Genomic DNA, 57,671 nt, shown 5'->3' with positions numbered 1-57,671 from the left:
CCACCAAGCCGCGTAATAGCGAAGACTATAATCTTGGGAGTGGAGATTTGCGATCGCCTGTTCCACAGTTAAAGACTCGCCCTCAGCTACACCCGCCGGCGGTGAGTCGGATTCGTAATAATCCATAGTGATTAGTTATTAGTTATTCGTTATTCGGCGATTGAAATCGCTGCTACACAGACAAAACCCGCCTGCGCGGGTTGGGGAAATTCTTAGTGCGCCCAGGCGGACTTCATTTGTGCAGTCGCGATTTCAATTGCGCCTTCTAGCTTGTGTAGGAGCGATTTTAATCGCGCCTGCAACCAAACTATTAGTTATCACCCGATGATTCATGGGATGATTCAGGGGATGATTCTGCGATCGCGCTTAAAGGATGAATGCTGACTATTTTCCCGCCCATGCGAGTAATCCGCTGCATTTCTTGATTCATGCGATTGTAAGGCACGGTGATAAATGTACTCGCGCTCGATCGAATCGAATAATCGATTTTTTCTGTATCATCGCTTTGGCGCAAGCCGACAACTTCATACCGAAAGCAACGACCAGCGGAAGCTGTATTGCCACTTGTTCCTGCTACAATTTGACCAAACATAAGCTCATTGGTAATGGGTAATGGGTAATTAGTCAGTAGTCAGTTGTTAGTTATTAGTTGTTATTTGTTATTTCTTGGTTCCAATAACCAATAACTAACAACTAAATTGGAGTAATGCTGGCAATTTTCGCGCCCATGCGTTGAAATTTCTGCATTTGCGAGGACAAATCCTCAACAGGTACGATGAAAGCCTTGCTGCTGCGGCGCACGCTGGGATAGCCGCCCGTGCGAATTCCCGACACTTCCACGCGGAACAGCCGCCCTTCTTTGCCGTAAGCTGCCGCGCCGCCGAAGCCGCTGCCTGGAGTCACGTTTCTGGCAGAAGGGCGGTATGCCCAACCTTCGTTACCGCCGGAGGGGCCAACTACAGCCGTAGCGCTGTTTGTCCCGAGTTCGACAGCCAAGCGAGAGTTATTGCCTTCTAGTTGAGATGTATCGCTGTTTGCATAACCGCGATACAGCCGGAACATCCGGGTAAAACCGACGGTTTTTTGCCCCCGCTGAGTATCAAAACCCCGGAAGTAAGGTACAATATTGTCGGCAAAGTTTTCTTGATACTCTACTGAATCGATGTAAGAATCAATATCAGCATCGTAGCCTTGTGTTTGGTACAAATCTAAGTGATAGACGACTTCTGATTCGTCGTATGGAGCGCGACCGAGCAAGTGTTTGTAGTTTAGTTCGATCGTCCGAGTTTGAAAGCTGCTGTAGAAAAACTTAGTTTTGTACAGTTCCGATTTTGCCACTGCGCGCACAAATTCTCGTACCGTTAAACTGCCATCTCGCAGCAGAGATTCAGCGCTTGTCAGGCGTTCGGATTTCATCAAATAATCGTTGCCCAACAACTGACGGTAAACGGCGCGAATTACTACTTCCACGTCATCTTTGCTGTAGTTAGGGCGCAATTCTACCTTTGGCGCATCGCTGAGTGCCGATGTTCCCAGTCTGGACGCTGCTGTCGTAATAGCCACCAGATTTTCTCCTAAATTAATTACAAAAATTCTAAGTTTTGTTGCAACTTGAGATTTTTAGGACTAAAGCCCATATGTGTCCAAGTAAGGTGCGCAGTGCACAGCTTCTCCACGTAGGCTGCGCACTGCGCACCTTACCTATACACATAAATTAGTCCTAATGTGTTAAAGACACTTCAAAAAAACGTCTCGATCGACTTTAAGCAACAGTAATGCTTACCACTTTGCCGCCCCGTTTGTTGATTTGCTGCAAGCGACTCGAAAGTTGCTCGTAAGGCAGGAGATATTCAGTCGTAGTCCGGCGTACTTGGGGGGAAAACTTAGCCGAACCTTGCATTGCGGTGACTCGGTACAGTTGCCCGCGAGAACCGCCGGCAGCACCGGCCAGAGATTGTCCGCCAGAGGCTGTGTATATAGGCGAAGCCGTATTTCTCGCTACTTCCCAAGTCAGCCGTGCTTGAGTTTGGTTTTGCGAGCGATCGCTAGAAGCAAAACCCCGGTACAATTGAAACATCCGGTTAAAACCGACTGTTTTTTGACCTCTTTGAGTAGCGAAACCGCGATAGTAAGGCACTACACTTTCGCCAAAGTTTTCTTGATACTCAATTGAGTCAATGTAAGAATTGATTTCAGCTTCGTAGCCTTCTGCATTGTACAAATCTACGTGGAAAGCAATTTCCGACTCGTCGTAAGGAGCCCGGCCCAACAAATGCTTGTAATTAAGCTCGATTAGCCGCGTTTGCGAGTTCGGGTAAAAAAACTTTTTCCGATAAGTTTCGGACTGAGCAATTGACCGCACAAAATCTCTAACTGAAATCTGTCCTTGCATCAGCAGAGATTCAGCACTGGTAACTCGTTCGCTCGACATTAAATACTCGTTGCCGAAAACTTGCCTGTAAGCGGCGCGAATTACTGCTTTTGCATCGTCTTGCGTCCAGTGAGGGCGCAGTTCTACCTGTCCTGATTCTTCAAATGCTTTTATTCCCAACCGTTCTGCTGCACCTAATCCTGCCATCTTTGCTTCTCCCTTTTTGCTTTAAAAACTGAAAACTTGTAAAAAAAGTATTTGCAAAACTAGGCTTCGATCGCAGATGCCCGGAATTGTATACAACCGCTAACACTCAAGCTAACAGCAGCTTACATTTCCGGGCATCACGCAAATCTAGCTCAGGGCGTTGATTGCGTAGTCGAGGTAGGAATTAGCTTCCACTGCGGGGTCGCCGCTCAGGCCGTGGTTGCCTTTGATGTACTTGAGGGCTTCAACGTACCAGCTAGGAGACAGTTCAAATGTCCGGTTGATTTCGTCGATGCCTGCAATCAGGTACTCATCCATCGGGCCGGTGCCGCCTGCAACTAAGCAGTAGGTGACCATGCGCAGGTAGTAGCCAATGTCGCGGGCGCACTTTGCTTTACCGGTTGGGGTAGAAGCGTAGTTGGGGCCTTGCATTTGTTGAGTGTACGGGAATTTGTTGTACACTGCTTGGGCTGCACCGTCGATCAAGCGCTGAGAGTTGGCTGTCAAAGCTTTAGCAGCTTCTAAGCTGGCGGATGCTTGGCGGAAACGACCGAAAGCTGTTTGAATTTCGGTGCTGCTCAAGAAGCGACCTTGAGAATCTGCTGCTGTGACTGCTTCGGTCAACGGGGTTTTCATTTTTCTGCTTTCTCCCTAATGTTTGTGATTTTTGGTACGAGTGGAACTTGTTAAAGCCCGATCGCTCGTGCTTTACAGATTTGGTTGCACAGGCTGGAGTTTAGCCTACTGCAGAAGCGGCGCGATCGAAGTAGCTGCCGACTTCAGACATCAGGGAGGTACAATCTCCACGAGTTACGCCGTTGGGGTCGTTAGCGATCGCCAAAGCGGCTTCTTTCATTTTTTGAACGCCGGTTGCTACAGAAGCGCCGGGAGTTCCCAATGCCAAGTAGGTTTCGCGCAGGCCGTTCAAGCAACGGTCGTCGAGTACGCTGGCGTCGCCTGCGAAAATCGCATAGGTGACGTAGCGCAAGATGATTTCCATGTCGCGCAAGCAAGCTGCCATGCGGCGGCTGGTGTAAGCGTTGCCGCCTGGGGCGATCAGTTGGGGCTGCTCAGCAAACAAAGAGCGAGCTGCATTGGCAACAATGCTGGAAGCGTTGCTGGTGATGCGGTTGACTGTATCCATGCGCTTGTTGCTTTCTGCAACCATTTGGCTGAGGGCATCCAATTGACCTGTGGCCAAAAATTCGCCGCGGGCGTCTGCTTGGGAAACCACTTTTGTAAATGCGTCAAACATGAAAGAACTCTCCTACTTGAGTTAATTGAGTTTGGTTGCGGTATAAAACCGTTAAGTTAAATTTGTTCAGGTTTTTAAACCTGCAAGGGTTGAAGGTTGACGCCAGCTACTGCACTGGCCGGCTCGTTCTCTCCCTTTCCGCTACCTGTAATATTCTTACATTGCAACGGACGTTTAACAAACCTTAGAAAATTTTACACCTTTTATGAGATGCGACAAACCTTGTTAATCAGTCTTTTTGTTAACTTTAGCCTGTCGTTTCAACCCTCTGATAACCTTTATACAACGCTCGCCCGCGTTTGTTTATTACAAATTATTACAGAACCTTATCTCTCGGAGAAGGTAAATCTGGGTGGGAGGAAGGCGGAAAATTCTACTTCCTCCGGTAGATGCGCTGTTGCCGCGAGCAACAAATAGTCTGGTAATGTAGCCCTTGCTGCGGAGGTGGGGCCGCCCCGAACCCTCGCGTCGCCCGATCGCCTCTGTTGGCTTTCCCACGGAAAACTAAATTGTTAAAAAGAGTTAAGCAAATTAAAGTTTTGCTAAAACAAGGCATTGGGAATAGGGAAAAAAGCAAAAATTATGCTCGATCCAAGATGCAGGAAGAATTCGGTGAGTAAAATCCCATAAAATGTGACTCAGATCGCTGCAGCCACAGCTTTTGCCGGAAATATAGCCATTGAAAGACGAAACTCAGCCGTTGGGCCTTGGGTAAAAGCCGAAGAAATTGCTAATTTTTAGTTAAGGTGGATAAGTGCTATCAGCGGTAGGTCTACAAACGGTGCGATCGAACCGCCAGAGGCAGTGAAGTTGAAAGCTTCCTGCTTCCCCGGCATCGAACCGCCCCATACGAGTCCTAAGTGAAACAGTTTTTTATTCAGAACTCAAAACTAAAAACTCTCTCACTGCCATCAGCCACATGGATCGGCTGTAGCTGTCCGGCCGCAACCACCTTTATGCCCCATGCTCGATCGTAATTTATGTCTTCAACTTCTCCCTCTTCTTGGCACACCGTAGCAATTGACAAAACTCTCAAGCAGCTAAGCAGCAACAAAGACGCTGGATTGAGCAGCCAACAGGTGTCAGAACGCTTGCAGCAATACGGCCCCAACGAACTAGAAGAAACCGGAGGCCGCAGTCCGTGGTCGATTTTTGTCGATCAGTTCACCAACATCATGTTGTTGATGCTGATGGGTGTGGCCGTGATTTCGGCTTTTTTGGACATCCAGTCGAATACTTTTCCCAAAGATGCGATCGCCATTTTTGCGATCGTCATACTCAACGGCATTCTCGGCTATTTCCAAGAGCAAAGTGCTGAAAAAGCCCTCGCAGCTCTCAAAAACCTCGCTTCCCCCCTAGTCAGAGTCCTGCGGGACGGCAAAACTTCGGAAATAGCAGCCAAGGAACTCGTACCTGGAGACGTGATGCTATTGGAGGCTGGGGTAAAAATAGCAGCAGACGGACGCTTGATCGAAGCTTCCAACTTGCAAGTCAGAGAATCTGCTTTGACAGGAGAAGCTTTAGCAGTTACCAAGCAAGCCGATCTAGAACTTCCAGAAGATGCTTCCTTGGGCGATCGACTCAACCTGATTTTTCAGGGCACAGAAGTTGTTCAGGGACGGGCAAAGGCGATCGTCACCAACACCGGAATGCAAACGGAATTGGGCAAAATTGCCGCCATGCTTCAGTCAGTAGAAAGCGAACCGACTCCCCTGCAACAGCGGATGGGCCAGTTGGGAAATGTTCTAGTCTCCGGTGCCCTAGCCTTAGTCGCAGTTGTCGTCATCGGCGGGATGATTACCTTCAAAAACGGCGGCATCGGGTTCGATACCAGCAGGTTTCCAGAACTCTTAAAAGTTTCTCTCAGTATGGCTGTGGCTGTGGTTCCCGAAGGACTCGCGGCAGTCGTGACAGTTACTCTGGCACTCGGAACTAGGCGGATGGTGAAGCGAAACGCCCTGATTCGCAAACTGCCTGCCGTAGAAACTTTGGGTTCAGTTACTACCATTTGTTCTGACAAAACAGGTACTCTGACTCAAAATAAAATGGTAGTTCAGCTAGTGTGTACGGGCGACTGCACTGTCGGCATCTCGGGCGACGGCTATGCCCCGATCGGAGATTTTACAGATCGCCATACATCAGCCCAAATTAATAATTTAGAGGAATATCCAGAACTCGAATCTTTATTAATTGCCTGTGCAGTTTGCAACGACGCCGTATTGCAGCAAGAACAGCAAGAATGGAAGATTTTGGGCGACCCCACGGAGGGAGCTCTGCTGTCTTTGGCGGGAAAAGCAGGCATTTATAAAGAAAAACAGTCTCAATTGCTGCAGCGGACGGCGGAATTTCCTTTTTCTTCCGAACGCAAGCGGATGAGCGTGATTTGCGAAGTGCCCGGCAGCTCGGGACATTCGGGATTTCCCGCAGCAGAAGGACAGCAGCCGAATTATTTGATGCTGACCAAAGGTTCTCCAGAGTTGACTTTAGAGCGCTGCAAAGGCATTGTTGTCGGCGATCGAGTACAACCTTTAAATCAGGAAATGCGCGATCGCATTCTCACCGAAAACAACAACATGGCAAGCGGCGGTTTGCGAGTCCTGGGGTTTGCGTACAAACTCTGGGAAAACTTGCCGCCCGAAGGTTCTGACGAAACCAGCGAACAAGACATGATTTGGCTGGGACTCGTCAGTATGCTGGACGCCCCGCGCCCGGAAGTGCGGGAAGCAGTGGTGAAGTGCCGCGATGCAGGGATTCGGGTGGTGATGATTACAGGAGACCACCAGTTGACAGCAAAAGCCATAGCCTACGATTTAGGTATTGCTAGAGAGGGCGATCGAGTTCTCAGCGGTCAAGAATTAGAAAAGCTCAGCCAAGAAGAACTCAAACAGCACGTCGAACAGGTTAGCGTTTACGCCCGCGTCTCCCCCGAACACAAATTGCGCATTGTCCAAGCTTTGCAAAGTTCGGGCAAATTTGTAGCCATGACCGGCGACGGCGTTAACGACGCCCCCGCCTTGAAACAAGCCGATATCGGCATCGCAATGGGGATTACCGGCACCGATGTCAGCAAAGAAGCTAGCGATATGGTGCTCCTCGACGACAATTTCGCAACTATTGTCGCCGCCGCTGAAGAAGGGCGAGTGGTTTATACCAACATTCGCCGCTTTATTAAATACATTTTGGGTAGCAACATCGGCGAAGTTTTGACAATTGCCGCCGCACCTTTAATGGGTTTGGGAGGAGTCCCGCTGACGCCGCTGCAAATTTTGTGGATGAACTTAGTAACAGATGGCGTTCCCGCTTTGGCATTGGCCGTGGAACCGGCGGAACCGAACGTGATGAAAAAGCCTCCTTTCAGTCCGCGAGAAAGTATTTTTGCGCGGGGTTTGGGTTCTTATATGGTTCGGATCGGGATTATTTTTGCAATTTTGACGATCGCAATGATGTCCTGGGCTTACGGACATACTCACGCTCCCGGACACGGCAATCCAGATGCTTGGAAAACAATGGTGTTTACAACTCTTTGTTTGGCGCAAATGGGGCACGCGATCGCAATTCGGTCTAACACTCAGCTAACTATCGAGTTAAATCCCTTCACTAATATTTTTGTTTGGGGAGCTGTAATTGTTACTACTGCTTTGCAATTAATGCTGATTTACGTTCCGCCGCTGAGAACATTTTTTGGCACTCATTATTTAACGCCTTTTGAGTTGCTGGTTTGCTTTGGTTTTAGTGCGCTCATGTTTGTCTGGATAGAATTGGAAAAACTGTTCGTGCGCTTTTACAAAACTCGAAAATAGTGTTAGCGGATGACGGATAATGAGCGATGTTTCATTATTCGTTATACCGCTGGCATTGGCGCAATTTTCAACATTCGCCAGGGGTTCAAAACCCCTGGAGCGCAGCGAAAGTCATTGGGATGAAGACTAAATAGATTGTGTGTTAAAATAAAATATTTATTGCTTAGTTATAATGTGATTGCGAGCGCAACGCTCCCCGAAAATCGCAAACGCTCGCGATTGCAAACCTTTAAGGTGTGCCGGCCCCTGCACCCTACGGTGACTGTATTACCAATTACCAATTACCAATTACTAATTACCGATTACAGATTACTAATATTATGTATTTGAAAACGCTGCACCTACGGCAGTTTCGGAACTATTTCGATCAAAAGGTAGCGTTTGACGCTCCCAAAACCATTTTAGTAGGAAACAACGCTCAAGGAAAATCTAACTTGTTAGAAGCGGTAGAGTTACTTTCTACATTAAAAAGCCACAGAGTAGGGCGCGATCGCGATTTAATACTCGACTCAAAACCGAGCGGGCAAATTGATGCTACACTCGAACGCCAAACCGGAGCCATCGACTTAGCTTTAACTCTTCGCTCTGCGGCGCGTCGGACACTGAAGCTCAACGGTGAACCGCTGCGCCGCCATTTAGATTTTTTGAGCATTTTAAATGTAGTGCAATTTTCTTGTTTGGATTTGGACTTAGTGCGCGGCGGGCCCGAAGGAAGGCGCAATTGGATCGATCGCCTAGTCATTCAGTTAGAACCGATTTACGCTCACATTTTGCAGCAGTACAACCAAATTTTGCGCCAGCGAAACGCTCTGTTGAAACGTTCTAAAGAAATCAGGAAAGCGGAATTTTCCGAAAGTTTTGACAAAATCCGATTTATTGCACCCGAAAGTCCCGAACTGGAAAATAAAGAAGATTTACCACTTCCCAATTCCCAATTCCCAATTCCCAGTTCAGAATTAGCTTTGTGGGACGCGCAGTTGGCGACAGCGGGGGCTCGCGTCATCCGCAGGCGCGATCGAATTTTGGAGCGATTGATGCCTTTAGCTCGAAATTGGCACCGTTCAATTAGCGGTTCCGCAGAAGTTTTAGATGTGAAATACGATGCTAATATCGAAGTAGGTGCAGAATTAATCGCTAAAGACAATCTCGAAGGAGTGCGGCAAGCATTTTTAGAGAAAATTCAAAAAAGGGCGATCGCAGAACAGTTTCAAGGAACCACTTTAGTCGGCCCCCACCGCGACGACATTACATTTACCATTAACAATACGCCAGCTCGTCAATACGCATCCCAAGGTCAGCAGCGAACTCTGGTATTAGCATTAAAATTAGCCGAATTGCAGCTTATTGAAGAAGTTGTCGGCGAAGCGCCTTTACTCTTGCTCGACGACGTACTTGCAGAACTCGATCTGAGCCGCCAAAATCAACTTTTAGAAACTATTCAAGAACGATTTCAAACTCTGATTACTACAACTCACCTAGGCGCTTTTGATGCTCAGTGGCTGCGACAAACCCAAATTCTCTCCGTCGTTGCTGGACAAATCAATCGATTTTAGATTTTAGATTTTAGATTTTAGATTGACAAATTTTCTGTTTCATGGTATTGACACAAAAAAATTGTAGAAAGTGGCATTATTAGCTCAATTCGAGATAGGATAAAGGTTAATTTTGATTGCCGCTTTCGCTGCCATTTTTCTAAACCTTATGAAGCATTACATTTCCCGTCTGTTAGCCCTGGTATTAGTTGTTGTCATCGGCGTAGCGGGCTGTACCAATGTTCCGGCCACTCTGAGTGGAGATTATGGTCAAGACACATTAGCATTAGTGAAGAGCTTGAGAACAGCGCTCACTTTGCCAGAGGGCACGCCGGAAAAAGCAGCCGCTCAAGCCAAGGCTCGCACAAGTATCAACGATTTTTTTGCTGCCTACCGCCGCGATCCCGCTCTTACCAAGCTGGCCTCTTTCACGACAATGCGGACGGCATTAAACTCTTTGGCAGGACATTACAGTTCCTATCCCAACCGTCCCGTTCCTGAAAAATTGAAAAAGCGTCTTGAGTCAGAATTTCAGCAGATTGAAGCTGCTCTTAACAGAGGAGCTTAATCTCAAAATTTAGGATCAAGGATAAATTTTAACAATTCATCTTCATCCTTGATATTTGAGTGTTAACAATTTTTAGTAGAAATATCAACTGCTTTTAGCGCCCACTGTATCCAGGCGCTTTTTTATGCAGCATTTAGGGAAAAAATACTGAAAAATCGAACTGGATATGATATCAAATCCGGGCTTTTTACCCCCTTTATTTTTGAGTCCGCGAAGGCGCGTGCATCCGCACCAACACTTAGGCAGAGGAAAGTTTGTATACCATAGCAGCAGTTTAATCGCCGAGTCTTATCTTACCCGATCGCCCTTATTGAATTTAAATAGCCGCCAGATAGAATTTGCATTGTGCGATCGACTTGTGCCATAACTAAGTCAACCGAAAAAAGTAGAAAATTTGTAGCTGCTTGTTGAGCGCGATCGCATTTTTGCGATCGCCACCCAATTTAAACTAGAAAACCCCATTCAACTCTCCCATGAAAATTGCACCAACTCGCATCGCGAATTTTCAACACCAGCGACGCTTTTTCAGTGCGGTAACTGCTGTTTTAACCAGTAGCTTCATCAGCCAGCTTGTTTGGCCGTTTATCGGAAATCAACCAGCTTTTGCCCAAACATCAGCCTATTGCCAATTATCCCAAGAACAAGTCAATCAAAAAGAAGACTTGCGCCGCGCCGCGCTCTCAGGAAAACGGGAATCTCAGCAAGCATATTTTGCTGTTTTGAACAAACACGCGCGGGAAATAGCAGAATGTCGCCAAAAAACTTGGCCGGAAACCCAAGCAGTTTGGCTGCGTTTGTATCCCTGCGATGTCAGACCCGGAGAACTCGATCGAGTATTAGACAAAGTTGTTAATAAAGGCTACAACCAAGTCTATGTCGAAGTGTTTTACGATGGTCAAGTGCTACTACCAGTCGCAGACAATCCTACGGCTTGGCCTTCTGTTGTGAGAAATCGCGGTTACGAGAAATACGATTTGTTAGAAAAGGCGATCGCCAAAGGCAAACAGCGAGGTTTAAAAGTCTACGCCTGGTTATTTACCATGAACTTTGGCTATAGCTATGCTCAGCGTCCAGACAGACAGCAAACCCTCGCTATCAACGGTAAAAATCAGACAAGTTTAACAGTAAGCGAATACGCAGCAATTAACGAGGACTTCGGAGAAGTTCCGGGCAATCAAGCCTTTATCGACCCCTACAACCCACAAGCACGGCAAGACTATACTTTGTTAGTAAATCAAATAGTCAAGCGCAAGCCGCAAGGAATGTTATTCGACTACATTCGCTATCTAAGGGGCATCGGACCCGCTTCAGTTGCTACCAAAGTTCAAGACTTGTGGATTTACGGCCCAGCATCGCAGCAAGTTCTTTTGCAGCGGGCTAGCAATCAGCAAGGGCGAGATTTAATTCAGCGATATTTGACTAAGGGATTTATCAATACTAATGATGTTCAAGCAGTAGTCAAACAGTATCCAACTGAGCGAGAACCTCTTTGGCAGGGCCGAATTCCGCAGGCGATGTCAGTAGCAACTCCACCTTCTAGAAGAGAGAATGCCGCATCAAGATCAGCCTCAACAACTCCCGCCACTAACAAGCCAAACCCTACAACTCCCACACCAAAACCGACACCGCGGCTTCCCGATACCGGTATTCTGCAAAAAGACCTGTGGAAACTAAGCGTTGCTCACGCAGTCCAAGGGATTTTAGATTTTTTGGGGATAGCAATTCAACCAGCTCAAAGGATGGGAATTCCTGTAGGAGCAGTGTTTTTTCCCACTGCAAATCAAGCGATAAATCAAGGGGGATATGATTCGAGATTGCAGCCTTGGGACACCTTTCCGGCGGCAGTGGAATTCCACGCCATGTCTTATGGAAATTGCGGGGATGTAAGCTGCATTGTGCCGCAAGTGCAGCGAACAGTGAGTTTAGCGCCTGCGGGAGCAAAAATTATTCCTGCCATTGCTGGAGATTGGGGAAAACCTCTGAAAAATCGGCCGTCTTTGGAAATTCAAATGCGGGCCATTCGCTCGGCGACCCCGCAAATTAATGCGGTGAGTCATTTTGCTTTTGGGTGGCAAGAACCGGAGGATGAAAGGGCGCGGCAAACTTGCCGGTTGTAGAGGGATTATTTGTAGAGATGCGGTTCGTGGCGTCTCTACAAGAGAGAATGTGTGCGATAATATTTGAGAATGTTCTTATCTGCTAGGAGCGTCATCCAAGTTTTAATAGGACAATACCGAATCATAATAAATATTAATACAAAGGAGTATTCCCTATGGTAGCTCAGCCTGAACCCTACAACCAATTATCTAACCAAGATACGACACTTGATGAACTAAATTTAATGCAACAGGAAGAAGATAACGATGCTGAAGCCTATGAAACAGACAAACTGATATATGACCCTGACAAAATTAATATTTTCACCAAAGAACCAACCATCGAGCAACTGCTAAGAAGAATCAATGAGGAAGCTCTCGATTTAGCACCGGACTTTCAGCGCCATGCAAACATCTGGAAAGAGGGCGCTAAAAGCAGACTGATTGAGTCGATCCTGATTCGGATTCCATTACCCGCTTTTTATATAGATGCAACTAATGAAGATAAATGGTTAGTTGTGGATGGATTGCAGCGGCTATCTGCTCTCAAGCAATTTATGAGCGATAAAACACTTAGGCTATGCGGACTAGAATACTTGATCAATTTAGAAGGCAAAAATTATGATGAAATTGGGCGCAGATACCAGCGTCGAATAGAGGAGACTCAGGTGACAGTTTATTTAATTGGAAAAGGTACGCCTCCTGAAGTTAAATATAATATTTTCAAACGGATAAATACTGGTGGATTGCCGATGTCTCCTCAAGAACTCCGCCATGCTCTCAACCCCGGTAAGGCAACAAAGTTTTTAGCTAAGTTGGCTCTTTTACCCGAATTTCAGCAAGTTACTAATATTAGCAAATTGCGTAAAATGCGGATGGATGACAGAGAGTTTATACTGGGGTTTCTAGCTTTTACACTTACATCTTATCAAGATTATAAAAATGACACAAATGACAACAGAAATGTGTTTTTAAGTCGCGCTTTATTTAAGGTAAATAATTTGCAGGAAGAACAATTAAAGATGATTGAAAAACACTTCAAAAAATCGATGATGGCAGCGTTTGAAATCTTCGGTACAAGTGCTTTCCGTAAAATATCTCACAATCAAAAGAGGCTCTATCCAATTAACAAAGCATTGTTTGAATGTTGGTCAGTTACTCTCAGTCAACTTAAGGAAGAACAAATTACTGTATTGAAACAGCACAAGCAGAATTTAATTGAAAAATTCATCTATTATGTAGATAACGATCCAGATTTTCTGGCATCTATATCTCAGGCTGCTGACAAAATAGAGTACAGATTTAGAATAATTGAACAAATAATTAACGAGGTGCTGGCATGATTACTTCACTAAATTTGCTTAACTTCAAACCTTTTGCAAATCAATTATTAGAATTCCGAAAATTGACTTTATTTTCTGGCCTAAATAGCACTGGTAAATCTTCGGTATTGCAATCGTTCCTGCTACTGCGACAATCTTATCAACAGGGTTTATTGCCACAAAAAGGGTTGGCGCTTAATGGGGATCTAGTGAAAATTGGTACTGCTCAAGACGCACTGTTTGAAGGAGCTAAAGAGGAATTAATTGGTTTTGACATTGTTTGGGAAAACAACAGCAAGGGGGTATGGACTTTTAAATATGACAAAGAGGTAGATGTGTTGAACATTGATTCGGAACAAGTTAGTTCAGAAGTGTATCAATCGAATCTTTTTGGTAAGAACTTTCACTACCTTCAGGCAGAACGGATCGGGCCGCGTCCATTTAATGAAATGTCAGACTACCAAGTACGACAGCTTGACCAACTCGGTATTAAAGGTGAATATACTGCACATTTTCTTTCTGTGAAAGGGGGTCAAGTTATTCCTAATAGTAGTCTCAGCCATCCTGATGTAAAATCAAAGATTGAACCAGGTGATGTTCAAGTAAAATCAATGGAGTTGATAGACCAAGTGGAGGCGTGGATGGGAGAAATTAGTCCGGGTACGCGCCTCAAAATTGAGGTCAAATCAGATGTCGATTTAATGAGTTTTCAATATTCCTATGGAGATAGCAATCCTTACCGTGCAACTAATGTGGGATTTGGAATTAGCTACACTTTACCGATTATTGTAGCGGCACTTGCATCAACACCTGGTACAATCATTTTAATTGAAAATCCTGAAGCGCATCTCCATCCGAAAGGACAAGTTAAAATGGGTGAATTGTTAGCTTTGGCAGCTAGCGGTGGGGTTCAAGTTGTGATAGAAACTCACAGCGATCATGTTTTAAATGGGATTCGCCTTGCGGTTCACGGGGGCAAACTTGACCCGAAAGATGTTCGGTTGCATTACTTCCAGCGTCAAAATAAAGAAGGACAAGCTGTGACTGAGGTAATATCGCCAAAAATCGATCGCAACGGACGAATTGATCGATGGCCGGAGGGTTTTTTTGATGAGTGGGCCAACAGCTTGGAGATTTTGTTGGCACCTGCGGTGGAAGGAGAATAAGAGATGGATTTGGAGATGGTGTTTAATGAACTGTCTGCGCGAACTCTTGCTCCTGATATTTCTACGGCACGACAATGGATGTCAGAATTGATTAGTACGATGCGTGAAGCTAAAGGCTGTGGACTGAAGGGAATTCGCACTCAAACAGATTTTTATGCTATGGTACTTGCAGAAAACTATCCTCTTCGTCGTTGGCTTAACGATCCTGAAGTTAATAAAGACGAGCAGTTTTTTCTGCTAACGCTGGCAACTAACCGTTTATTCGGTAATATTGACGATGTAGAGATTAAAATAAAAGTTGAAGATTCAGATTGTGAGTTGAGCTTACAGGGTAGCCCAGCAGAAGGGTTTAAAGTTGCTTACTACCTTGAAACATTGACAATTAGTCTGAATTCAGAGTCATTGTGGAATAGCAGTTGTATCAAGTTAGAACTAATACAAATTGACGAGAATGGGGAGCTGAGAGAAGAAAGCGTAGAGGTTATTCATGCTAGTCAGAAAAATCACGTTCTAGAACACGCTGATTGGATTAAAAACCGTCTCCAATCAGACAGGCTTAACGGGATGGAACTCTGGAATCGTAGAGAGGAGTTGTTCCCTAGTCTGCAATTTTGTAAAGCTGGCAATAAGCAGTTGCGAAGACTTCGTACAGGAGAAAAAAAGCTCGAACTTGTTTTAGAAGTATTGTCTGTTCTTGATAAGTGCGCTAAGAATTGGCAGGCGGGATCTTTTAGTCTAGAGGGTTATCCTTTTGAGGAGTCGGGAGAAAGTGAACCTACCCTTAACCAATATTGGAGAGAGCGAACCTTTCTTTGTCCTGACGGTGAGGAACGTCTGTTTGAACGACACGTCAAACTGAAAGAATGCAATTGGCGAATTCACTTCTTCCCAGAAGTAAAGACAACAAAGGTGATTATCGGTTATGTTGGCATCCACCTTCCTACTGATAAGTATCCTACGTGATATCAAAAGGTCTGTATAATTTTAGATGAAAGTCTCGATCGCCACTGTATCGACATTTTGCCAAAAAAATTAATTTACCTAATTTGCAACCTAGCTGAACAATCAGGCATAATGAGATTGTTCAAAATAAATCCTCTACCTGATGAGTCGCAAATTTAATAAAAAATCGCTAACTAAAACAGTTATACTTATCGGATTGAGCCTCACAATTTCCCTGTTGTGGTCAAACAGAAAAACAGCCAAGTCAAATCCGCTAATACCGATCGCACCCGTTGAAAATCCGCCTCCAAACCTCCTGAAACCCCCAAAAGTCAAAATACCCCCTTCTCCCCCCGCAACTCCCTCTCCCCAACCTCCCGAACAACCTTTAGTCTTCGCACCGCCCGCGCAATTTCGCAGTCAAATCGTTTATAAAGCCAGTATTCACAACTCAAAAGTTATCGCCCTGACATTTGACGATGGTCCAACGCCTGAAACTTTGAAAATATTAGAAGTTTTGCACAAACATCAAGTTGTGGGCACATTTTTCTGCTTGGGTGCAAATTTGCGGCAGTATCCAGAAATTGCGAAAAGAGTTGTGCAAGCGGGAAATGCGATCGGCAACCATACTTGGCATCACTATTCTCACAATGTTACCGCAAAAACAGCATCGAATGAAATAGATAATACTGCGGTTCATATTTATCGATCGACTCGGGCAAAAAGTTTCTTGTTTCGCCCTCCCGGCGGCCGCTTAAATAACGGTTTGGCTAACTACGCTAAAAAGAAAAATTATGTAGTGGTGATGTGGTCGATCGACCCTAAAGACTTTCTGCAACCTTCGGCGGCTGCGATCGCCCGTAGCGTGCTATCCCAAGCTTCAACGGGGGCGATCGTATTGTTGCACGACGGCGGCGGAAATCGCCAGCAAACAGTCGAGGCGCTATCTGCAATTATTCCCAAACTCAAACAGCAGGGATATCGTTTTGTAACCGTGCCGCAATTGCTGCAAATGCAAGCTGCACAAAAACAGCCAATTGTCGATCGCAAATCCCAATAAACAGACATCTAAGCCAAATTAACTTACTCAGAATTTCATCTGCGTTCATTTGCGTTCATCTGCGGTTAAAAATCCAATTATGCTAAACTTATTAATAACCATAAAACCCTTTATAAATCATAATGCAAAAACTACAAACAAGAGATATAAACCTCCGCTATCTAATCGATAACTTCGGTTGACAGCGAGTTCGCAACAGCGAATTTTTCCGAGAATGGCAAGAAAACTTACCCGAAGTAACAGACTCAGAAAAACAATTGCTCGATCGCGTCCAAGATATATACTTCAACTTTGTAGACAACCCGCCTGTATTGGAAAATGCAGTCAAGCTAACAATAATCAGCCCCATTTTTTTTATTGCCGGCCTGTATGAGTCCCCTTTTCCAGTCAAAGCCGAAAACTCGATATCCATTCAACAGGAAGACGAAGGCAGAATCATCGAAGGCACAATAGATATCCTAAATATGAAAGCAAACTTGTGGGTGACAGTAATTGAATCCAAACAACTTTCGTTTTCAACTGACGAAGCACTTGCCCAACTCCTGACATATATGCTGGCCGATCCCAAAGCAGAAACTCCTACTTTTGGCATGATTGCCACAGGTGCTAACTTCAATTTTGTCAAGTTAGTTAGAGGTGAAACTCCCCAGTATGCCCGATCGGCGGAATTTGTTATTTCCAATCCCGGCAATGAATTGTACCGGGTTTTGCAGATTTTAAAACGCCTGAGTCAACTTCCCGACTAGCAATAAAAGCCATTTTGAGTTATCTTTCAAAGCAGACAATATCTAATATCTCAAATTTCAAACTGGTGCGAGCATGGTAAATTACTGGATAGTCGGCGCTGTGGCAATAGCTTCTGTCTGCTGGGCAGAAATAATACGAGACTTTTATCACGTCGTGTCCCATTATTGGGCACCCCTGCAAAAGCTGCACACTTGGCATCACCGCGTTTTCCGCCCGAATTTGACCCCCGTCAGCGAGACAATTTACAAGCAAGCACACTGGCGTCACGACGTGCCCGAAGCTGCGGCGATGATGGTTTTGGGCTTGTTGCTGTGGGTTGTAGCTTATTTTTGGTTGCCGGAATACCACTGGGGTGCAGCAGCGGGTTGTATTTATACTTTAGGCTTTTTGTTGAGCGCGATCGCCCGCGCGATCGGCATCAAAGGCGCAGACGAATTAACCGACATCACCCACCAACCGGGAGACTTCCTTACTCCCCCTGGCAAGTGGTTAGTTAATAAACCTTATCACTGGCGGCACCACTTCGACAATCAAAATGCTTACTATTGCGGTACTTTCACCTTAATAGATAAACTTATGGGTACAGCACTTTCTCTCAAAGGCAAAACTGTAGCCGTCACCGGTGCATCGGGAACTTTAGGTCGTTCGCTTCTCCAACACCTGCACAAAGCTGGTGCAAAAGTTATCGCCCTCACCTCGGGAAATGAGGGAATTACTTTGAATATAGACGGCGAAAATTTACCTGTAAAAACCGTAACTTGGCAAGCTGGCCAAGAGGCAGACTTAGCCCTATTGTTAGAAAAAATCGATATTCTCGTCATCAATCACGGGATTAACGTACAGCGAGAAAGAACAGGAGAGGCGATCGCCAACTCATACGAAATTAACACTTTTTCCGCGTGGCGGCTGATGGAACTCTTTTTCTTAACAGTCCGCACTAACGAAAACATCGCTTGCAAAGAAGTCTGGATCAACACTTCCGAAGCAGAAGTAATTCCCGCTGTCAGTCCCCTGTACGAACTCAGCAAACGCGCCCTGGGAGATTTAGTCACCCTGCGGCGGCTAGACGCGCCCTGCATTGTTCGCAAACTGATTTTAGGGCCGTTTAAAAGCAACTTAAACCCGATCGGCATCATGTCGCCAGATTGGGTAGCACAGCAAATTGTCAAACAAGCTAAAGCCGATGCCCGCAATATCATCGTCACAATTAATCCTTTGACTTTTATAGTTTTTCCCGTCAAAGAGTTTTTTGTTTCTCTTTACTTCCAAATTTTCAGCCGGAAAGCGATTCCAGAGATTAAAGCAGTGGCGACATCGGAAAAATCTAGCGTTGAATCTAAGATTAATTGACAAACAAGAAACCCGGTTTTTTAGATAAACCGGGTTTCTAACTTGGGATATAATACCAAATTCGGCTTTAATACCCCTTTTATTATTTAGTCGCTCTCTGCAGTGACCAAAGTTTGTGTAGGATCGGTTTTAACCGCCGAGTCTTATCTAATTACTAACCTCAGCCATTTCAATCACGCGGCCGTCATAATCCTTGACCAAAAAATTCAGCGGCTTTTCCCGGCGAATTTTATAACTAATGCCGCGAGTTTGTACCCTCATCAATAGCTGATCCAAACAATCGCGATCGAAACAAACGTGACGCTGGCGATTTTTTTCCCCTGCACCGGCCCCGCTAATGATGTGCAGTTGGGTATTTTTCATCAACTGATACCACAAACCATCCGGACTCCCCATCGTTTGAGAGCTGGTTGCCCTCCCGACATTAGGCGACAAATACAGCGGATCGATACCAGTTGTCCCCAAAGTTTGCTCGTAATTGTAGTAGTAGTGCAGCGGCACTTCTGCTACTGGCAGGTTTAGCATACCTTCATAGAACTCCCTCGCTTGTCCGAGATCCGATACCATGACCGTGTGTACTTTCGGAGCACTTGTGAGAAACATCCACATCGCCCCCGCATAGGCGGCCAGCAGCATTACCATAATCCCTTGAGTCGAAAACAAGCTGTCCAGGGGCAGGGACGGCAAGAAAGAGCTCAAGTACAAAGGCCGAAGTCCAAAAGCAATAAGACTAACTGCTAGAGTCATGAATTATAAGAAAGGGTAAACAACGAAATTTATCAAAATTGCAGTCGCGATCGCCCGCGAGACTTAAACTATTAGCTTAGCCATCTATGTTAGCAAAAACGTTAGCAAAAACTAGCGGTTAGGCCCTACCCGATGAAAGTCTTTGTCTACGGCACTCTCAAACCGGGGGAGTGCAACTACCTCCGCTACTGCGAAGGAAAAGTTGTGGATGCTTGCCCCGCGATCGCCCGCGGTCAACTTTTTGCCCTGCCGATCGGCTATCCTGCGATGATGGCCGGAGATGGCACAGTCTGCGGTTTTCTCCTGTGTTTCGCAAATTCGACTATTTTGGACGATTTAGACCGACTGGAAGATTATCATCCGCTGCGGGCACCGACACAAAACGAATATCAGCGGCAGGAAATCGAAATCTTCGATCGACACCTCAAACCTTTAGGCACGGCTTGGGCATACTTCATGTTACCCGATCGCGTTCGTTCCCTAGGAGGCATCTGGCTGCCCCACGGCAGGTGGGAAAATCGGTTTTTCACCAAATAAAGTGGTTAATGCCGATGAGCTTAGTAAATTGCCATTGCCGTGCGCGAGGGCGGATCGAACCTGTAACCGTAACCCCGAATAGTTTTAATAAACTGCGATCCAGTAGCATCAACTTGAATCATTTTTTTGCGAATCTGACCAATATGTACGGTAACAAGTTGCTTTTCTCCTGTGTCGTCGCAGTTCCACCCCCAGATTTTTTCGATTAGCTGTTGGCGACTCCAAGATTGACCGGAATGACTAGCCAACAAATACAAAATATTAAATTCCAAGGCTGTTAACTTGATAATGCGATCGTTGAGTGTTGCTTCCCGACGCGCTGAATCGATCGCGAATCGATCGAATACAATACGCGATGGAGTGACAGGCCTCATGCGTCTCAACACAACTTCTATACGAATTGCCAACTCCGCCAAACCAAAGGGTTTGCAGATATAGTCATCCGCACCGGCGGACAGGGCTTTAAGTCGATCGGCTTCGTCGGTGCGGCTGCTTAGCATTACCACAAAAACATTAGTACGGCGCTGCATTTCCTGGCAGAGGTGATAGCCTGTAGTATCCGGCAAATTCCAATCAAGAACTACTAGCAGTGGCTTGAATTTCTCAAACAATTCTAAAGCCGTCTCGCCATCTGCTGCCGAATCTACTTGATATTTCTGAGTTAAAAAACGATGAACTAGAGTGCGGATGGCTGGGTCATCATCCACAACGAGAATCTTGGCAGTAGTATCAGTAGTCATCACAAAAAAGTTTCTTTCTCTTGTCAACTTAAACCTGGCAATTAAAGAACAGCTTTAGTGAAGCGTAAATCCTAGGTTGTTCCAACTAATACAGACTTTTTTGGTGCAATTCTTCTTTCAACTTCGCTTGAATGTCAAAAGGCTCTCCCCAATCCCAAATTTTTACTTCGAGGTGTTCGTTAAATACCATTATTTCAATCTCTATCGGAGTTTCTAATGGCAGATTTTTGTGAGCGTGGCGAACAGCATTCGTAAACCCTTCAATCACAGCAAGTTTACACTGATGCAAAACGACTAAGGGAATTGGTAGAGGATCTAAAAAACTGTTCAACCCACGATAAAACTTGAGCAACAGCCTTAATATCAGTATTTAGTTTTAGTTGAAGGCTAATTTTTGGAACTTGCTCGTTAGAACTTGGCTCGGGTTGGCGATTTCGTTGCTTTTGAACCCCGAAAAAATTAAATCTGTTTAAAACATCGATCGCCCGCTTAAAAAAACCATCTTGAATGCTGTATTGGGATGGTACTAGACCAGGCTGCTGATAATAATTTTACAATGAACAGACAGTTTCGACCGTCAGAAGTGCGGGTATAACTTAGCTCATCGGCAATTTTGCCAATAATTTTTATACCTATCCCACCTGACGGAATTTCATCTAAGTTATCTCTCATGGTGCTATCCTTTGTCATCATTTAATGTGTACTTTTTTACCTAAAAAAGAGAGTGGCATTCTAAACGATTAAGTTTGCATGATTTATGCCTGACTTTTCCCGTATGCCGTGCAGTTGTTGTCACGATCATTTTCTCTTTGTTGCTGGGGTCTTGACAAACTCAGTTTGCGATCGCTAAACTGAGCGAAAACAGACATTGACAATTAGAGAAGTAAATTATATAATGACGACCCTCAAGGCCTCTGAGGAGGGATTAGTAAAAATTAGGCAAGCTAGAAGAGAAAGGGGCTCGACGATAGAAGACCCCAGATGGCTAGTAGAAGCTAGTCAAACATTAGAGCCAGATCGAACTTGGACAGAAGCCGGGCCCTATGCCGATGGCCTCTCCCTGCCAACTTGGAGGCGCTTTTTAGGAGGAAGAGAACCCATTAAAGCTAATGCTTTCAAGGCTTTCTGCACGGTTTTGCAGTTGAATTGGGAAGAAATTGTCGATCGTCCTCCTTTAGCCTCCCCTTACCAAGGGGGGGTTGGGGGGGTTAGAGATTTTTGCCAACAGCCTATTGATTCGGTAGTCGAAGAAATACGGCAAAAATGCCACACCAAAATCCAACAGCTTTACAGCAAAATGCAACTGTTGGATATTGCACAGCCCGTTGATGTCAGCAACCTGTACGTTGAAGTCAACATTTTGGAGGAAATTACCAGTTGGCAGCCGGGAGAAATTCGCGATTTACTCAGAGACTTCAACCCAGATGCGGATAACTTTAACCGCTTGGGATTAGGTAAAGTATGCCAGAAACGAGTACCAGGATTGGATGCGGTGAAATCTCACTCTAAATTGATGGTACTCGGCAAACCTGGTTCCGGTAAAACTACTTTTTTGAAACACATCGCCATTCAGTGCGATCGCGCCAAATTTGAAGCAAACAAAATACCGATTTTTATCTCTCTGAAAAACTTTGCTGAAATCACTAATCTTGACTTATTAGAATATATCAGCGACGAAATTGCCAGTTACGGAGTTGAGGCGCGATCGCAAACTGAATCTGTACTTAGTCAAGGCCGAGGTTTGATTTTATTGGACGGCTTAGATGAAGTGCCCGAATCGGATAGCGATGCAGTCGTCAGACAGATTCGTCAGTTTGTCAAAAAGTATTACAACAATCAGTTTATTATTACCTGTCGAATTGCCGCTGCTAAGTACCGATTTCACGACGAAGCCTTTACCTGTGTTGAGGTAGCGGATTTTAATTGCGAGCAAACCGCTGCCTTTGCTAAAAATTGGTTTGCAGCATTTTCCCAGAATCTTGAGGCAGGGAAAGCTTTAGCCTCTCAATTTGTAGAGACGCTGACACTGCAAAAAAATCAGCAAATTCGAGAACTAGCAGTAACGCCAATTTTGCTTAATCTGACTTGTTTGGTATTCCAAGCCAAAGCAGATTTTCCATCCAACCGAGCCAAGTTGTATGAGGAAGGAATGGAAATTATGCTCAGAAAATGGGATGAGACTAGAGGCATTCAACGGGATGAAGTTTATCGAGATTTAAATTTTTCCCGCAAACAACATTTACTTGCTTTTGTGGCAGCTATTACTTTTGAGCAGGGCGATTATTTTTTTGAAAAAAATACTGTTCAGCAATTGATTGCCGACTATCTGGCTCACTTACCCGATGCCACAACTGACCGCGTTCAGTTAGAAATGGATAGTGAGGTTGTCCTGAAGGCGATCGAGGCACAACATGGATTATTAGTGGAGAGGGCAAGAGGGATTTATTCGTTTTCTCATCTAACATTCCAAGAGTATTTGACTGCTACAGAAATAGTTCATAATTCCGCTCCACAAGCTTTGGGAAAACTGGTCAGTCACCTGACAGAGAAGCGTTGGCGAGAAGTTTTGTTGTTAGCAGTTGGGATGTTGCAAAAAGCTGATGACTTGTTGCTGTTAATCAAACAGCAAGTTGATGGGCCGATCGCTAAGGATGAGCAGTTACAGCAATTCCTACTGTGGGTCAACCAAAAATCCCTTTCTGTTGATTTTCCGTACAAACCTGCGGCAGTGAGATTCTTTTACTTTTCCCTTCTTCCTTGCCTTGAGCTTGCTCTTAATCGTAACCCTGAACGCTTCCTTGACCCAGCCCTTTACCTTGCCGTTAAACATACCTTTGACCCTGCTGTTGAATTTACCCTTGACCTTGTTCTTGACCTTGCTATTTTGCCTGTACTTGACGGTGCTATTGATCCAGCCCTTAGTCTTGCCCACGACATTCTTCTTATCCCTCTTGTTGAACCTGAATTAATGCAAGCACTGCAAGAACTTAAGAAACAGCTACCTCAGCCAGATGGTGACAAGGAAATATTTAGGCAATGGTGGCAAGCTAACGGACAAGTTTGGACTAGCGAATTAAGAAAAATCATTATTTCCTATCGCAATATAGGTCACGATTGGCAATTTAGCGAACAGCAGAAGTCATTGCTGAGGAAGTATTACGATGCTAATAAATTGCTGGTATATTGCCTCAATAGCGGTTGTAATGTATCTCCTGCTGTGCGGCAGGAAATTGAGGAGACATTGCTGTTGCCGGTCGCAAATATCCAAAAAACTGGTGACAAGTGCGATCGAGTTTAATTGCTCCCCATCGCCCTCCCCTTCGCCTTTACACGGAGAGAGCCAGTAGAAATGATATAATGGCTAAAAGTTATTAGAAGTAAAGCGCATGAACATTACTCTAAAACCTGACCATAATAAATTTATTGAAGCGCAAGTCAAAAGTGGCAAATATTCTTCGGTGGATGAGGTAATTGCTGCGGCGTTGGAACTACTCGCAGACAGAAGCGATCGGCAACAGAGCGATCGTTATCAAGAATGGGTCGATGAAACTCGTCCAAAAGTATCGGCAGGACTAGCTCAGCTTGAACGCGGCGAAGGAATTGATGGGGAGATAGTTATAGCTAGATTGCGGGAAAAATTTCGCAAAATGCGGGAAAATCAACAATGAGCCGCTACATTATTTCCCCTGAAGCCAGTCGCGATCTCAATGAAATTACCGATTACTTTACAACTAGGAATGTAGAAGCAGGTGAACAATTTGTTGAAGACTTTGATAAAAAGTGTCGTAATTTAGTTCAGTTCCCCAATATAGGGCGCAGTTACGAGGAACTAGCTCCTTCTGTGCGGGGAATTCCTATCAGGGGTTACATAATTCTTTATCGGGCGCTGGACAACTTAATTGAAATTGTTCGGATCGTGAGGGGAGAACGGGATTTACCTTCTCTATTTTCTGATGAGGACGAGTGAAATTGCTGGTATATTGCCTCAATAGCGGTTGTAATGTATCTCCTGCTGTGCGGCAGGAAATTGAGGAGACATTGCTGTTGCCGATCGCAAATATCAAAAAAACTGGTGACAAGTGCGATCGCCCGCTCTAATTCCACTCGCTACCTACTCCGATATCAAGATGCGATCGCCCCACAATTCGTCATTCAAAGCCGGGGAAGTGTCAAAGGATCTATCCACCTTTAAAAACTGGAAAAAACAGCAAAAAGCCCCCTTTTTTAGGGAGCTTAGCAACTTCCGTTATTGCTCAAAACAGAAACCTTACTGCGCCTTTGGCAATGACTTTTGAGGGGTTGCTACACCAACTTTGGGAATATCCACGATCGGTGCGTTCACCCCAAGCATCAAATCGTTCGGATTAACAATCTCCACCAGAGGCTCGTTCAAAGCCACAATCAAACCGTCAGATTCAGCAGGAACGGGCGATCGAGCAAACTGGGGAGCAAACAATTGGCGGCCGCCACCGACAGCAGACACCACCGCAATCAACAAAGCTGCGATTGCCCCTCCACGCCAAACCAAATTTCGTTTCGTCTTGCGTTCCACCCGCTGCAAAACCTTCGTCGCCAACTCCTGTGCAGATTGTTCCGCAGGAGGCACCGGCATTGTCTGAAAACTATGCTGCATCATCAGCAGTCGCGAGTACAAACGCTTTGTAGTGGGGTCATTTGTCAGCCAGTCCTCCACTTGCCGGCGTTCTGCCGCCGTCACTTCGCCGTCGAGGTAGGCACTCAGCAATTCAAAGCGATCGCGCATCATAGTAGTTACATTCCCCTGGGGATAATTTTTGTTAGCTTGAGTTTCAGCGAGTGAATCCCCGAGATCTTGCTGATTCTGATTTTTATCCGATTCAAAGTTATAATTCATATTTCAAAATTGCTTTAATTTGGGGAAGGACGCAGTTGCGATTAGAATGATTTACTGCTTTTTTATATTTTAAAATAGAAGTTTTGATGTGACAGCAAACATCACCAAATCTTCTTGACCCGCCTCTAATAAAAACACTCTTGCTAATTACCATCGAGATATTTTTGCAATTCCAACTGCAATCTTTGGCGAGCTCTAGCAATTCTCGACTTGACAGTTCCCAGAGAAACTCCAGTCATTTCGGCTATTTCCTCATAGGCTAAACCTTCTATTTCTCTCAAAACAATTGTCGTGCGGAATACTTCCGGCAAATCTGCGATCGCCACCCGCAACTGATCGTAAAATTCTCTAGTCGTCAAATCTTCATCAGGCCCCGGACTGTCGGCTGCAATTTCCCAATCAATCTCCCCATCTTCCAGAGTACGGGGTACGTCCAGAGAAAGCGGAGTTCGCACCCGCTTGCGCTTCCGCAACTCATCGTAAAACAAATTAGTGGCGATGCGACTCAGCCAGCCCCGAAATTTAACAGGCTCTTGCAAGCGGTTAATATTGCGGTAGACTCGAATCCAGACTTCCTGAGCCAAGTCGGCTCGATCCTGCCAGTCAGGGGCCAAGTGATAGAGAACCCTGTCTACGTGGGACTGATACCGCTTCAACAGTTCTGAAAAGGCATTGCTTTCAGGTCGATTTCCTTCCTGACACCGCAACACCAAGTCATAATTAGAGAGTTTTTCGGCTGGCAATTGCACTCTTTGAACGGTCGCCACAACCGCAGACCAGGACACGGAAATAAAGTCGCTCATCGGTGGAATTGGCTCATCGAACATTCCACAGTTTTTGACGCTTGCAGATCGTAACAAGTTCCCCTGTTCAATCTAAAAATCTTAAATCTCAAATCTAAAATCCCTTGACTAATGCCCGACAACCTCGCACGCTCCAATACTAACCCAACTGCTAGAACCGTCGGCCCAATGTTCCTTTTTCCAAATCGGTACATTGTGTTTGAGCGTATCTATCGCGTACTGGCAAGCTGCAAAGGCCGAGTCCCGGTGGGGACAGCCAACTGCCACCAGTACGCTGATTTCGCCCACCTGCAAGTGTCCCACGCGGTGGTGAATGGCGACTCGATTCACATCAGCCCACTGGCGGCGGATTTCAGTAGCGATTTGCTGGAATACTCGCACTGCCATCGGTTCGTAGGCTTGATATTCTAGGGAAACTACAGCTTGACCGTCAGTTTGGTTGCGGACTGTACCGCTCATCATTACCACGGCTCCGTTCGCGGGGTCATCTGCCAAAGCGTATATTTCCTCTACAGACAACGGCGCTATCGTAATGGCGAAGCTGTCTGATTCATGGCATTGAGGAATTGTGCCGATCGAAAGTGCAGCGAAGGAGTTCATTGCCAAAGAAGTGTTGCTCGATAAGTTAATCGATCTTGACACAAATCAAGTCGCCATGGATTTGTCTTGTATTCTTTTCGGGGAAACAGGGAGACCAATCTCGATCCAAATCTCGTAGCACGGGGGAGGGCCCGACGCCATAGCCCCGAACTTCTGTAGGAGTGCGATCGGCTACAATATGACTCACCAAAACCAAATTAAGACCGTGCTTGAAGACGAGCCGGATGCTTTTTTTATCTAATTAACTGCCGATCTTGCTGTAGCAACTCAATAAATAAGCACAACAATAAGTAGTGTCATTTGCAACTCAGTACAAGCAATTTCCCACCCCAATCGATAACTTCGTTCCCTTTTGAATGACACAGTTAAGTTTAATTCTGCCCTCCTACTTAATCCGCGTCGCCCAAATCTTTAGCAGCAGATGTAAACTTTATTTATTTTTTTGTTCCGGAAAGCTACTTAGATGACATGATATACCTGTGCAGGGTTCAGGCAAATTCGCGGATACTCGGCAACACCAAGACCGTAACGCCTTGATGCGCCTTTTCTAAAACATAAGTTAATAGTTTGGGCTGTTAATTGAGGTTTCGACCTGAGTCTGCACCAAAAAAGGTTAACAACAATCACGAGGAAACTATGGAAGCACTAGCATTGAGCCACTCTTTTGTTGCTTATGAATCTCCAGAGTCCGAACTCCAAGTCAAGTCGTTAGACCAACTGGGCTTGAAAATTCCTAATTCTGCATGGATAGGCGTTGCAGGTCTGGCAGTAGCCCTATCTGTTCTGGGTACCCCCGGTGAAGCGCAGGCAGCAAGTTGCTACAAACGCTGTGGCCATCGCAGCCATCACAGCCATCACAGCTACGCCAAAGTTGTCACGAATGGCGGCCGACTGAATATCCGCAACCGCCCCACTAGCTGTTCTCATGTAATCGGCAAGTTATATTATGGAGACCACATCAAATTGACCGGCCGTTACAGAAACGGCTGGGCCCAACTCAAAGGCGGCGGCTGGGTGTCTACTTCCTGGCTTTCCTAACTCTTAACTAGATCGCTTTACATTTCTAGAAAGAGTTTTAATCGTTACCCGGCCATACTGGGTAACGATTATTGTAAAGAGGCGATCGATCCTGAAAATAATCGAATATCCGAAATTCATGACTAACGACTAACAGCCTAAACTTTACCGCCGCCGATCAGATAAAGTAATGCCATGCGCACCGCCACGCCGCTGGTAACTTGCTGAGAAATCAGGCTAAACTGGGCATCGTCCATCAAATCCGAACTAATTTCCACGCCGCGGTTAACCGGGCCCGGGTGCAACACCTTCACGTCCTGCTTGCAGAGTTTGAGCCGATCGCGCGTAATCCCGTACAAAGAATGGTACTCTCGTAAACTCGGCAGCAAATGGTCGCTCATCCGTTCCTTTTGCAGCCGCAAAGTCATCACAAAATCAGCATCGGCCAAAGCAGGTTCAAGCTGCCAGTGCAAAAATAATTTCCCTTCCCTACCATCGCCACACTCAGCAAACAACAGCGGCAGCAAAGTTGGCGGCCCGGCCAAATGAACCTCTGCCCCAGAAGCCGTTAGACTCCAAATATTAGACCTAGCCACCCGCGAATGCAAGATATCCCCCACCACAGCAATTTTTTTGCCCGCTAACAGTTCCAGCCGCGGACGTTCGGTATCTAACAGAGAACAAATAGTAAATAAGTCTAGCAAACCTTGCGACGGGTGTTCGTGCTGACCGTCTCCAGCATTGAGAACGCTGACTCTCGAACCCAAGCGATCCATTTCCGAAGCAATCGTGCTGGGAACTCCAGCTTGTTCGTGCCGGATCACCATCAAATCCGTTCCCATCGCCAGATAAGTCTTAGCCGTATCCAGAATAGTCTCCCCTTTGGTCAGAGAAGAACTTCCCGGGGTAAAATTTAGCGTATCCGCCGACAGACGCTTCGCCGCCAACTCAAAACTATTGCGAGTCCGGGTAGAAGGTTCAAAAAACAAATTCGCGACCACTTGACCCTGCAGGGCCGGCACTTTCTTCGTGCGGCGGCCGAGCACCTCCCGAAAACTGGCTGCTGTTTGCAGCACCGTATCGTATTCGTCCGAGGTAAAATCAGCCAGAGTGAGAATGTGTCGCCTTGTCCAAGTCATACAATTTTAGATTTTAGATTTTAGATTTTAGATTGACTCAATCAGGACGGACGATGGGTTTGGAACTTGCTTGTACGCCCGCTCTGCTGTCGCCTTTGAATCTTCGATCGACATTTAGGGATTGCGATCAACAGTATCCAACAATTTTCGATCGCTTTTGCGGTCAGTAGAGTTATAATCAGCTTATGTAGCTATGACCCACTCTCACAGCGAACCCAGCGTCGAAGGTGAAACAGGTGCGGTTTACCCGCAGGAAAGCGGAAATTAGGCTGTAGCAGCGAAAAAGCATTAGTTGCAGTTTCTCGCAGGCAAACTCAGCCTTGTCAAAAACAAGCCTTCGGCAGCCCTTGCATCTGCCACTATGTGGAAAAAGTCGAGGAGGCAAACCTCCCATTGCCGATCGACAGCATATAGCGGGACATTCTAAAGATGATTAATTCTTTGAAGTCGGTCTTGACTCTTCAGTCCTGCTTATAGCCCCTTGTCAAAACGAACTATGTTAAGATACAAGTTGAATATGTAGCTTCCCGACAAAAATCTACACGTATCTTGGCGAGACTGTTCTTGGCGAAACTGCGGTAAAAAGTGTGAGCTGGGAAGTGGTAATTACACAAGATTTAAACAATTCAAGAGGTATTATGAGCCAGCAGGTTATACAGCCGATGGTTAAGTTCCAGCGTCAGGTGCATTCTCTCGTCACGTCTGACATTATCAAACCGACAGACAGCATTTGGAAAATTGCTCTGCTTTACGGCGACGAATGGCCTTACTGGAAACAGCAACTCCTAGAGTTTGATTTTTCTATGCAAGACCCCGTGAGCGAGTTGATAGCTGTAGAAGCTTGGGACGAGGAATAACAGAGGAGACGGAGGACTTGGGTGTCGGATAGAAATTCCGAGGCAATTGGGTAAATTTTATCAATAAATTTCCGTTGCTACCTTCTTCCCTCTTCACTCTTCCCTCTTCCCTTTGCCGTCTTCCTCATGACTTTTGACTTCTAACTTCTAAGTTCTAACTTCTGTTAAAGCGAAGCTGCTAAAGCTCGAGCTAATTGTTGAGCAGTTTGAAAGCGATCCCCAGGCTTAGCTGCGGTAGTTCGCAAAATGGTCTCCCGCAGCTTCGGGGCGATCGTCGGAATATTTTCGAGCTTAAACCCGTAACCTCGAGCTATTTTCCCGTAAAACTTTTGAGGGCTTTGGGCCGTCAGCAAAAAAATCAAAGTAGGCCCAATAGCATATAAATCCGACTGAGGGAGAGGCTGTCCCCGGTCTTGTTCTGGTGCGGTGTAGCCTTCAACGCCGATGCGAGTCCCCGGAGGAGTGCCGATTTCTTTAACGGCACCAAAATCCAGCAGTGTAATGCCATTGTCCCGGTGGCGCACCAACAAATTAGCAGGTTTAATATCCCGGTGGACGATCGGGGGTTTTTGAGAGTGAATGTAGTCCAAAACTTGACAGGTTTGGATCATCCACTCTATTGCTTGTTGGGGAGCAACAGGCCCGCGGTTGTAGATGCGTTTTTCTAAATCCTCGCCGTGGAGCATTTCCATCACCAAGTATTTTTTGCCCCCTTCCACAAAAAAGTCAAAAAACTGAGGAATTCCCGGATGGTGGAGGGCCTTGAGAGTTTTAGCTTCACGTTCAAACAGTTCTTGAGCTTTGGCGATTTGAGCCATATCAGCATTCATTTCCTTGAGGACTACCAGAGATGCTGCGGGGGCACTTCCGGGTTGTTGAGCTTTCGCTTGCTCTCGATCCCAAGCTAAAGTCGTTGTCCCCATACCGCCCTGGCCCAAAGTTCTCAACACTTGGTAGTGACGGACTGTGCGATCGACTTTAATCGGTTCGCCGCAGTGGATGCAGAATAAATTCCCCGGCGGGTTTCCCGCGTGGGTACACCTCGGTGCCACGAGATTGACGTTGGGGTTCGCCTCAATCTTGCCGCCGAGTTCAATCGTAATAACTTGGAAATGCAGAATTGGGCCGCCCCGCGCCAACTGGATCAGAGCACCGTCGGATATCCAACCCTGAGACATGAGAATACCATTAACCAAAGTGCCATTTGTCCCGGAATTGACTAAGTACCACTGACTGGAATTCACGCTATTAACTCTTTGGAGTTCCAGATGCTGCCGCGACACTAGAGCATTGGGGATCACAACGTGATTTTCAGGAGACCGGCCGATGCGAATAATGGATTCGCTCTCGAAACTCCACTGTTGCAGGGGGTTCTGTTTTTCGGGATCTAAAAGAGTCAGCAGCATTTTCGATTGATATGATTAATCTCCATGATTACGCAGTGGCGGGCGATCGGGAATTTATAGGTTTAGAGCATGGGGCATAAAGCAATTAAAATTTAAATATTAAGAATAAAAAATTAAGAATTAATAAGCGATCGGGAGTTTTAGTTTTTAATTTGTAATTCTTCAATAGTCCGGACTGTTTGGAGTTCCTAGTCTGAAACCCTTGATTTTCCGTTGGCAGATCCTGTGCCTCGCCAAGCGTTGCCCTCCGAGAGGATCGCCCTGAAACCCTTATTTTTACCGTGGAAAATCAAAAACTTTCCGAAGTGTTGATTCTTAACAATAAGCAACTCACAACAAACGCGGTTATTCCCCCATTGGTGTCAGCCGTTAGTTTCATCAAATCTTTATAATATCCTGATTTTTATTAAAGATTGTGTAAGATTTTAGTCTAGTTTTTTTTTATTTATTTATTTATCTGTAAAATTACTGATAAGTCCAGGGACTTTAAAAGTCAAAACGATCGATCTAACAGTTTAAAACACAAAGAATATGTTCACAATGGCTAAACTTTTGCGTAAATTTTCTATGGCTGCGACCGTCACTGTTGTAGGATTGGTCTTGACTGGGGTCAAATCAGCACAGGCTGCCTCACTTAATTTTAGTTTAAGTTTTTTTGACTCGACTGACTCTCTAGTAGGCGAAGGAGCCTTCAGCTATGATGAATCGACTCCTTATCAAGATACTATTTTGTCTAACTTCGCATTCCCGCCCCTAGAAATTAAAGCTACAAATCAATGGTTTGCGCTCACAAGCTTTTCTGCAACCATATTGGGGAAGTCGTGGAATTTGTCTCAAGCCAGCAGAACAGTGAACAGGGGTGAATTGCTTTCTCCTTTGCTGTGGGCGCCCCTCGATCCCATCAAAACACGAGTTGTCTATGATGCTTATTCGGGCCCTAATATTATCCCTAGATTAACAGGGCAATGGGCTTTTGGTAATAATCGCACTTTGCCTTTGCCATCTTTGGGAATATTTAGCAATAGTTCGGGTACAGAGGGAAACAGAATGAGTTGGATACAATCAGCTTACGGGCAATCCAACGGAAAATCTACAAACGGCGGATATGTGATGGCACAAGAAGTCAAACCATCCCCTGAAAACTCAGAGGCTGTTCCCGAACCTGCAACAATTGCAGGTTTAACTCTGGCGGCCGCTGGCTTGGGGGCGGCCAAGAGAAGGTTTGCAGCATCCAAATTCTAAAATCGAAATGCGCCTACCTGCGCCCGAATGATAATTGCCGTGATATTGTCGTGACCGTTGCGTTTGTTGCCCAGTTCAATCAACTGGGCAACTCCCTGGTCGAGATCGGCTTGAGGATTAAACAGGGGTTCGAGAGTGTTCTGCCAGTGAGTTTCCAACAAATCATTATCTGTCAGACCGTCGGAAGCCAAAATCAATAAAGTATCTTCGCACAAGTCTAAAAACTGCACGTCAGGCTTGAGAAAATTACTGTCTCGCGGGCCGATGGCTTGAGTTAGTTGATAGGCGTCGGGACGGGCATAAGCAGTTTCCGGGTCAACCCCGCGCTTAATTTCGCGCTGCCCTACTTCGTGGTCTGAGGTGACTTTTTCTAGGGTTTGTCCCTTTCTCAGTCGGTAGAGGCGGCTGTCGCCGACGTGGGCAACGGCGAATTGGGTGTCTTGAACTAAGACTGCGACTAGAGTTGTACCCATGCGGGCGCTGCCGGAGCGTCCGTCTTTTTGATTAATTTCAAAGATGGCTTTGTTGGCTAGCAGCACTCCCTCGCGGATGGTGTCTGCAGGAGGTAGTTGATTTTCCCAAGTGCTTTGAAAGAATTCTCTGAGGGTTTCAGCGGCTAGTTGACTGGCTACTTCTCCCCTGTCGTGTCCGCCCATGCCGTCGCAGAGAATGTAAAGCCCTTTGGTTTGAAAGATGCGACCGAAGGAGCTTTCGAGTTTGTTTAGCTGAGTCCAGATGCTGAAGAAGTCTTCGTTGTGGTCGCGCGTGCGGCCGACATCGGTGAGGCCTGCGTCTTCTAAGCTGTAAATCTGGACTGGCATGGGCTGGGTTAAGACCTCGCCAACGTCGGGGAGGGACTCGTCTGGGCCGTAATGCTCGCGCTCCGGGGTTGAGGTTGGTGAAGGTGCGGGCTGGAGTTCGAGGGGAACCGTTTCTAGGCGCGATCGCAATTCTTCGATTGTGTTAATCTCGCCTCTGTACATTTGTTGCAGCAGTTCGAGCAATGCGCCAAAGTGAGTGCGATGATGATCGGACTGGCTAAATATCACCTGCCACAGTTGCCCCAAATCTACCAGTTGCAGGTTTGAGCCGGCGGGTTCGGGATAGAGGTATTGCAGCCGCAAAGAAGCTAAGGAAAAGGAAGAGTCGGGGTTGACTCGCAAATTTGTCAGTTCCAACAAGCTTTGCCGACAGCGCCAGGGTTCTAGGGCAGCCCACAGTTCTGTCATTTCGTGCAGCCAGTATAAAATTTGCTGGGTGGAAGTTTCGGGTTGACTCCACCGTTCTACCAGCAGCGGCCATTGGGAGCAGTCTTCTAACAGCAGCACTGCCTGTTCGTTGTCTGACCAACTATCGTGAATTACTGGCAGGTTTTGAGAGAATTGCCACCGGAGTGCCAAATAAGGTTCAGCTATGCCTTGGCAAAGCTCTGCTAAGGCGGAATTGGTCGAATTTTCTCCGCGTTGGATGGCGGCGGTGTAGGGGGAGGTTCGTTTGGCGACGCTGGCCGAGTTGGCTGCTAGCATGGCTTTGAGGGGTGACATTTCCAGCGGCTGACAGTCCAATACTCTTACTGTTACTGTGTCTGAGCGTTTTCTCGGCGGCACGGTTTCTAGGAGTTGGTAGCGCTGCTGGGTGTCTAAATAAGCTCCTGCTGGCTGGGAAGGGATGACATATTCTGAATTGGGGACTGGGAATTCTGGAGATTGACGGGAGATCTCAGCTATGTTGGGGCTGTCGGAGTCCTCTGTTGCTTCCTGGATTTGTTTAGGCTGTGGTGCGGTTGTAAAATTGCGTTCAGATGGGGTTATTTCGCCCTCTGGTACTGTAGTAGAGCTTTTTTCGGTTGTTTGAAAGGAGGCTGGTGCGATCGCCCCCACGGCGGCCACAGCGTCTGTTTCTCTGCTGCTGAATTCGCCGTCGCTTGGCTGTGGAGAAGTTGGTGCGACTGCTGTTGGGGGTTCGGCTGGGGTGGTTATGTCTGTTTTAATCGCGTCTGTGATTGGTTCAGGAGAGTTTTGGGGCGATGCGATTTCTGGAACTGTGTCTGGTTTTTGCGGAAACTCGGCTGGGGGTAGGGTTGACTCGTCTGGCTCGACTGGTGGAAAATTCGATCGACCGCAGATAATGGCCCGCCACACTTGACCTGTTGCGACGCCGCAATTCTGACATAATGCGGCGCTAAAAGCGACTTGGGCACCGCATTCGTGGCAAGGTTTGTAAATTAGGGAATTTCCGCATTGTTGACAAAACTTGTTTGGATTGGGATTTTCAAATTGGCACCGGGGACACAGAAGCATAGGGGTTTTAAATTGGAGATGGGCGATCGAGTTTGGCGGTGGGGATTTTTGGGTTGTGGCCTGTGAGTTAGGAGTTATGAGTTTTGGGTCAGACTCGCAATGGATAACTCCCATTGCCCTATGCCTTATTTTATCGGGATGAATTCAGAAGTAAGATATTTCTTAGAACTGAGATGTTGCATCCGTGTCAGGAATAGGCCTCTTAAGCCAGATACACAAAAACCTCTCTCGCTTCAGATCCCAAAAAGCCCGCCCCACAGGCGCGAGCGCAGGCCCCACAAGAAAAGTTATCTCATGAGTGGAACACGCATCCTGCCTATGCTTAACAATGGTGGCAGATATCAGTTAGAAAAGATTTGCTGTAGAATCTTCTTGGAAAACGGTCTCTCGGGCGATCGATTGAATGGTGGACAGGGGTACTTCACAGAAATATTTCCGCCGGAATTGTTCTTCGGAGACTGCTGCTAGGAATTGCGCTGCCAAACGCGTGGCAATCGGGGAATTTGGCACTGAGAATGGAATGGATTGACTATCTAATAAGGGTTTGGGGATTTGATCGGGCGCGTCTTCCTGCAGTGCGGTTTCGGGTTGTCTGGCGATGTGGAAAGCTCGATCGCGATAATTGATTTTGAAACCGAGATATGTCAGGGTTTTGAACCCCAGTTGCAGGGAGGTGTCGCTGATGCCGAGTTTTTGGCGGAGTTGCTGTCTGGTGACGGGTTTTTTGGTGCGGCTGAGGTATTTGGCGATGCCGATTAGCTGTTGGCAGATTTGCTGTGGGGGTACGAGTGGAGGTAATGTGTAGGCGATCGCGAGTTTTTTCTGAGTGTGCTGTGCTTGCCGAAACCAGATCCGCAGTTCGTCCCAGCTTGCGGGGCATTCTTTGAGGACGATCGAGTTTTCGCCATCGACCTTTTCGGAATTGTAAACTAGATTGTCGATCGGCATTTGAGATTCTAAGTTTGTGCTAGTGCCTAATAACTCTTCATCGTTATTTCTATTGCGCCAGTCTACAATCCAATCTATTTTATTGGGCGAATTTATTTGGTTTTCTTCCGTGCGTTCTTGCACTGATACGAGGCGCACTTCATACCGCGATTTGTAAGTATTAAAATCGAGTTCAACGGTGACATCGCAGCGGCCTTGGGGAACTTCGTTTTGATTGTGTCCCCACCAAATGCCGGGAAATCCCATATCGGTAGATTCATCCCTAATTGTAAATTCTGTTTTAAGATATTCTACTTTTTGCCCTTTCAAATCCTTAATTTTTTGATTCCAGAGATTTTCAAACCAGCAGTTTTCAATCAGCAATTTGGGGACGGGGTTGCCCATGCCGCAGGGTTCGAGCAATTTTAGTTCTTGAAATAAGTCCTTACCTAATTCGGACACAGTAATTTTTAGGTCCGCTTGAACGGGGGCGGCTGTTAAACTATCTGTACTGTATTGTTGCCGCAGTTGCTGATTTACCGCATCGGTAAATAGGGGGATATTGTCAACGGGGAGACTCAATCCGGCGGCGAAGGGATGACCGCCAAATCTGTGCAATAAATGCGCTTGGTCTTTGACTAATTGATAAAGGTCGATTTGATTGGCGGAACGGGCTGAACCCCTGGCAATTTTGGATGGGGAAAGTGTTGGTGATTCTGAATCTAAGAAGGAGGTAAATTGGATTTCCGGGGAATTTTCATTAATTTTTTCGCTTCCTTCTGTGCTGAATAAAATCACGGGGCGGCCGTATTCTTGGGCGATTTGTCCCGCTACTAATCCTAATACACCTACGGGCCATTGCGGATCGCTGAGGACGATGACGCTAGTAGTTGAGAGGTCGAGTTTGGCTAATTTATTGGCGGCATCTTTGGCAACATCTTTTTGTAAAGATTTACGCCGGGAGTTGGCAATTTCGGTTAAATTTGCTAGTTCTTCGCAACGTTTTTTGTCGCGGCTGGTGAGGAGTTCTACGCAGAAGCTGGCGTCACCTTGAATGCGGCTGACGGCGTTGATTCGGGGGCCGAGGCCGAAGGAAATGTCGGTTGGGCGATCGCCCGATCTTTTGCACAGTTCGAGCAATTTTGCAACTCCTGGGCGGGTGGCATTGGCGATTTGTTTTTGCAGTTGTTGGATGCCGATTTGTGCTAGGTAGCGGCTGTCTCCTGTAAGTTGGACTAAATCCGCAATTAAGCCGATCGCTACTAATTCTAATAAATCTGTGAGCGGGCGCTGCGGAATATCCGGTAATGTGTGATACAAGGCTTCAACTAATTTGTAAGCTACTCCAACTCCTGAGAGGTTAAATAGTTGGTGGTTTGGGGGAAAGTAGCGGGGATTGATAATGGCTGTAGCTGGCGGGCGATTGTCAGGTAATGTATGATGGTCGGTAATAATTGTATCGATGTTTAAGCTAGTCGCATATTCGATTTCAGCGATGTTTGTACTTCCGGTATCACAGGTAATAATTAAGCTAATTCCAGATTGGGCTAAGGCATCTATTCCCGCGATATTGAGTCCATGAGATTCGGTTAAGCGGTTGGGAATGTAATAAATTAGTTGGTCATTTTGAGCAAAAAATTCTCCCAGTCCGTCCCAAAGTACGGATGTTGAGGTAATGCCGTCGGCGTCGAAGTCTCCCCAAATCGCGACTTTTTCGGCGCTGTTTCGTGCTTGCTGGATTCTTTCTATCGCCCAGGTCATTTCTAGTCCGAATTCAAAGGGACTTGCTGGTTGATAAAGTTTGGGATTTAAGAAACCGGGTATTTGTTCGGGATTTTGAATTCCTCTATACCACAGAAGTGCGGCGGCATAGTTTCCGGGGAGTTCTGGTGCATGGTTTCTGACAGCTTGGATCAGCCAAGCTGGGGGCTGGGATAGGGGTTGAGTTGGCAAATTTTGAAGTAGTTCTGTCATAAGTTATTTCATTAATTCCTGTAGGGGCGGGTTCACCAACAATCTTTCATTCACATCCACAATATCTATAAACCCGCCCCCACTGGGCGACTAATAGTTGGCATAGTAAAAGATTTGAATTAAATAGACATTTCCTCAATTATAGCAAGATTTGGTAGCCAATTTGCGGGAGTTTCTGCGAGAAGATATGGTGAGAAAGTTTTTGTGTCTGGTGTGCGGTTGCAGCGAGTGGCAAATTGACAGGAATCGCACAAATTGGAACTAATTTCTACTTGAGGTAAGAATTCGCCGCCTTCGGTATAGCGCTCTCGCCACTCGGTTAGCTGGTGCAATAGGTGGGTTAAATCTTGTTTTGTGCGATCGTGTTCTGTTTGGTTGTAAGAAAATGTGAGTTTTTGCGGCGGTTCTTCTCCTTGCAATTGTACAAACCAGTATGTCATGGAAACTTGTTCGGGGGAATAGTCGCTGGTTTCTACTAAGACGTATAAATAGAGGCGAGTTTGCCAACTTTCGGCTATCCATTTTGATTTTTGAGGGCGGGGATAGGTTTTCCAGTCGAGAATTTGGGCGACGTTTGGTTCGGCTATTAGCAAGTCATAGATAACGGTGAATAGGTAGTCTTGGAAAATTAGGGTGCGGGGGTGTTCGGCTTGGCGGAAAATTCGATCGCTATTTTCTGATTCGGCGAAGAGTTCGGGTGCGGTGTTGATAAATGCTGCCACGCAGCGTCCCAGTTCGGGGTCTTGTTGGATGATAAATTCAATGGGAAGTCCGAGTTCTCGCTGTTGCATCAATAGGTGAAAGTGGCTTCCCCATGTGAGTTTTTCTTTGTGTTCTGGGGAGCCGGTGGTGGCGAGTAGTTCGAGGTAGCTGTGTTGGAATTTGCGGGGGCATTCTTCGAGGATTTTGAGTTGGGTTTGGGAGAGTCGGAGCATTTTTGGCGTGTGATGTTGTTGGTTTTTGGTAGGGTTTTGTTAGAGTGGTGGGTGGAAGGGCGATATGGCTTACAGCCAAAATTGTTTATCCCCATCCAATGCACCTGGAGAAATACCTTGTAACCGCCGATAAGCGATGCGGTCAGAACCATATAAGGGAACGGGTAAACGTGGCTCTTTAAGTGCTCCATGATGCAATAAAGTAAGTTTAAGTGTTGTTTCTACTAAACTTTCAATTGATACTTCCTGTCCTTCATCAGGAATAACCTTCAAACGTAAGGGGTAAGGCAGACCCATCTTCTCATTCTTTACTTCTGTGGTCACCAAAATCACTTCATATGCAGATAGTCGAAGTGCTAGACCTTTTGTGGGTGCTTTTAAAGCTAACTGAGCAAAGTTGTAAAGTCGGGGAACTTGAGACTTGATACATTCCACCAAAATAAAATTAGAGCTAATTGCTTTTGCTCGTTCGCGTAAATACTTGACTTCGTTACCACAAAAATGTCCATCGCGGTAAATTAGTACAGTTTTTCCAGTTAGGTCAGCAGCCGGAAGAAACCTCTCTAGTGTTCGTTTATCGATTTCTTCACCCTGTGTCAAAGCATCATCTAGCCTATAGCGAATAAATTTTCCTTGCCGATCGTAAAGACGCACACTTGCACAAACATTCAAGCTTCCGCTTCCCTTCTTTTTGGGAGTTCTGGAAATATCCAATCCGATGAAATAATCAGCAATCTCTAAAGGTTCAGCTAGAATAAATGGCAAGTTTCCCAGCTTTGCTAAAATCCCTGGAATGACTTGATTGAGAATATTTCCGTGATTTTTAGTATCTTGTACTGTGTCTTCATAAATCACTTGGCTTGCTTTTCCGTGTCGGAGTAACTGCGAAGAAATAAACGCATAAAAACTGCCGTCTTCGCTATTGTCGGTATTGCGATCGCTCTGAGGTAAAAAAGTCAAAACAATATCTGCGGGAATCACCATTAGTTCATCTATTAGTTCATCTATAGCTTGTTCCAATCTAACTTTAGCCTCAGCCTTACTCAAGCCGTCTATCGAAACTATCTTAATTCTACTCTCATCAATCTTTTTGGTATTCTTGTCAATCAAACTGAGGCTTTCAAACTTATACTGTTTGAGACGTTTCCGAACTTCTTCTAAAAAAGAGGAGCTTACTTTAAAATTCCCCACTTTTAAAACTGAAATGCGAATCGCTCTTGATATATCACTATACTCATCGTGACGGCGATAAACACCACCTTTAGAGAGTCCTTTCAAAACTTCACCTCTCTTACCAATGAATTTATTACCAAATTCCAAAAGTGTTTCTTCAAGCTTGAACTGAATTGGTAGGAATAAGGACTGGTAATCACGGCTGTTGATACACTTAGCTCCTAAATTGAGTCCATAGGTATTTAAAACATTTTCTGCTTTTTGCTTGTATGAAGTTAAGCATTTTTGTCGCTCTTGATAGGGAATTTTTGTTTCCTTGAGTAAGTCTCCGTATTTTACATCAAAGCGATCGGCGGTTTCCTCTGTGACACAGGGACGCAAAGCAGACATTGGATACTGATACTCAGTTGGATTTTTGCTAAACTGGACTGCAACAACAACTTGATCGTCTGGTGCTTCTTCAAGTTTTAGTTTGCTCTGTGCACCTGTTGCTTTATCGATGAGGTATTGTCTGCGTCCTCCTTCTCCAATCGGGCCTACAATAGCAGTAATTGTAGCAAAACTATTCTTTTCAATATCTCTAACTTTCAAACCTATTAAAAGTTCTTTCGGTTTGTTCCTATATGGATGATTTTCGTAAAATTCATCCAAGGTAGTTTGGTAAACGAAGTAGCTGTGAGGTGTTAAAACTAAAGCTGGATATTCACCATCTTGCAATTCAATAGTTTCTGCCCAAAAATTAGCTTCACGCTTGACTTCAACATGATTTTCAGACCAAACAGTATCAGATGATGAGAACTCTGAACTTATTTTCAAAATTCTCACAGCTAATTGAGCAAGGATAGGAGCTGTTACCTGCGGTTCGCGTACCCATTGGATAGAGTAGGATCGATCGCCAATATCTTCTCTCAACTCCTCTTCTATTTCTACCAGTGCCTCTCGCCACTTTTCTTTGCTAGGCATAGGTTGATTAGGTTGACCTAAAACCCAAAAATATTTGTCTTCCCAGATCGCAACTAGCTCATGAGGAAATTCTTGATTAGTAAACTTTTGGCAAAAACGCCAGCTAAATCGGTTGCCAATTTTGCGATCTACTTCTGGAGTCAGTCGAAAGCTGATTAAATTGCCCTGTGAAATCATGAGCGGGAAAATCTCGCTCAAAAAATATGTCGCAGAAGGAGAGACTTGTGGAGGAATATGAATATGAGCAGTCATGCGGCAACCTCTAATATTACAGAAGAAAATTCACAAATGGAGTTAAAGGGACAGTAAGAACAGTTTGAACCAGGATTAGGTGGAAAAATTATGTCGAACTCAGCCGGATAGTCGCGGTAACGCTTCAAATCTTTTTGATGTCGTTGAGCAATTAGCGACATCTCTATTTGGAAAGCTTGTAGTGTATCAGCCGTTGCCCTGAGTGGGTCAGACTGCTTGCCTGTTTCCAAATTATAAAATGAGGCGATAGCTGGCTGAGATGGATAAAGATAACTGGCTGCTAGCAAGTAAAGGTATGCCTGTCGCCGATCGAATTCAGATTTACCCGTTTTGAAATCTAAAATATGTATGGTTCCATCGGGTTCGGCAAAAATGCAGTCTATCGCCGCAAAGAAATTAAACAGATAATTCCCCTGCTTCATAATAATTGGTTTGGGAAATCCCTCATCACCTCGGTTCAGTTTAATGATGTTCTTGCCTAAAAGAATCGGGTGCTGGTGGTAATTGCTCAGGATGAGAATTACTCGTTCCTGAACAGGAGTTGACTCTTGGCTTAATTGCAGAATTTCTGCAACTTGCTCTACAGCATCTTTGCGGGAGAATAGTTTAGGGTTTTGATGAAATTCATAAACTCCTTGCTGTGCAAGTATTCCAATTCGTTGAGGCGTGTTGTCTAAATCTTTAACTGCTGCGACTCCAGGTTCTCGCTGTCGTGCCCTAGCAAAACCTCGCTTCATATCGCAGTGGAAGTATTCTTGCCCTACTGGTGGAGCAAACTGTGACCAAAGATTATAGCTGGCAAATGCCCAAATTTTGTCCATGAGTTTAGCCCTCTATTTTAGAGGGCTGTTATTGGTTCATTTGGTTAAAATTTCGTGGATGGCGGTTTTTGCTTTGACGGATTTGGAAACCTCAGTTTGGTTCGCCAATTCAAAGGTACGCAAGCCTTCCAGCATTTGTTTGGCGGCCTTCCTCAGATTTGGATTCCGACTTGTCCGTTGAACTTCCTCAAGCAAAACAGGCAGGGGTCTGCCGATTGAGAAGCACAGTTGGTCGGGATTGAATGGTTGTTTTTTCATGCTGTGGCTCCAAAAAGGTCTGTCTCGATCTATTATAGTGTTTATGTTGCTCATGTTGACCAATTTAGCCAACACACGTACTTTAGACCCTGTTGAAGATAAAGTCAAGATAGATTACAATTTTTCCATGATAAGGGACTACAGCCGTGAGCGAGACGTTTGGCAAGCTGATTCGTCAAGCCCGTAAGGACAAGGAATATAGCCAGCGCGAACTGGCAAAGTTGATCGGTGTGGATTATACCTACCTATCCAAACTGGAAAACGACCACGCTGGGTATCCTCCCAGTGAGGATGTCATTGAGGCGTTAGCGCGTCATTTGGATTTGACCGATCGCACAGATGACCTCAAACGCTTAGCAGGTAGGATTACACCAGATGATGCCAAAGTTTTTGAGGATCTGGTCAAAAAGTATAGGGAAATGCCTGCGTTGCTGCGCCGGATGCGGGATGAGCCAGAATTTGCACAAAAATTACTGGGCGAAACCACACAATTAGAAGGTGAGGAGAGGAAAAGTTGAAAGTAATCAACCAGTATCAAAAATTCTCAAAACAGGAAATTGAGCTTCGTGCGATGGATGTTATTACGCGCGTCAATCAAAAGCGCAAGCGTCCTCTAAAATGGCCTATTGATGCTGGTCATGTTGCTGAAGCTTTAGGGTTGGATATGGATTGTGGCTACATAGATCCTGATGAAAAAGGGGCAATTGCTGCCATGATTCTACCTACTGAACGTAAAATTATAATGAACGAAAAGAGTCTGGAACAGCCTAAAGGGTTTGAAGAATCTTCAATAGCTCACGAAATTGGACATTGGGAGCTTCACATAGATCAAAAAGCGGTTTCTCGTTTAGAAGAAGAGCAAAAGCGTGGTGTTGAGAGCGCCGTTGAGCCATTTTTATGTCGCAGTATTAGCAGTCAGCAAGGGATAGAATGGCAAGCACAGTATTTTGCTAGTTGTTTGCTGATGCCCAGATTTAAGCTAGAAGAAGTACGAAGAGGACGCGATCTAAGCAACTGGAAACACCTTTATGCAATGCGAGATGAACTTGGCGTAACAATATCCAATCTGACAAATCGCCTGCAAGACCTTCGCTGGATTTACATTCCCAAGGGTTCTAGGCAAATCTATCTTGGTGATACTGGAGCTAAAGCGTAGAAAAGTTTTTTTTAGTAAATTGCGATCGCCTACCTCTCCCATCCCAAATCCAAAAGTGCGATCGCCCTTTTCTTTCCCAAGTGCGAATGCTCATGGATTTGTCTTGAGGTTTTTGTAGTGTAACTCTGCTAACTGCTCTTAACGTTAAGTTTTAACGGTTATCGTATCTCAAGCTTTTATCGGCTATGGATTTGAGGGTTTTAGTAAGTGTTGAACAGTTTGAAAAAGTGATAGATTTTTGATTTTTTACCGCAGATGAACGCGGATAAACGCGGATGAAAGAAAGATAAATTGAGAATGAGTTAAGTGGCGATCGCCCTGTACATCAACATCACAAAATCACTCTTTTGTCAATACAAAAACACTTCCTTCATTCCCGCGCCCGATCCGCAAATCCTTATCTAAATAAGTAACATCCAGCCATCCCTGCTGTTCGCGACTATCGAACCCGAAATCTACAGCAGCGAACTTTTTACCCGACTCAATCTCATTGATAAACTTGACTGGAGATTCATAGCCAATCAACCTGCTTAAACCGAAAATTGACCGCTCAAACTTCACCTGCACCCGCCGTTCCGAAGTCGCCTCAAATGTCGCAGCCACGCTGACAATTCCTTCTAAGTAAGGCAAGCCGTAAAGTTCGGCAATGTTGTAAATTTTAGATTCTTTGACGCGGATAGATTGATAAATTGAACCCAATTTCACCAAGGGAAAACCGTCAAGATTCAGCAGTGCGCGGCTGGTGGTGTACAATAACCGCCAATCACCATTTAAAAGCTCTCCGGCTTCGACAGGGCGTGTTGTGGGGTTGTAATCTTCCAATTGGGCGATCGCGCTTAAAATCGCTTGTTTGTCGCTAGCCGTCGCCAGCAAACCGCGATTTTTACCAGCAATTATCTCTAAGAGTTCAGATTTTTTAAGCATGATTTTTTAAGAAGGAATAAGGAAAAAGGAAGGGAGAAGAAGGAAGAAGGAAGAGGGAATTTGTTATTTGTAATAAGCTGTCGGGCATCTTGCGTTGGATTTTTCGGGCGGGCGGGACACCCACCCCACAATAATTTTATCAAACTTGACTGTAAAATTTAGATGCGCCTGGGCTTAACCAATCACCAATAAGTAATGGTTAATCCCTAATTACTAAGATATCAAATTTCAGGAAATAAAGCAGAGTCCGATACAGGTAGGCTAATTCTTGCTCGTTTTTAACGTAGCGTCTGATAACTTCCCCCACGCTGACAGCACCTTCTTGCTTAATTGTATCCAATATCTGCATCTGAATGTTAACAGAGATTCTTCTGTCTTGACCGAAGCTGGTAAACCAAATTGTCTGTATCTGCTGTAAAATTTCTGGTGTGGCGATCGCACCCAGACTCAGTATCATCTTCTTGCTTAAAGTTCTAGTTGCATAATGACCCAATACCCGAAACGGATCGTCGCCCAACGGATAAGGAGGCTTCCCGGCTTTTAAAGGTGCAGACTCGGGTGCCACAAGGCGAATTTCTGCTAATTCCCGCCACAACTGTTCGTAAGCAGCAATTACTACTTTCCAATCATAAATTTCTTTTGCCCTTTGTCTGGCATTTTCGCCCATCCGCTTTCTCAATTCGGGGTTTTCAATTAATTCACACAAAGCGCGGGTGCAAGCCTCAATGTCAACTGCTGTGGCGAGGGAAGTGTGACCCATGTAAGTCGGCCAATTTAAGCTGCCGTCGAGATAATTTAGGGCTAAATCTAAACAAGATTCCGGGGGCGGGATGAGTGTGGGAATGCGGAAGCCGTCTATTTCGTGGCGTACAGATTCTTTGTATCCGTTCCAATCGGAGACTATGGCCGGCAGTCCGTTCGCCATGGCTTCTATTGGTGTCAGTCCGAAGGATTCTTGAATGTTGTCGGACAGCGAAATGAAAATGTCGGCCGCCGACCAAATATTTATTCTAATTTCGGGCTGTCTCCCATCTAAAAAAATAGCATTCACGGAGGGACAAAATATTTGGGCACTATTTTTAAAGTCGGGTTCTTCTCTCGGATCTTCTATCCAACCGGCTTGAATTAAGTGGATTTTGGCTTTTGTCTGTTGTGCGGCGGCCTCTAGGGCAATGTACATCGGTACTGGATGACCTTTGGCAGAAAAAGTCAATCGACCGACAAATAACACAACAATATCGCCGGGAGAAATGCCGAGTTCTTGCCGCAGTTGGCGGCGACTATTAACTGCTTCCACACCCTGCGGAAACGCGCTGCAATCGACTCCTAGGGGAATAACTGGCAATTTGACTAAAATTTCGGGTTTACCGCCGTTGCGCTGCGCTAAATACTCTGACCACTCCCTGAGAACTCCTTCTACTGCTGTTTTCACGGCGGCAGAGGTGCAGATCAGGGCGTCCCAAGGCTGCATGGGTGCGGCGATCAAATCGCCGATCGCCTCCATGACGTATTTTGTACCGATCGTGTGAGTAACGCCGCAAACGCTGTAGGCCCGCTGATCGACAAATCTGCGCCCCCAAACTATCTGCGAGAGGGCCGGATCTGGCCGGTAAATTGTGCCCGGTTGAGATAGCAAATCCGGTCGTTCCGTCGGAATCCAGCGGACTTTCCGAGGTTTTTGCAGCCAAGGTTGGATGTGCGAACAAAACTCCTTAAAGGTTGTTTCGCTATCGGCGCAACAGTAGAGAGAGTCGGCGGTTCCGTGTTGGACTAAGCTTTTGAGAAACCCTTCTCCGGCTGAATGACGCCCCAGAAGTTTTTTGCCTCCGGTGTGGTAGCCCTCTTTGTTGTATAAAACCGCTGCCGTTGTATCCATTCTGAGATTTATTGCGCAAGAGTTGACTGAAGAAGCCAGAGGGCATTCGGGATAAGGCTTTGAGCGAAAACTAGGATACTGTGGTGAATCAACCGGTTGCCGTTAGCGAGGCTTGCAGAAGAGGATCGCCACGTGTGCCGCGATATCTTAAAGACGATCGTCTTAGATTACAATGCTTAGGGCTAAAGAAGGATTGGCAAGAGCGGATTTTAGTGTTATCCTGAGGCCCATGCTTGGGGGCGATCGCCTTTTCGGTCTCCCATCTTATCCCATCCGGAACCAAACGGAGCTTGTGGTATAATGCTCTAGCCTTGCTAAACGCCCGATTTGCAAGTGCTTCATCAAAGGAACAGTCCGTCGGCAAAACGTTACCTCTACTCGATCGCGTCTTTGTCTTTAAAAACCGAGAATCATGTACAACCCATCTCTGCGTCAAATACCTCGCCACTTGCCTGCGGATGTAATTCCATTAAAGCAGCAATCTTCTCTTTTAGACTGGTTGGAATCTAACAATCGCCTGTTAGCAAGGGATGTCCAAGAACCCGACTATCTGCACGAAGAAGAAATTTCTGAACTGATGGCAGTTGACGACAGTCCTTACGATGATTTAGAAGAAGAAGTAGAAGAGGATGTGAGTGTAGGCGAAGAATAAGTGGTAGCAGGGTGAAGGAATCAACCGGAAACAGGGAAGAAAAACTAAGAGATTTCTCAATCTCCTGTATCGCACCCTATTCTCCAATTGTCAATTGCTTATTTTCAAATAGTGTGTGGTGAGGAGTGTTATGGATAACTTTGTGGATGAGAAAATCCCTTTTAGTATGCCTTTCAAACTTACAGGCAGGAATTTATTCCTGCTGCTGGGTTTGGGGCTCGGCATTGTAGCGATCGGTTTAGATTTAGCAGCGGGTAGATTTTTGAATTTACCTGCATCGCTATTTATGCCGCTAATTGTTTGTGCTTTAGTTGCGTCGGGTGTGGGCTGTGTAGTTGTGCCCGTACTTCAGCAACTAAAAGCAGGACAAATAATTCGCGAAGACGGCCCCCAAGCCCATTTAAAAAAGGCGGGAACGCCGACAATGGGAGGCATCTTTTTTGTACCTGCCGGGGTCGCAGTTGCTTTGCTTTGGTCTAAGTTTAACTCAGATGTTGTTGCCGTATCGGCTTTAACTTTAGCTTACGGTTTCATCGGCTGGATCGACGACTGGCAAATTCTGCGCCTCAAGTCGAATAAAGGTATTTCACCTCGGATGAAATTGGCTTTGCAAATAGGTTTTGCAGCTCTATTTTGTCTGTGGATAATGTTCCGCGAACCCGGTATTTCTACCAGCATTGCTTTGCCTTTCGGTTGGGTATTGCCTTTAGGTTTTCTGTTTTGGCCGCTGGCGGGTTTTGTGCTGGTAGCTGAAAGCAATGCTACTAATATTACCGACGGCGTTGACGGGTTGATGGGAGGTTTGGGGGCGATCGCACTTTTGGGATTGGGCGCATCGGTAGCCTCAACTTCGCCAGAATTAATGATATTTTGCGCCTGCACCAGCGGCAGTTGTCTCGGTTTCTTAGCACACAACCGCAATCCAGCCAAGGTGTTTATGGGCGATACAGGTGCTTTAGCTTTAGGCGGTGCGTTGGGTGCGGTAGCTTTATTAACAAATAGCCTTTGGATATTATTAATTATCAGCGGGATTTTCTTTGTAGAAACGCTGTCAGTAATTGCTCAAGTAGGTTATTACAAAGCTACAAAAGGGCCTGATGGAATCGGCAAGCGTCTGTTAAGAATGGCTCCGCTGCACCATCATTTAGAGTTGTGCGGCTGGTTGGAAACTCAGGTTGTTGGCATTTTTTATATAACTAACGGGGTGTTAGTGTTAATGATTCTGATGTTGACTAGCAACAGTTGAGAACGGATTGGGTGACGGATTGCACAGGGGATGTCAGAGATATTTTCTACTATTTCAAAGAAACAGGCAAGATGCCTGTTCCACAACTGCATTCAGTTCTTGTGGAACAGGCATCTTGCCTGTTTAAGGCTCCGAATTGATAATTTTGAGAATTGATATCCCCAGTTAATTCAATTGAACTTAATAACGCTTTTTAATTATTTGAATAATCGCGAAGACGCTGATAGCGCGAAGAAAGAATTACATTTGCTTATTTATCTTCCTTCGCGTCCTTAGCGCTTTCGCGGTTCGTTTAATCTGACTCAATATTAGTTATGCTATCGTTGACGGCTGTTTTTGAATGATTAAAATGTTTTTACCGGAAATTTCGGTAGTAGTGCCAATTTACAACGGCGAGGCAGATTTGCCGGATTTAATTGAGTGCCTGCGATCGCAAACTTATCCGATCGACAGTGTAGAATATCTATTAGTAGACAACAACAGCCGCGATCGCACTTCAACTATCCTCGAAACAGCAGCAAACCCTAACCCCCCCTCAGTCCCCCCCTTGGTAAGGGGGGGAAGCAATTTCAATCAAATAACCATTCGCCACCTCACCGAAAACAAGATTCAAAGTTCCTACGCCGCCCGAAATAAAGGAATTCGCACCTCAAAAGGTGAAATAATTGCATTTACCGATGCAGACTGTCGCCCGCAATCTGACTGGCTGGAAAATTTAGTTAAGCCATTTGTTGACTTAGAAATAGGAATTACCTGCGGGGAAATACTCGCATTGCCCGGTAAAACTATTTTAGAAAAACACAGCGCCCGCGAAAATACTTTATCTCAAAAACATACACTCGCTCACCCTTTTTGTCCCTACGGGCAAACCGCCAACTTAGCTGTACGGAGGCTCGTTTTACAGCAAATAGGATTATTTCGCCCTTACCTCACCAGTGGCGGCGATGCTGACTTGTGTTGGCGGATTTTGCGGCAAACATCCTATAAATTACATTTTGCCGAAAATGCGATCGTCCGACACCGCCACCGTTCTACAATAAAACAGTTACAAAGTCAATGGTATCGCTACGGCGAATCTAATAAATACTTGCACGAACTTCACGGTGTCGATTTGATGCGAGAATTGACAGCACCGGAATATTTTTATCGGCTGGCTAGATGGCTGTTCAAGGAATTGCCTGTGGCTGCTGCCAAAAGTGCGTTAGCGAAGCCCTCGAAGAGGATCGCCCGAGCCGAGCTGATAGACTTGTTCAATACGCCGATCGGTCTTTTGAGTGTTAGGGCAAGGGCGATGGGACAGCGCCAAGCCAAACTTCCAGAATCAGCTTGGGACATTGAGCGGTTCTAATATTTTAGAGCATCAGCGTTTCACGGACAGGCAGGATGCCCACCCCACAAAAAAAATTGAACTGTTGTGGCACAGGTCGGAAAGCCTGTTCCTCAAAATGGTGTACCCCACAAAAAAATTGAACTGTTGTGGCACAGGCCGGAAAGCCTGTTCCTCAAAATAGTGCAAGATGTGCGATCGAATCAATGATTCTTTTGTATACAATCCCCGCGTCTAAATACCTATAAGTGCAGTTTATTGGTGCATATAGATATGCTGAATGAGAAATCTGAAAAATTAACGTAATCCTTAATATAAAATTAATAAGTCGATTCTGAAGCGCTCGGTTTGACGACGGGAACGCACTCAGAGGCAAACCCCCAAATTTTCTTTACTTCTGCCTTCTGGCTTTTCAGTGCTGTCGTCAGCGCATCGGAATTATTCTCAGATTTTTAAATCTTTGTAACCTTTACAGGTAATGCCAATGGCTCAAATCTTACTCCAGACAGTTTGGTTTATACCTTGCTATCCACTCATCGGCGGAGTTCTGTCAATGCTGTGGTTTCCGGCAGTTACCCGCCGCACCGGGCCCAGACCATCCGGTTACGTGAACGCCATATTAACCTTGTTCGCTTTCGTACACGGCGTCATCGCCCTGACAGCTATCTGGAACCAACCGGCCGGGCACGAGTTGATTCCCTGGCTGAATGTAGCAGGTTTAGACTTAACCATTCCCCTTGAAATCTCTGCTGTCACCGTCGGGGCGACTGTTTTGATTACCGGACTGAACTTGCTGGCGCAGATTTATGCTTTCGGTTACATGGAAATGGACTGGGGCTGGGCTAGGTTATTTTCCCTGATGGGGCTGTTTGAAGCGGGGATGTGCGGCTTGGTGTTGTGCAATTCCCTGTTCTTCAGCTACATAATTTTGGAAATCCTGACTCTGGGAACTTACCTGCTAGTCGGGCTGTGGTTCAATCAGTCTTTGGTGGTGACAGGAGCTCGCGATGCTTTCTTAACCAAGCGGGTGGGTGACTTATTCCTGCTGATGGGAGTAGTCGCAATTCTGCCGCTGGCTGGAACTTGGAATTTTGACGAGTTGGCTGTGTGGGCCCAGACTGCAAAGCTTGACCCCACTGTAGCGACGCTGTTGACTTTAGCTTTGATTGCCGGCCCGATGGGTAAGTGCGCTCAGTTTCCCTTGCACCTGTGGCTGGATGAGGCGATGGAAGGCCCGCTGCCGGCGACGATTTTGCGGAACACCGTAGTTGTCGAAACTGGTGCTTGGATATTGATTAAGTTGCAGCCAGTGATTGCTTTGTCGCCGATTGGGGTGACGGCAACTATTGCTGTGGGTGCTGCGACGGCGGTGGGTGCTTCATTAATTGCGATCGCCCAAATTGACATCAAGCGCACGCTTTCCTATATAGTCAGCTCTTACATGGGCTTAGTATTTATCGCCGTCGGCACCGGACAAGCCCAGACAGCCCTGACATTAATATTTGCCTACAGCTTGGCAATGGGTTTGCTGGTGATGAGCATCGGTTCGGTAGTTTGGAACAGCATCACTCAGGATGTCCGGTCTCTCGGCGGTTTGTGGGGAAAGCGACCGATATCGGCTATATCGTTTATTGTCGGTAGCGCTGGATTGGTGGGACTGCCGCCCTTCGGCTGTTTCTGGGCTTTAGAAAAATTAGCATCCGGGCTTTCGGAAGCTAAGCCTTTGCTGTTTGGAATAGTTTTGTTTGTAAACGCCGTCACTGCTTTTGGGTTGGTGCGCGTCTTCGGTTTAGTTTTTGGCGGCAAACCAAAGCAAATGACCGAACGCTCGCCGGAAGTTCAGTGGCCTTTTATCTTGCCGATGACTGTTTTAATGGGCTTTACTTTGCACGTTCCGCACTTGCTGGCGGCGTGGCAGTTATTGCCTGGGGCGAGTTTGAATTATACCGCCAGTGGACTGCTCGTTGTGTCAACGGCGATCGGCATCGGTGGCGGAGCGTTTGTTTACCTGAACGAGAAATGGCAAAAACCGGTGCGAATCGGTTCTCAAGCCCTGCAAGACTTTTTTGCTTACGACTTTTACACTGCCCAACTTTATCGGGTGACAGTGGTATTTGCGGTCGGTTTAGTTGCTCGAGTCATCTCCTGGGTCGATCGCAATATTGTTGACGGATTCGCGAACTTAATCGGTTTTGCAACCATTTTCGGCGGGCAGAGCCTCAAATACAACGTTAACGGTCAAACTCAGTTTTACGCCCTGACAATTCTGTTCGGAGTTGCACTTTTGGGACTGCTGGTAAGCTGGCCTTTGCTAGCTCGCCTGTCGCTGATTATCGGTGGGTAAATAGAGTTAATATTTAAGATTTTAGGTGACATTTTTAATCTAAAATCTTTTAAATATTAATTCTTAAACAAAGATTTCAAAGTTTCTCAAAAAAGGCAAAATTAATGAACCAAAAGCATAGACAATTCAATCTTTCCCGCCGCAATTCCCTCAAATTTGTCGCCGGAGCCATTGGTACAGGAATACTTGCAGCACGAGCAGGCGCTGATTTGGCTGCACCCGAACCAGTAATTGCTCAAAATGGCTTGACTCCCGATGCAGCTCTGAAACAGTTAATGGACGGAAACCAGCGGTTTGTTGACAAAAAACGCCAAAGTCCCAACCAAGACTTACCCAGGCTCCTCGAAGTTGCCATAGCTCAAAAACCCTTTGCTGCTATTCTAGGCTGTGCAGATTCCCGCTTTCCTTCCGAAATTATCTTCGATCAGGGATTGGGAGATTTATTTGTGTGTCGCGTGGCCGGAAATGTTGCTACTCCAGAAGAAATTGGCAGCCTGGAATTTGGCACCCTGGTACTGGGAGCAAAAGTGCTTGTGGTAGTCGGGCATAAAAGGTGCGGTGCGGTAGACGCAACAATCAAAGGAGCTCAAGTTCCGGGTCAAATTGGCAGTTTGCTCGACGCAATTAAGCCTGCTGTAGAAAGCTCAAAAAGCCAAGCGGGCGACAGGCTAGAGAATGCCTCAAAAGCCAATGTTGTGCTGCAAGCTAACAGGTTGAAAGCATCTCCAGTTATCTCTAAGTTAATTGCGGAGAATAAACTGAAACTTGTTGGTGCCTACTACGATTTAGACACGGGGAGAGTCACTATTCTTTCTGATTCGTGATGCAACTTTGGATTGAGAGTTTGGGGAAATGTTAATATCTAAACTCTCAAATTATCAAAAACAAGATCCTGCAAAATTGATTCTTTACTCTTCACTCTTGACACATTATGCTTAGTTCCTTGCTCTGGTTGCCCGCGTTGGGCGCTGCGGTAGTCGGGTTTTTGCCCGGAAACATCAATGGGATGCGTCTGCGTTCAATAGCCTCGGCTTTTGCTGCTGCTGTTTTCCTTTTGAATATTTGGCTGTTGACTCAATTCGATACAGCCAATTCGGGACTGCAATTTCAAGAATATTTGCCTTGGATTCCACAATTAGGTTTGAGCTACAACTTGGGCATTGACGGCTTGTCCTTACCCCTGCTGGTTTTAAGTGCTTTGCTGACGCTATTAGTCATTTACGGCACTGGCGAAGGGATGGCTCGACCCCAGCTTTACTACGCTTTGATTCTGCTAATCAATGCTGGTATTGCCGGAGCTTTGATGTCTCAAAATTTGCTGCTGTTTGTACTGTTTTACGAAGTAGAATTAATTCCTTTTTACCTGTTGATTGCTATTTGGGGTGGAAAGCAGCGAGAATACGCTGCCATGAAGTTTTTGATTTACACGGCTGTTTCGGGATTTTTAGTTTTAGCGGGATTTTTGGGTGTTGCTTGGCTGAGTGGGTCTTTAAATTTCGATTACACTGCGATTACCACTCAAGAATTGCCCTTGAACACGCAATTGATCCTGCTAACAATTGTGCTAATGGGGTTGGGAATTAAAATTCCTTTAGTGCCATTGCATACTTGGCTGCCTGATGCTTACGTCGAAGCTTCGCCAGCAACAGCAATTTTGCTGGGAGGGATTTTGGCGAAGTTGGGAACTTACGGTTTAGTGCGCTTCTGCTTGCAGTTGTTTCCCGAAACTTGGTCGATTGTAGCTCCGGGTTTGGCGATTATCGGCACGGTGAGCGTGATGTACGGGGCTTTGAGCGCGATCGCCCAAAAAGATATCAAGCGCATGGTAGCCTATAGTTCGATCGGACATATGGGTTACATCCTAGTTGCCTGCGCCGCGGGTACGAAACTCGCTTTAATCGGCGCTGTCGGGCAAATGGTAAGCCACGGCTTAATTTTAGCTTTGCTGTTTTATTTGGTAGGCATCATTGAAACCAAAGTGGGCACCCGGGATTTGGACGTGCTCAACGGTTTGATGAACCCGATGCGGGGTTTACCCACTGCCAGTTCCCTGTTAGTTTTGGGAGGCATGGCAAGCGCCGGAATTCCGGGTTTGGTGGGTTTTATTGCCGAATTCTTAGTGTTTCAAGGCAGTTTTTCGATCTTTCCAATTCCAACTTTACTGTGCATTTTAGCCTCTGGTTTAACAGCAGTTTACTTTGTGATTCTGCTCAACCGCACCTGTTTTGGGAAGTTGGACAACGCCACGGCTTACTACCCTCCAGTTACGTTTGCTGAAAATATGCCGGCGCTGGTTTTGGCGGCCATCATTTTTGTGCTGGGAATTCAACCTGCTTGGCTGCTAAAGTGGAGCGAATCTACTACAAATGCGATCGTTGCTACCCTGCCTGCGGATAGAAATACCCAAGTTGCTATTAGCTATCCCGTTGAACAGTCGGCGATAAAAATCGCGTCTACACAAACGAAGTCCGCCGACGCTGACTAAGAGAATCTACTCGTTACCAGGCAGATCCTGGTAACGCAAATCCAGAGGCTCTGCCTCCTATTTTCCGGTTCTGGCATGGATATTGGTTCCCAAGCAAAGCCGGAGAACGAGTTAAATAATCGCAGCTTTTTGCAAAATCTCAAAATATTGAGATTCACTCAATCAAAGGAAAAAACAATGGTACATACCCCTAATAAACCAGCAACTAAACTACCTCCTTCCAAGCACGAATTTGCTGAAGTAATTCACAGACTAGAAGCCGGCGGAGCGATGATTCCAGATACGCCGGAAAATCTGATGCAAATTATCGCTATCTGGAAAGCTTACGCAGTGCCGATGGATTTCTACTGGCGGGATTTGCTTTACATCGCCGAACGGGTATTTTTACACCCGCTTCCTTTCTTTAAATACTTCTTGCCCCAAGAGTATTTGGACTTGCAAAATCACTATGCAGGCGACGGTGCAGATTTGCGGATCTGGCGGGGGACTGGAAGCGCTCACCCGGAACTTTTAAAGTTCATGGAGAAGGGTGAAATTGGTAAAATGCCGCGGCTGTTTCATCATTTGTGGCACGATCGCATTAATATGGAATTTGCGGAAGAGTGCATGAGGTCAATGCTTTGGCACCGGGGCTTGTACGTGCCGACCAATCAATTCGATCCTTATTTGGACACGGACGAATATAAGGCTAATGCCGATCGGGCAATTAAAGCTTACTTCAAAAAAGACCCGTTCATGCTGGCACTCCACAAAGCATTTCCAGAAATGTTTTTAGAACAGTGCCGCCAAATGTCTTATTACAGCAATCTCGGTTTATTCTGGGAAGTAATGGCCCCGGTGTTTTTTGAAGCTTCCGACCTTTACGACGAAGGGAAAATTACCACAGTCCCGCAGGCGATGGATTTCTTGGTAAATGGCATATTTGCGATCGCCGGTCGTCCAATTTACCACCACGTTCAAATCGACGGCGAAACCTACGAAATCATTCCCAAATCTAAGGGTTTCACTTGGCTTTACGAAGCAGCGTTACCTTACGTGGAAGCTATATTTTACCGCACTTCGCCGTTCCGAGGTACCAAATCTTACAACGCTCAAGCTAGGGAAGTTCCTGACGACCAAAAAGACTTCCACTACGGAGTGCTTTATGCAGACAAATTCCTAGTAGGTACGGCGGGCATTCCGCCGACTTTGCTAGCACAAGATATGCTGCATTTCCTGCCGCCTTATTTGATGGATTTCTACAAACAGCGCTGTCGCGGCGAAGATGATATTCTCAATCAAATTGGGGTGACATTCCAGCGTTCTATGTACTGCGTTACTTCGGCGGTGATTCAAGCTTTGCGGACGGCGCTTTTGTATCCCTTAGATGACCAGAATCCCAAGCATTTGAAGGCCAATCGGGCTTTCTTTGAGGCTCAGCTCGATCGCTTCTGCCGCCCGGAATACGGCATGAAATATGCGGCGAAGCTTAAGAATATTCAGACTTCGGATTACAGGTAAAGGATGTTTAAGGGAGGCATCTTAGCTGAAAAGTTCGCCAGTCCGTTAGCCAGGGGTTTAAACCCCTGGCTCAGAGCTGCAAGTCGGTTGAAACCGACTGGGAAAAATCAGAATTTTTTTAAGGCGTTTCAAAAATGATATAATATCAAGGCAGTTGGCATCGCAATCATTTATCTCTCTCTTCTTTTTCTCTGAGTTCTCTGAGTTCTCTGCAGTTTAATGATTCGGAGACAACCGCAAAGGATATTACGAAAACAAATAACAAATAACTAATAACCAATAACTATGAACAGCAAAGACGTAGCCAAATATATTGAAGCAACTGACGGGATTTCCAAACCTTGGCTGTTGGTGCAACTGCGACTCAAAAAATTGCAAGAAAGGCGATCGGATATTTCTGCTGAAGAGTATGTTACAGAACTCGCCGACATTCAACAAGATTTAATGAATCTGGGGGAGTGGTGGCTGGGAATCGAAGATGAGGTGTTTTAAAATTTAATTGAAAGTTCAAGTAGGATTAAGTCGATCGCACTTTAAAATTTATCCATCAAATCTTTTTCTTGGGCATAGACATCTCGTAGCTGTTGCAGCGCGGCCCCAGAAATTGCGGATTTAATAGTAGCCACCAATTGGCCCCACTCCAGCAAGCTGTCAACTGAAACAGCTTTTTTGAACTTGTGGGTGTAGAATTTCGTCCAAAATGCTGGTGCTTGCTTGCTTTTCCAGCGTTTGTACCATCTGCCAAAATCTTGAAGCGCGATCGGCTTTACTGCTAAAATCGGGGGAAAATCGGCGTAGCTGACAAACCGGCTGATGCCTTTGGCGTGCACGTAAACCATGTAGCGACAGCATTCAATGCGGTAAATCTCGTCTGCTGAGATATTGAACAGGAGTGCGACTGTTTCTTCGGTAACGAATCTCGCCAGGGGATGCAGGATTGGCGATTTGTGAATTATTTTGGATTCGGCGATCGTTCGCGATTTTGCCGGAGTTTCTGATATCATGGCTAGTACACCTCTGGATATGGTTAGTAGACTTCTGGATATGGCAAATGCACTTTTTGATAGAAAGAAATAATCTGTCCAGATTAGGTTTTACAGACGATCGCCCTTTAGTTTTCCAGGCCGGGGGGCGATCGGCTTTTTAGATAAATTTATTCTAAGGTGTTATAGCACCCATTGTCAAGCATGGGTTTAGTAAGAATTAAAGTCAGAGAACTAGCTGCTGAGAAAGGTTGGACATTCAAGGAAGTTTCAGAACGTTCTGGGGTGGTGTACAACACTGTCAAGCATTATGCCCGCACTCCCGGGCTGACGACGGTTGATTTTACTTGTCTGCGGAAGTTAGCTCGGACTTTTGACGTGATGATTGAGGACTTAGTTGAGATCTTGGAGGAGTAGCAGATCGGCCTTTAGTTGTCTAGACCGGGGGCGATCGCTTGTTCAGATGCAATTATCTTAAAACGCAACTGCATTATTTGTCAAGCATGGGTTTAGTCAGAGTAAAAGTGCGAGAGTTAGCGGCCGAGAGGGGCTGGACATTCAAGGAGGTGGCTGAGCGATCGGGCGTGATCTATAGCACCATAACCAGCTATGCTCGTCGTTCAGAAATATCAATGGTTGACTTTACCGCCCTGTACAAGTTAGCGCGGGCATTTGATGTGATGATTGAGGACTTGGTGGAGATTATTGAGGAATAGGTCGATCGGCTTTTAGTTGTCTAGACCGGGGGCGAGCAATTTTTTGTATTTTTTACACTATAGCATGATTAACTTTGGTTTGTCAAACATTATCGTACTTAATCCGACCTGGGATGCTAATATCAAGGAAAGTTATTAATCGTTGATTATTCTTCGTGGCAAAAACTAATACGGCGATCGCGGTCAGTTCCGTGATTAAGGAAGTCATTCAAAAACAAGCCCAAGCGACCAGACTAACTCAGAAGGAAGTCGTGTACTTGGGAATGCTGGCAATTGATGCACTCGATAAGGAAAGCCGCCAAGAGTTGGCTGACAAGGTGCATCAGATGCAGGTGAATGGCGAGATTTGAGGGGATGAGGGCGATCGGCCTTTCCACATTTCTACTATAAACCTTGTGCTTCGTCTTGTCAAGACGCGCTTAAGCAGTTTGCATCGCAGCTAAAAGCTCAGCTTAAAGGTGCTAAGATTTAGTCGAAGTTGT

The 57,671-nt window shown here is 45.8% G+C and carries 54 protein-coding genes (1 of these 54 only partly in view); 31 read left to right on the top strand and 23 right to left on the bottom strand.

Features of this window, described 5'->3' with window-relative positions; genetic code table 11:
* The 6 genes from QUB30_RS09745 to QUB30_RS09720 form a co-directional block, all read right to left on the bottom strand.
* On the bottom strand, positions 1–126 hold the 5' end (the start) of the coding sequence (locus tag QUB30_RS09745; protein ID WP_333332469.1) for a HEAT repeat domain-containing protein. 708 nt of this gene lie to the left of the window's left edge; only the first 126 of its 834 coding nucleotides appear in the window; it begins with the start codon at positions 124–126; the stop codon falls past the left edge of the window.
* Positions 127–310: 184 nt separating this feature from the next.
* The gene (locus tag QUB30_RS09740) at positions 311–592 is read right to left on the bottom strand and encodes a phycobilisome linker polypeptide (protein WP_333332467.1); all 282 of its coding nucleotides are present in this window, start codon (positions 590–592) and stop codon (positions 311–313) included.
* A 101-nt stretch (positions 593–693) separates the two neighbouring features.
* Entirely contained in the window at positions 694–1,563 is an 870-nt protein-coding gene (locus QUB30_RS09735) for a phycobilisome linker polypeptide (RefSeq protein ID WP_333332463.1), read from the bottom strand.
* 199 nt (positions 1,564–1,762) lie between these two features.
* Positions 1,763–2,578 carry a phycobilisome linker polypeptide gene (locus QUB30_RS09730; RefSeq protein WP_333332460.1) on the bottom strand — a complete coding sequence of 272 codons (816 nt, stop codon included), beginning with the start codon at positions 2,576–2,578 and terminating at the stop codon, positions 1,763–1,765.
* 147 nt (positions 2,579–2,725) lie between these two features.
* Positions 2,726–3,214 (bottom strand): phycocyanin subunit alpha, encoded by a 489-nt coding sequence (cpcA, locus tag QUB30_RS09725; protein ID WP_333243264.1) that lies wholly within the window; start codon positions 3,212–3,214, stop codon positions 2,726–2,728.
* Positions 3,215–3,314: 100 nt separating this feature from the next.
* A complete protein-coding gene (locus QUB30_RS09720) occupies positions 3,315–3,833 on the bottom strand; it encodes a phycocyanin subunit beta (protein ID WP_333332457.1) in 519 nt (172 codons plus the stop codon).
* 980 nt (positions 3,834–4,813) lie between these two features.
* On the opposite strand from QUB30_RS09720, the gene QUB30_RS09715 reads away from it, so the two are divergent.
* The 10 genes from QUB30_RS09715 to QUB30_RS09670 all read left to right on the top strand — a co-directional run bounded on the left by QUB30_RS09715 (position 4,814) and on the right by QUB30_RS09670 (position 18,416).
* Positions 4,814–7,633 (top strand): cation-transporting P-type ATPase, encoded by a 2,820-nt coding sequence (locus QUB30_RS09715; RefSeq protein WP_333332454.1) that lies wholly within the window; start codon positions 4,814–4,816, stop codon positions 7,631–7,633.
* 320 nt (positions 7,634–7,953) lie between these two features.
* Entirely contained in the window at positions 7,954–9,186 is a 1,233-nt protein-coding gene (locus QUB30_RS09710; RefSeq protein ID WP_333332451.1) for an AAA family ATPase, read from the top strand.
* A gap of 148 nt (positions 9,187–9,334) precedes the next feature.
* Complete coding sequence (gene psb27 / locus QUB30_RS09705) at positions 9,335–9,733, top strand: photosystem II protein Psb27 (RefSeq protein ID WP_333187055.1); 399 nt, start codon at positions 9,335–9,337, stop codon at positions 9,731–9,733.
* A 473-nt stretch (positions 9,734–10,206) separates the two neighbouring features.
* Positions 10,207–11,850 (top strand): family 10 glycosylhydrolase, encoded by a 1,644-nt coding sequence (locus QUB30_RS09700; RefSeq protein WP_333332448.1) that lies wholly within the window; start codon positions 10,207–10,209, stop codon positions 11,848–11,850.
* A 155-nt stretch (positions 11,851–12,005) separates the two neighbouring features.
* A complete protein-coding gene (locus QUB30_RS09695) occupies positions 12,006–13,172 on the top strand; it encodes a DUF262 domain-containing protein (RefSeq protein WP_333332446.1) in 1,167 nt (388 codons plus the stop codon).
* A 188-nt stretch (positions 13,173–13,360) separates the two neighbouring features.
* On the top strand, positions 13,361–14,317 hold the full coding sequence (locus QUB30_RS09690) for a DUF3696 domain-containing protein (protein WP_333332443.1): 957 nt from the start codon (positions 13,361–13,363) through the stop codon (positions 14,315–14,317).
* Positions 14,318–14,320: 3 nt separating this feature from the next.
* Positions 14,321–15,280, top strand: a complete 960-nt coding sequence (locus QUB30_RS09685; protein WP_333332440.1) for a hypothetical protein — start codon at positions 14,321–14,323, stop codon at positions 15,278–15,280.
* Between the two features lie 142 nt (positions 15,281–15,422).
* Positions 15,423–16,319 carry a polysaccharide deacetylase family protein gene (locus QUB30_RS09680; protein ID WP_333332435.1) on the top strand — a complete coding sequence of 299 codons (897 nt, stop codon included), beginning with the start codon at positions 15,423–15,425 and terminating at the stop codon, positions 16,317–16,319.
* Between the two features lie 257 nt (positions 16,320–16,576).
* The gene (locus tag QUB30_RS09675) at positions 16,577–17,065 is read left to right on the top strand and encodes a restriction endonuclease subunit R (RefSeq protein WP_333332431.1); all 489 of its coding nucleotides are present in this window, start codon (positions 16,577–16,579) and stop codon (positions 17,063–17,065) included.
* A gap of 73 nt (positions 17,066–17,138) precedes the next feature.
* Entirely contained in the window at positions 17,139–18,416 is a 1,278-nt protein-coding gene (locus tag QUB30_RS09670) for a bifunctional sterol desaturase/short chain dehydrogenase (protein ID WP_333332428.1), read from the top strand.
* A gap of 147 nt (positions 18,417–18,563) precedes the next feature.
* On the opposite strand, the gene QUB30_RS09665 is transcribed toward QUB30_RS09670, so the two are convergent.
* Positions 18,564–19,163, bottom strand: coding sequence for a glyoxalase-like domain protein (locus tag QUB30_RS09665; RefSeq protein WP_333332425.1), 600 nt, complete (start codon positions 19,161–19,163; stop codon positions 18,564–18,566).
* A gap of 132 nt (positions 19,164–19,295) precedes the next feature.
* Between QUB30_RS09665 and QUB30_RS09660 the strand changes: the two genes are divergently transcribed.
* Positions 19,296–19,700, top strand: coding sequence for a gamma-glutamylcyclotransferase (locus tag QUB30_RS09660; protein WP_333332422.1), 405 nt, complete (start codon positions 19,296–19,298; stop codon positions 19,698–19,700).
* A gap of 20 nt (positions 19,701–19,720) precedes the next feature.
* Here QUB30_RS09660 and QUB30_RS09655 read toward each other — a convergent pair whose 3' ends face one another.
* Together QUB30_RS09655 and QUB30_RS09650 are read right to left on the bottom strand one after the other, a co-directional pair.
* Positions 19,721–20,440 (bottom strand): response regulator transcription factor, encoded by a 720-nt coding sequence (locus QUB30_RS09655; RefSeq protein WP_333332420.1) that lies wholly within the window; start codon positions 20,438–20,440, stop codon positions 19,721–19,723.
* An 85-nt stretch (positions 20,441–20,525) separates the two neighbouring features.
* Positions 20,526–20,771, bottom strand: a complete 246-nt coding sequence (locus QUB30_RS09650) for an ATP-binding protein (protein ID WP_333332417.1) — start codon at positions 20,769–20,771, stop codon at positions 20,526–20,528.
* Positions 20,772–21,335: 564 nt separating this feature from the next.
* On the opposite strand from QUB30_RS09650, the gene QUB30_RS09645 reads away from it, so the two are divergent.
* The 4 genes from QUB30_RS09645 (at position 21,336) to QUB30_RS09630 (ending at position 24,538) form a co-directional block, all read left to right on the top strand.
* On the top strand, positions 21,336–23,738 hold the full coding sequence (locus tag QUB30_RS09645) for an NACHT domain-containing NTPase (RefSeq protein ID WP_333332414.1): 2,403 nt from the start codon (positions 21,336–21,338) through the stop codon (positions 23,736–23,738).
* 88 nt (positions 23,739–23,826) lie between these two features.
* Positions 23,827–24,108, top strand: a complete 282-nt coding sequence (locus tag QUB30_RS09640; RefSeq protein WP_333332411.1) for a type II toxin-antitoxin system ParD family antitoxin — start codon at positions 23,827–23,829, stop codon at positions 24,106–24,108.
* Entirely contained in the window at positions 24,105–24,407 is a 303-nt protein-coding gene (locus QUB30_RS09635) for a type II toxin-antitoxin system RelE/ParE family toxin (RefSeq protein ID WP_333332409.1), read from the top strand. Before QUB30_RS09640 ends, QUB30_RS09635 begins: the two co-directional genes overlap by 4 nt.
* Complete coding sequence (locus QUB30_RS09630; protein WP_333332406.1) at positions 24,404–24,538, top strand: NACHT C-terminal helical domain 2-containing protein; 135 nt, start codon at positions 24,404–24,406, stop codon at positions 24,536–24,538. The genes QUB30_RS09635 and QUB30_RS09630 overlap by 4 nt, the downstream gene beginning before the upstream one ends.
* 169 nt (positions 24,539–24,707) lie before the next feature.
* Here the strand turns inward: QUB30_RS09630 and QUB30_RS09625 are convergent, their stop codons facing one another.
* From QUB30_RS09625 to QUB30_RS09615, 3 genes are all read right to left on the bottom strand, one after another.
* Positions 24,708–25,313 (bottom strand): zf-HC2 domain-containing protein, encoded by a 606-nt coding sequence (locus tag QUB30_RS09625; protein ID WP_333332403.1) that lies wholly within the window; start codon positions 25,311–25,313, stop codon positions 24,708–24,710.
* A gap of 143 nt (positions 25,314–25,456) precedes the next feature.
* Complete coding sequence (locus QUB30_RS09620) at positions 25,457–26,116, bottom strand: sigma-70 family RNA polymerase sigma factor (RefSeq protein WP_333332576.1); 660 nt, start codon at positions 26,114–26,116, stop codon at positions 25,457–25,459.
* A 108-nt stretch (positions 26,117–26,224) separates the two neighbouring features.
* Positions 26,225–26,716 carry a molybdenum cofactor biosynthesis protein MoaE gene (locus QUB30_RS09615; RefSeq protein ID WP_333332573.1) on the bottom strand — a complete coding sequence of 164 codons (492 nt, stop codon included), beginning with the start codon at positions 26,714–26,716 and terminating at the stop codon, positions 26,225–26,227.
* A 636-nt stretch (positions 26,717–27,352) separates the two neighbouring features.
* Between QUB30_RS09615 and QUB30_RS09610 the strand changes: the two genes are divergently transcribed.
* On the top strand, positions 27,353–27,754 hold the full coding sequence (locus tag QUB30_RS09610) for an SH3 domain-containing protein (protein WP_333332400.1): 402 nt from the start codon (positions 27,353–27,355) through the stop codon (positions 27,752–27,754).
* 137 nt (positions 27,755–27,891) lie between these two features.
* Here QUB30_RS09610 and QUB30_RS09605 read toward each other — a convergent pair whose 3' ends face one another.
* Positions 27,892–28,872: an aspartate carbamoyltransferase catalytic subunit gene (locus tag QUB30_RS09605; RefSeq protein WP_333332397.1), complete on the bottom strand. Its 981-nt coding sequence runs from the start codon at positions 28,870–28,872 to the stop codon at positions 27,892–27,894.
* 638 nt (positions 28,873–29,510) lie between these two features.
* Here QUB30_RS09605 and QUB30_RS09600 point away from each other — a divergent pair.
* A complete protein-coding gene (locus tag QUB30_RS09600; RefSeq protein WP_006631282.1) occupies positions 29,511–29,729 on the top strand; it encodes a DUF4327 family protein in 219 nt (72 codons plus the stop codon).
* Positions 29,730–29,893: 164 nt separating this feature from the next.
* Here the strand turns inward: QUB30_RS09600 and QUB30_RS09595 are convergent, their stop codons facing one another.
* Positions 29,894–31,135 (bottom strand): protein kinase domain-containing protein, encoded by a 1,242-nt coding sequence (locus tag QUB30_RS09595; RefSeq protein WP_333332393.1) that lies wholly within the window; start codon positions 31,133–31,135, stop codon positions 29,894–29,896.
* Positions 31,136–31,702: 567 nt separating this feature from the next.
* On the opposite strand from QUB30_RS09595, the gene QUB30_RS09590 reads away from it, so the two are divergent.
* Positions 31,703–32,377, top strand: coding sequence for a PEP-CTERM sorting domain-containing protein (locus tag QUB30_RS09590; RefSeq protein WP_333332390.1), 675 nt, complete (start codon positions 31,703–31,705; stop codon positions 32,375–32,377).
* Here the strand turns inward: QUB30_RS09590 and QUB30_RS09585 are convergent.
* The 6 genes from QUB30_RS09585 to QUB30_RS09560 form a co-directional block, all read right to left on the bottom strand.
* Entirely contained in the window at positions 32,374–34,677 is a 2,304-nt protein-coding gene (locus QUB30_RS09585; protein WP_333332387.1) for a serine/threonine phosphatase, read from the bottom strand. The two genes, QUB30_RS09590 and QUB30_RS09585, sit on opposite strands and share 4 nt — an antisense overlap.
* 345 nt (positions 34,678–35,022) lie before the next feature.
* Positions 35,023–37,578: a DHH family phosphoesterase gene (locus QUB30_RS09580; protein ID WP_333332384.1), complete on the bottom strand. Its 2,556-nt coding sequence runs from the start codon at positions 37,576–37,578 to the stop codon at positions 35,023–35,025.
* A 119-nt stretch (positions 37,579–37,697) separates the two neighbouring features.
* Complete coding sequence (locus tag QUB30_RS09575; RefSeq protein ID WP_333332380.1) at positions 37,698–38,513, bottom strand: PD-(D/E)XK nuclease family protein; 816 nt, start codon at positions 38,511–38,513, stop codon at positions 37,698–37,700.
* 69 nt (positions 38,514–38,582) lie between these two features.
* Entirely contained in the window at positions 38,583–40,901 is a 2,319-nt protein-coding gene (locus QUB30_RS09570) for a Piwi domain-containing protein (RefSeq protein ID WP_333332377.1), read from the bottom strand.
* Positions 40,898–41,722, bottom strand: coding sequence for a PD-(D/E)XK nuclease family protein (locus QUB30_RS09565; protein ID WP_333332374.1), 825 nt, complete (start codon positions 41,720–41,722; stop codon positions 40,898–40,900). Before QUB30_RS09565 ends, QUB30_RS09570 begins: the two co-directional genes overlap by 4 nt.
* 36 nt (positions 41,723–41,758) lie before the next feature.
* On the bottom strand, positions 41,759–41,980 hold the full coding sequence (locus QUB30_RS09560) for a hypothetical protein (RefSeq protein WP_333037034.1): 222 nt from the start codon (positions 41,978–41,980) through the stop codon (positions 41,759–41,761).
* A gap of 146 nt (positions 41,981–42,126) precedes the next feature.
* Between QUB30_RS09560 and QUB30_RS09555 the strand changes: the two genes are divergently transcribed.
* Together QUB30_RS09555 and QUB30_RS09550 are read left to right on the top strand one after the other, a co-directional pair.
* The gene (locus tag QUB30_RS09555) at positions 42,127–42,498 is read left to right on the top strand and encodes a helix-turn-helix transcriptional regulator (protein WP_333332370.1); all 372 of its coding nucleotides are present in this window, start codon (positions 42,127–42,129) and stop codon (positions 42,496–42,498) included.
* A complete protein-coding gene (locus tag QUB30_RS09550) occupies positions 42,495–43,136 on the top strand; it encodes an ImmA/IrrE family metallo-endopeptidase (protein ID WP_333332367.1) in 642 nt (213 codons plus the stop codon). The genes QUB30_RS09555 and QUB30_RS09550 overlap by 4 nt, the downstream gene beginning before the upstream one ends.
* Positions 43,137–43,475: 339 nt before the next feature.
* Here QUB30_RS09550 and QUB30_RS09545 read toward each other — a convergent pair whose 3' ends face one another.
* Complete coding sequence (locus QUB30_RS09545) at positions 43,476–44,060, bottom strand: PAP/fibrillin family protein (RefSeq protein ID WP_333332364.1); 585 nt, start codon at positions 44,058–44,060, stop codon at positions 43,476–43,478.
* 199 nt (positions 44,061–44,259) lie between these two features.
* On the bottom strand, positions 44,260–45,936 hold the full coding sequence (locus QUB30_RS09540; RefSeq protein ID WP_333332361.1) for a glycosyltransferase family 4 protein: 1,677 nt from the start codon (positions 45,934–45,936) through the stop codon (positions 44,260–44,262).
* A 412-nt stretch (positions 45,937–46,348) separates the two neighbouring features.
* Between QUB30_RS09540 and QUB30_RS09535 the strand changes: the two genes are divergently transcribed.
* The 8 genes from QUB30_RS09535 to QUB30_RS09500 all read left to right on the top strand — a co-directional run bounded on the left by QUB30_RS09535 (position 46,349) and on the right by QUB30_RS09500 (position 55,982).
* Positions 46,349–46,588 carry a DUF3134 domain-containing protein gene (locus tag QUB30_RS09535; RefSeq protein WP_006631296.1) on the top strand — a complete coding sequence of 80 codons (240 nt, stop codon included), beginning with the start codon at positions 46,349–46,351 and terminating at the stop codon, positions 46,586–46,588.
* Between the two features lie 130 nt (positions 46,589–46,718).
* Entirely contained in the window at positions 46,719–47,834 is a 1,116-nt protein-coding gene (mraY, locus tag QUB30_RS09530; RefSeq protein WP_333332358.1) for a phospho-N-acetylmuramoyl-pentapeptide-transferase, read from the top strand.
* Between the two features lie 340 nt (positions 47,835–48,174).
* Positions 48,175–49,182 carry a glycosyltransferase gene (locus QUB30_RS09525; RefSeq protein WP_333332355.1) on the top strand — a complete coding sequence of 336 codons (1,008 nt, stop codon included), beginning with the start codon at positions 48,175–48,177 and terminating at the stop codon, positions 49,180–49,182.
* Between the two features lie 463 nt (positions 49,183–49,645).
* A complete protein-coding gene (locus tag QUB30_RS09520; protein ID WP_333332353.1) occupies positions 49,646–51,505 on the top strand; it encodes an NAD(P)H-quinone oxidoreductase subunit F in 1,860 nt (619 codons plus the stop codon).
* 104 nt (positions 51,506–51,609) lie between these two features.
* Complete coding sequence (locus tag QUB30_RS09515) at positions 51,610–52,329, top strand: carbonic anhydrase (protein ID WP_333332350.1); 720 nt, start codon at positions 51,610–51,612, stop codon at positions 52,327–52,329.
* Positions 52,330–52,436: 107 nt separating this feature from the next.
* Entirely contained in the window at positions 52,437–53,990 is a 1,554-nt protein-coding gene (locus QUB30_RS09510) for an NADH-quinone oxidoreductase subunit M (protein ID WP_333332347.1), read from the top strand.
* A gap of 177 nt (positions 53,991–54,167) precedes the next feature.
* On the top strand, positions 54,168–55,490 hold the full coding sequence (locus QUB30_RS09505) for a CO2 hydration protein (protein ID WP_333332343.1): 1,323 nt from the start codon (positions 54,168–54,170) through the stop codon (positions 55,488–55,490).
* Positions 55,491–55,775: 285 nt separating this feature from the next.
* Complete coding sequence (locus tag QUB30_RS09500) at positions 55,776–55,982, top strand: hypothetical protein (protein ID WP_333240163.1); 207 nt, start codon at positions 55,776–55,778, stop codon at positions 55,980–55,982.
* Positions 55,983–56,023: 41 nt separating this feature from the next.
* Here the strand turns inward: QUB30_RS09500 and QUB30_RS09495 are convergent, their stop codons facing one another.
* The gene (locus QUB30_RS09495; RefSeq protein WP_333332339.1) at positions 56,024–56,494 is read right to left on the bottom strand and encodes a hypothetical protein; all 471 of its coding nucleotides are present in this window, start codon (positions 56,492–56,494) and stop codon (positions 56,024–56,026) included.
* 183 nt (positions 56,495–56,677) lie between these two features.
* Between QUB30_RS09495 and QUB30_RS09490 the strand changes: the two genes are divergently transcribed.
* The 3 genes from QUB30_RS09490 to QUB30_RS09480 all read left to right on the top strand — a co-directional run bounded on the left by QUB30_RS09490 (position 56,678) and on the right by QUB30_RS09480 (position 57,539).
* Complete coding sequence (locus tag QUB30_RS09490; protein WP_333332336.1) at positions 56,678–56,890, top strand: helix-turn-helix transcriptional regulator; 213 nt, start codon at positions 56,678–56,680, stop codon at positions 56,888–56,890.
* Positions 56,891–56,976: 86 nt separating this feature from the next.
* The gene (locus QUB30_RS09485; protein ID WP_006631308.1) at positions 56,977–57,189 is read left to right on the top strand and encodes a helix-turn-helix domain-containing protein; all 213 of its coding nucleotides are present in this window, start codon (positions 56,977–56,979) and stop codon (positions 57,187–57,189) included.
* Between the two features lie 155 nt (positions 57,190–57,344).
* Positions 57,345–57,539, top strand: coding sequence for a hypothetical protein (locus QUB30_RS09480; RefSeq protein WP_236506337.1), 195 nt, complete (start codon positions 57,345–57,347; stop codon positions 57,537–57,539).
* Positions 57,540–57,671: the final 132 nt, after the last annotated feature.

The sequence above is a fragment of the Microcoleus sp. BROC3 genome, from assembly GCF_036702515.1.
Lineage (GTDB): Bacteria > Cyanobacteriota > Cyanobacteriia > Cyanobacteriales > Microcoleaceae > Microcoleus.
Note: the sequence above shows the minus strand (reverse complement) of the source record. Positions and strands in the feature narration are given on the sequence as shown.

Bases quoted from the DNA above. Each gene is read 5' to 3' on its own strand.
- QUB30_RS09740 (WP_333332467.1), bottom strand. From the start codon at position 592: ATGTTTGGTCAAATTGTAGCAGGAACAAGTGGCAATACAGCTTCCGCT.
- QUB30_RS09730 (WP_333332460.1), bottom strand. From the start codon at position 2,578: ATGGCAGGATTAGGTGCAGCAGAACGGTTGGGAATAAAAGCATTTGAA.
- cpcA (WP_333243264.1), bottom strand. From the start codon at position 3,214: ATGAAAACCCCGTTGACCGAAGCAGTCACAGCAGCAGATTCTCAAGGT.
- QUB30_RS09720 (WP_333332457.1), bottom strand. From the start codon at position 3,833: ATGTTTGACGCATTTACAAAAGTGGTTTCCCAAGCAGACGCCCGCGGC.
- QUB30_RS09715 (WP_333332454.1), top strand. From the start codon at position 4,814: ATGTCTTCAACTTCTCCCTCTTCTTGGCACACCGTAGCAATTGACAAA.
- QUB30_RS09710 (WP_333332451.1), top strand. From the start codon at position 7,954: ATGTATTTGAAAACGCTGCACCTACGGCAGTTTCGGAACTATTTCGAT.
- psb27 (WP_333187055.1), top strand. From the start codon at position 9,335: ATGAAGCATTACATTTCCCGTCTGTTAGCCCTGGTATTAGTTGTTGTC.
- QUB30_RS09700 (WP_333332448.1), top strand. From the start codon at position 10,207: ATGAAAATTGCACCAACTCGCATCGCGAATTTTCAACACCAGCGACGC.
- QUB30_RS09695 (WP_333332446.1), top strand. From the start codon at position 12,006: ATGGTAGCTCAGCCTGAACCCTACAACCAATTATCTAACCAAGATACG.
- QUB30_RS09685 (WP_333332440.1), top strand. From the start codon at position 14,321: ATGGATTTGGAGATGGTGTTTAATGAACTGTCTGCGCGAACTCTTGCT.
- QUB30_RS09680 (WP_333332435.1), top strand. From the start codon at position 15,423: ATGAGTCGCAAATTTAATAAAAAATCGCTAACTAAAACAGTTATACTT.
- QUB30_RS09670 (WP_333332428.1), top strand. From the start codon at position 17,139: ATGGTAAATTACTGGATAGTCGGCGCTGTGGCAATAGCTTCTGTCTGC.
- QUB30_RS09665 (WP_333332425.1), bottom strand. From the start codon at position 19,163: ATGACTCTAGCAGTTAGTCTTATTGCTTTTGGACTTCGGCCTTTGTAC.
- QUB30_RS09660 (WP_333332422.1), top strand. From the start codon at position 19,296: ATGAAAGTCTTTGTCTACGGCACTCTCAAACCGGGGGAGTGCAACTAC.
- QUB30_RS09655 (WP_333332420.1), bottom strand. From the start codon at position 20,440: ATGACTACTGATACTACTGCCAAGATTCTCGTTGTGGATGATGACCCA.
- QUB30_RS09645 (WP_333332414.1), top strand. From the start codon at position 21,336: ATGACGACCCTCAAGGCCTCTGAGGAGGGATTAGTAAAAATTAGGCAA.
- QUB30_RS09640 (WP_333332411.1), top strand. From the start codon at position 23,827: ATGAACATTACTCTAAAACCTGACCATAATAAATTTATTGAAGCGCAA.
- QUB30_RS09635 (WP_333332409.1), top strand. From the start codon at position 24,105: ATGAGCCGCTACATTATTTCCCCTGAAGCCAGTCGCGATCTCAATGAA.
- QUB30_RS09625 (WP_333332403.1), bottom strand. From the start codon at position 25,313: ATGAATTATAACTTTGAATCGGATAAAAATCAGAATCAGCAAGATCTC.
- QUB30_RS09620 (WP_333332576.1), bottom strand. From the start codon at position 26,116: ATGAGCGACTTTATTTCCGTGTCCTGGTCTGCGGTTGTGGCGACCGTT.
- QUB30_RS09615 (WP_333332573.1), bottom strand. From the start codon at position 26,716: ATGAACTCCTTCGCTGCACTTTCGATCGGCACAATTCCTCAATGCCAT.
- QUB30_RS09610 (WP_333332400.1), top strand. From the start codon at position 27,353: ATGGAAGCACTAGCATTGAGCCACTCTTTTGTTGCTTATGAATCTCCA.
- QUB30_RS09605 (WP_333332397.1), bottom strand. From the start codon at position 28,872: ATGACTTGGACAAGGCGACACATTCTCACTCTGGCTGATTTTACCTCG.
- QUB30_RS09600 (WP_006631282.1), top strand. From the start codon at position 29,511: ATGAGCCAGCAGGTTATACAGCCGATGGTTAAGTTCCAGCGTCAGGTG.
- QUB30_RS09595 (WP_333332393.1), bottom strand. From the start codon at position 31,135: ATGCTGCTGACTCTTTTAGATCCCGAAAAACAGAACCCCCTGCAACAG.
- QUB30_RS09590 (WP_333332390.1), top strand. From the start codon at position 31,703: ATGGCTGCGACCGTCACTGTTGTAGGATTGGTCTTGACTGGGGTCAAA.
- QUB30_RS09585 (WP_333332387.1), bottom strand. From the start codon at position 34,677: ATGCTTCTGTGTCCCCGGTGCCAATTTGAAAATCCCAATCCAAACAAG.
- QUB30_RS09580 (WP_333332384.1), bottom strand. From the start codon at position 37,578: ATGACAGAACTACTTCAAAATTTGCCAACTCAACCCCTATCCCAGCCC.
- QUB30_RS09575 (WP_333332380.1), bottom strand. From the start codon at position 38,513: ATGCTCCGACTCTCCCAAACCCAACTCAAAATCCTCGAAGAATGCCCC.
- QUB30_RS09570 (WP_333332377.1), bottom strand. From the start codon at position 40,901: ATGACTGCTCATATTCATATTCCTCCACAAGTCTCTCCTTCTGCGACA.
- QUB30_RS09565 (WP_333332374.1), bottom strand. From the start codon at position 41,722: ATGGACAAAATTTGGGCATTTGCCAGCTATAATCTTTGGTCACAGTTT.
- QUB30_RS09560 (WP_333037034.1), bottom strand. From the start codon at position 41,980: ATGAAAAAACAACCATTCAATCCCGACCAACTGTGCTTCTCAATCGGC.
- QUB30_RS09545 (WP_333332364.1), bottom strand. From the start codon at position 44,060: ATGCTTAAAAAATCTGAACTCTTAGAGATAATTGCTGGTAAAAATCGC.
- QUB30_RS09540 (WP_333332361.1), bottom strand. From the start codon at position 45,936: ATGGATACAACGGCAGCGGTTTTATACAACAAAGAGGGCTACCACACC.
- QUB30_RS09535 (WP_006631296.1), top strand. From the start codon at position 46,349: ATGTACAACCCATCTCTGCGTCAAATACCTCGCCACTTGCCTGCGGAT.
- mraY (WP_333332358.1), top strand. From the start codon at position 46,719: ATGGATAACTTTGTGGATGAGAAAATCCCTTTTAGTATGCCTTTCAAA.
- QUB30_RS09525 (WP_333332355.1), top strand. From the start codon at position 48,175: ATGATTAAAATGTTTTTACCGGAAATTTCGGTAGTAGTGCCAATTTAC.
- QUB30_RS09520 (WP_333332353.1), top strand. From the start codon at position 49,646: ATGGCTCAAATCTTACTCCAGACAGTTTGGTTTATACCTTGCTATCCA.
- QUB30_RS09515 (WP_333332350.1), top strand. From the start codon at position 51,610: ATGAACCAAAAGCATAGACAATTCAATCTTTCCCGCCGCAATTCCCTC.
- QUB30_RS09510 (WP_333332347.1), top strand. From the start codon at position 52,437: ATGCTTAGTTCCTTGCTCTGGTTGCCCGCGTTGGGCGCTGCGGTAGTC.
- QUB30_RS09505 (WP_333332343.1), top strand. From the start codon at position 54,168: ATGGTACATACCCCTAATAAACCAGCAACTAAACTACCTCCTTCCAAG.
- QUB30_RS09500 (WP_333240163.1), top strand. From the start codon at position 55,776: ATGAACAGCAAAGACGTAGCCAAATATATTGAAGCAACTGACGGGATT.
- QUB30_RS09495 (WP_333332339.1), bottom strand. From the start codon at position 56,494: ATGATATCAGAAACTCCGGCAAAATCGCGAACGATCGCCGAATCCAAA.
- QUB30_RS09490 (WP_333332336.1), top strand. From the start codon at position 56,678: ATGGGTTTAGTAAGAATTAAAGTCAGAGAACTAGCTGCTGAGAAAGGT.
- QUB30_RS09485 (WP_006631308.1), top strand. From the start codon at position 56,977: ATGGGTTTAGTCAGAGTAAAAGTGCGAGAGTTAGCGGCCGAGAGGGGC.